This is a genomic window from Microbulbifer yueqingensis (genome assembly GCF_900100355.1).
Classification (GTDB): domain Bacteria; phylum Pseudomonadota; class Gammaproteobacteria; order Pseudomonadales; family Cellvibrionaceae; genus Microbulbifer; species Microbulbifer yueqingensis.
The window spans coordinates 226,756-282,123 of record NZ_FNFH01000004.1 but is presented as its reverse complement, the minus strand read 5'-3'; the positions used below and the strand labels follow the sequence as shown (position 1 = coordinate 282,123).

59 protein-coding genes (2 of these 59 cut by a window edge) are annotated in these 55,368 nt (G+C 64.7%); 16 read left to right on the top strand and 43 right to left on the bottom strand.

The window, feature by feature from the left end; translation table 11 throughout:
* Positions 1–497, bottom strand: the 5' portion of a protein-coding gene (locus BLT26_RS11880; protein ID WP_091514267.1) for a ferredoxin--NADP reductase. 280 nt of this gene lie to the left of the window's left edge; the window shows 497 of its 777 coding nt (coding positions 1–497); its start codon is at positions 495–497; its stop codon lies beyond the left edge, outside the window.
* A 133-nt stretch (positions 498–630) separates the two neighbouring features.
* On the opposite strand from BLT26_RS11880, the gene BLT26_RS11875 reads away from it, so the two are divergent.
* On the top strand, positions 631–1,512 hold the full coding sequence (locus tag BLT26_RS11875; protein WP_091514263.1) for a LysR family transcriptional regulator: 882 nt from the start codon (positions 631–633) through the stop codon (positions 1,510–1,512).
* A gap of 64 nt (positions 1,513–1,576) precedes the next feature.
* On the opposite strand, the gene BLT26_RS11870 is transcribed toward BLT26_RS11875, so the two are convergent.
* Both BLT26_RS11870 and BLT26_RS11865 read right to left on the bottom strand, forming a co-directional pair.
* Positions 1,577–2,071: a hypothetical protein gene (locus BLT26_RS11870; protein WP_091514260.1), complete on the bottom strand. Its 495-nt coding sequence runs from the start codon at positions 2,069–2,071 to the stop codon at positions 1,577–1,579.
* Between the two features lie 123 nt (positions 2,072–2,194).
* Entirely contained in the window at positions 2,195–3,694 is a 1,500-nt protein-coding gene (locus BLT26_RS11865; RefSeq protein WP_091514256.1) for a RimK family protein, read from the bottom strand.
* A 191-nt stretch (positions 3,695–3,885) separates the two neighbouring features.
* On the opposite strand from BLT26_RS11865, the gene BLT26_RS11860 reads away from it, so the two are divergent.
* The gene (locus BLT26_RS11860) at positions 3,886–5,019 is read left to right on the top strand and encodes a GNAT family N-acetyltransferase/peptidase C39 family protein (protein WP_091514252.1); all 1,134 of its coding nucleotides are present in this window, start codon (positions 3,886–3,888) and stop codon (positions 5,017–5,019) included.
* On the opposite strand, the gene BLT26_RS11855 is transcribed toward BLT26_RS11860, so the two are convergent.
* The 9 genes from BLT26_RS11855 to BLT26_RS11815 all read right to left on the bottom strand — a co-directional run bounded on the left by BLT26_RS11855 (position 5,016) and on the right by BLT26_RS11815 (position 13,658).
* On the bottom strand, positions 5,016–6,632 hold the full coding sequence (locus BLT26_RS11855; RefSeq protein ID WP_091514248.1) for a M20/M25/M40 family metallo-hydrolase: 1,617 nt from the start codon (positions 6,630–6,632) through the stop codon (positions 5,016–5,018). The genes BLT26_RS11860 and BLT26_RS11855 overlap by 4 nt on opposite strands.
* 69 nt (positions 6,633–6,701) lie before the next feature.
* Entirely contained in the window at positions 6,702–8,051 is a 1,350-nt protein-coding gene (locus BLT26_RS11850; RefSeq protein ID WP_091514245.1) for an SLC13 family permease, read from the bottom strand.
* Positions 8,052–8,119: 68 nt separating this feature from the next.
* The gene (locus BLT26_RS11845) at positions 8,120–8,854 is read right to left on the bottom strand and encodes an MBL fold metallo-hydrolase (RefSeq protein WP_091514241.1); all 735 of its coding nucleotides are present in this window, start codon (positions 8,852–8,854) and stop codon (positions 8,120–8,122) included.
* Positions 8,855–8,879: 25 nt separating this feature from the next.
* Positions 8,880–9,290, bottom strand: coding sequence for an ACT domain-containing protein (locus BLT26_RS11840; protein WP_175453102.1), 411 nt, complete (start codon positions 9,288–9,290; stop codon positions 8,880–8,882).
* Positions 9,291–9,348: 58 nt separating this feature from the next.
* Positions 9,349–10,026, bottom strand: coding sequence for a hypothetical protein (locus BLT26_RS11835; protein WP_091514233.1), 678 nt, complete (start codon positions 10,024–10,026; stop codon positions 9,349–9,351).
* 54 nt (positions 10,027–10,080) lie between these two features.
* Positions 10,081–10,566 (bottom strand): hypothetical protein, encoded by a 486-nt coding sequence (locus BLT26_RS11830; RefSeq protein WP_091514230.1) that lies wholly within the window; start codon positions 10,564–10,566, stop codon positions 10,081–10,083.
* 289 nt (positions 10,567–10,855) lie between these two features.
* Positions 10,856–12,097, bottom strand: coding sequence for a c-type cytochrome (locus BLT26_RS11825; protein WP_139169524.1), 1,242 nt, complete (start codon positions 12,095–12,097; stop codon positions 10,856–10,858).
* 59 nt (positions 12,098–12,156) lie between these two features.
* Entirely contained in the window at positions 12,157–12,843 is a 687-nt protein-coding gene (locus BLT26_RS11820) for a thiol:disulfide interchange protein DsbA/DsbL (protein WP_091514390.1), read from the bottom strand.
* Positions 12,844–13,001: 158 nt separating this feature from the next.
* Complete coding sequence (locus BLT26_RS11815) at positions 13,002–13,658, bottom strand: c-type cytochrome (protein ID WP_091514224.1); 657 nt, start codon at positions 13,656–13,658, stop codon at positions 13,002–13,004.
* Between the two features lie 175 nt (positions 13,659–13,833).
* Here BLT26_RS11815 and yihA point away from each other — a divergent pair, with 175 nt between their 5' ends.
* Positions 13,834–14,478: a ribosome biogenesis GTP-binding protein YihA/YsxC gene (gene yihA / locus BLT26_RS11810; protein WP_091514221.1), complete on the top strand. Its 645-nt coding sequence runs from the start codon at positions 13,834–13,836 to the stop codon at positions 14,476–14,478.
* 3 nt (positions 14,479–14,481) lie between these two features.
* On the opposite strand, the gene BLT26_RS11805 is transcribed toward yihA, so the two are convergent.
* From BLT26_RS11805 to BLT26_RS11780, 6 genes are all read right to left on the bottom strand, one after another.
* Entirely contained in the window at positions 14,482–14,685 is a 204-nt protein-coding gene (locus tag BLT26_RS11805) for a hypothetical protein (protein ID WP_091514218.1), read from the bottom strand.
* Positions 14,669–15,079, bottom strand: a complete 411-nt coding sequence (locus tag BLT26_RS11800) for a hypothetical protein (RefSeq protein ID WP_091514214.1) — start codon at positions 15,077–15,079, stop codon at positions 14,669–14,671. Before BLT26_RS11800 ends, BLT26_RS11805 begins: the two co-directional genes overlap by 17 nt.
* A 601-nt stretch (positions 15,080–15,680) precedes the next feature.
* A complete protein-coding gene (locus tag BLT26_RS11795) occupies positions 15,681–17,516 on the bottom strand; it encodes an adenosylcobalamin-dependent ribonucleoside-diphosphate reductase (protein WP_091514211.1) in 1,836 nt (611 codons plus the stop codon).
* A 1-nt stretch (position 17,517) separates the two neighbouring features.
* A complete protein-coding gene (locus BLT26_RS11790; RefSeq protein WP_091514207.1) occupies positions 17,518–18,495 on the bottom strand; it encodes a ribose-phosphate diphosphokinase in 978 nt (325 codons plus the stop codon).
* Positions 18,482–19,150 (bottom strand): dienelactone hydrolase family protein, encoded by a 669-nt coding sequence (locus BLT26_RS11785; protein ID WP_091514205.1) that lies wholly within the window; start codon positions 19,148–19,150, stop codon positions 18,482–18,484. The genes BLT26_RS11790 and BLT26_RS11785 overlap by 14 nt, the downstream gene beginning before the upstream one ends.
* Positions 19,143–19,820 (bottom strand): phosphoribosyltransferase, encoded by a 678-nt coding sequence (locus BLT26_RS11780; RefSeq protein ID WP_091514202.1) that lies wholly within the window; start codon positions 19,818–19,820, stop codon positions 19,143–19,145. Before BLT26_RS11780 ends, BLT26_RS11785 begins: the two co-directional genes overlap by 8 nt.
* 51 nt (positions 19,821–19,871) lie before the next feature.
* Here BLT26_RS11780 and BLT26_RS11775 point away from each other — a divergent pair, with 51 nt between their 5' ends.
* Positions 19,872–20,942, top strand: a complete 1,071-nt coding sequence (locus tag BLT26_RS11775) for a hypothetical protein (protein ID WP_175453101.1) — start codon at positions 19,872–19,874, stop codon at positions 20,940–20,942.
* 197 nt (positions 20,943–21,139) lie between these two features.
* Here the strand turns inward: BLT26_RS11775 and polA are convergent, their stop codons facing one another.
* Complete coding sequence (polA, locus tag BLT26_RS11770; protein WP_091514195.1) at positions 21,140–23,881, bottom strand: DNA polymerase I; 2,742 nt, start codon at positions 23,879–23,881, stop codon at positions 21,140–21,142.
* 221 nt (positions 23,882–24,102) lie between these two features.
* On the opposite strand from polA, the gene BLT26_RS11765 reads away from it, so the two are divergent.
* Positions 24,103–24,453, top strand: a complete 351-nt coding sequence (locus BLT26_RS11765; protein WP_139169522.1) for a hypothetical protein — start codon at positions 24,103–24,105, stop codon at positions 24,451–24,453.
* A gap of 11 nt (positions 24,454–24,464) precedes the next feature.
* Here BLT26_RS11765 and BLT26_RS11760 read toward each other — a convergent pair whose 3' ends face one another.
* Positions 24,465–25,379 (bottom strand): metal ABC transporter solute-binding protein, Zn/Mn family, encoded by a 915-nt coding sequence (locus BLT26_RS11760; protein WP_091514187.1) that lies wholly within the window; start codon positions 25,377–25,379, stop codon positions 24,465–24,467.
* Between the two features lie 175 nt (positions 25,380–25,554).
* Between BLT26_RS11760 and BLT26_RS11755 the strand changes: the two genes are divergently transcribed.
* On the top strand, positions 25,555–26,328 hold the full coding sequence (locus tag BLT26_RS11755; RefSeq protein WP_091514386.1) for an ATP-binding cassette domain-containing protein: 774 nt from the start codon (positions 25,555–25,557) through the stop codon (positions 26,326–26,328).
* The gene (locus BLT26_RS11750) at positions 26,325–27,134 is read left to right on the top strand and encodes an iron chelate uptake ABC transporter family permease subunit (RefSeq protein ID WP_091514183.1); all 810 of its coding nucleotides are present in this window, start codon (positions 26,325–26,327) and stop codon (positions 27,132–27,134) included. Before BLT26_RS11755 ends, BLT26_RS11750 begins: the two co-directional genes overlap by 4 nt.
* Positions 27,135–27,165: 31 nt before the next feature.
* Here the strand turns inward: BLT26_RS11750 and BLT26_RS16500 are convergent, their stop codons facing one another.
* The 8 genes from BLT26_RS16500 to BLT26_RS11715 form a co-directional block, all read right to left on the bottom strand.
* Positions 27,166–27,309, bottom strand: coding sequence for a hypothetical protein (locus tag BLT26_RS16500; protein WP_175453100.1), 144 nt, complete (start codon positions 27,307–27,309; stop codon positions 27,166–27,168).
* A gap of 2 nt (positions 27,310–27,311) precedes the next feature.
* Positions 27,312–27,491 (bottom strand): hypothetical protein, encoded by a 180-nt coding sequence (locus tag BLT26_RS11745; protein WP_091514180.1) that lies wholly within the window; start codon positions 27,489–27,491, stop codon positions 27,312–27,314.
* A gap of 43 nt (positions 27,492–27,534) precedes the next feature.
* Entirely contained in the window at positions 27,535–27,762 is a 228-nt protein-coding gene (locus BLT26_RS11740) for a hypothetical protein (protein WP_091514177.1), read from the bottom strand.
* 261 nt (positions 27,763–28,023) lie between these two features.
* Positions 28,024–28,719 carry an SCO family protein gene (locus tag BLT26_RS11735; protein WP_091514173.1) on the bottom strand — a complete coding sequence of 232 codons (696 nt, stop codon included), beginning with the start codon at positions 28,717–28,719 and terminating at the stop codon, positions 28,024–28,026.
* 3 nt (positions 28,720–28,722) lie between these two features.
* On the bottom strand, positions 28,723–29,616 hold the full coding sequence (gene cyoE / locus BLT26_RS11730; RefSeq protein ID WP_091514170.1) for a heme o synthase: 894 nt from the start codon (positions 29,614–29,616) through the stop codon (positions 28,723–28,725).
* A gap of 26 nt (positions 29,617–29,642) precedes the next feature.
* On the bottom strand, positions 29,643–30,683 hold the full coding sequence (locus BLT26_RS11725; RefSeq protein ID WP_091514166.1) for a COX15/CtaA family protein: 1,041 nt from the start codon (positions 30,681–30,683) through the stop codon (positions 29,643–29,645).
* A gap of 13 nt (positions 30,684–30,696) precedes the next feature.
* Positions 30,697–31,335, bottom strand: coding sequence for a hypothetical protein (locus BLT26_RS11720; protein WP_091514163.1), 639 nt, complete (start codon positions 31,333–31,335; stop codon positions 30,697–30,699).
* A 36-nt stretch (positions 31,336–31,371) separates the two neighbouring features.
* Positions 31,372–32,142: an SURF1 family protein gene (locus BLT26_RS11715; RefSeq protein ID WP_091514159.1), complete on the bottom strand. Its 771-nt coding sequence runs from the start codon at positions 32,140–32,142 to the stop codon at positions 31,372–31,374.
* 48 nt (positions 32,143–32,190) lie between these two features.
* Here BLT26_RS11715 and BLT26_RS11710 point away from each other — a divergent pair, with 48 nt between their 5' ends.
* Positions 32,191–32,415 (top strand): DUF2909 domain-containing protein, encoded by a 225-nt coding sequence (locus BLT26_RS11710; protein WP_091514155.1) that lies wholly within the window; start codon positions 32,191–32,193, stop codon positions 32,413–32,415.
* Positions 32,416–32,467: 52 nt separating this feature from the next.
* Here BLT26_RS11710 and BLT26_RS11705 read toward each other — a convergent pair whose 3' ends face one another.
* From BLT26_RS11705 to coxB, 4 genes are read right to left on the bottom strand one after another with little or no spacing between them, the layout of a single operon-like run.
* Complete coding sequence (locus BLT26_RS11705; protein ID WP_091514152.1) at positions 32,468–33,358, bottom strand: cytochrome c oxidase subunit 3; 891 nt, start codon at positions 33,356–33,358, stop codon at positions 32,468–32,470.
* A gap of 5 nt (positions 33,359–33,363) precedes the next feature.
* Positions 33,364–33,936, bottom strand: coding sequence for a cytochrome c oxidase assembly protein (locus tag BLT26_RS11700; RefSeq protein ID WP_091514149.1), 573 nt, complete (start codon positions 33,934–33,936; stop codon positions 33,364–33,366).
* A 19-nt stretch (positions 33,937–33,955) separates the two neighbouring features.
* Complete coding sequence (ctaD, locus tag BLT26_RS11695) at positions 33,956–35,506, bottom strand: cytochrome c oxidase subunit I (RefSeq protein ID WP_091514145.1); 1,551 nt, start codon at positions 35,504–35,506, stop codon at positions 33,956–33,958.
* 24 nt (positions 35,507–35,530) lie between these two features.
* On the bottom strand, positions 35,531–36,676 hold the full coding sequence (gene coxB, locus BLT26_RS11690; protein WP_091514141.1) for a cytochrome c oxidase subunit II: 1,146 nt from the start codon (positions 36,674–36,676) through the stop codon (positions 35,531–35,533).
* 435 nt (positions 36,677–37,111) lie between these two features.
* On the opposite strand from coxB, the gene BLT26_RS11685 reads away from it, so the two are divergent.
* On the top strand, positions 37,112–38,470 hold the full coding sequence (locus BLT26_RS11685) for an MATE family efflux transporter (RefSeq protein WP_245720690.1): 1,359 nt from the start codon (positions 37,112–37,114) through the stop codon (positions 38,468–38,470).
* A gap of 85 nt (positions 38,471–38,555) precedes the next feature.
* A complete protein-coding gene (locus tag BLT26_RS11680) occupies positions 38,556–39,215 on the top strand; it encodes a hypothetical protein (RefSeq protein WP_091514134.1) in 660 nt (219 codons plus the stop codon).
* Between the two features lie 123 nt (positions 39,216–39,338).
* Here the strand turns inward: BLT26_RS11680 and BLT26_RS11675 are convergent, their stop codons facing one another.
* The 3 genes from BLT26_RS11675 to BLT26_RS11665 all read right to left on the bottom strand — a co-directional run bounded on the left by BLT26_RS11675 (position 39,339) and on the right by BLT26_RS11665 (position 42,527).
* Positions 39,339–40,145 carry a hypothetical protein gene (locus tag BLT26_RS11675; protein ID WP_091514131.1) on the bottom strand — a complete coding sequence of 269 codons (807 nt, stop codon included), beginning with the start codon at positions 40,143–40,145 and terminating at the stop codon, positions 39,339–39,341.
* A gap of 10 nt (positions 40,146–40,155) precedes the next feature.
* Entirely contained in the window at positions 40,156–40,419 is a 264-nt protein-coding gene (locus BLT26_RS11670; protein WP_091514129.1) for a YheV family putative zinc ribbon protein, read from the bottom strand.
* Between the two features lie 62 nt (positions 40,420–40,481).
* Complete coding sequence (locus BLT26_RS11665; protein ID WP_091514126.1) at positions 40,482–42,527, bottom strand: M3 family metallopeptidase; 2,046 nt, start codon at positions 42,525–42,527, stop codon at positions 40,482–40,484.
* Positions 42,528–42,654: 127 nt separating this feature from the next.
* Between BLT26_RS11665 and BLT26_RS11660 the strand changes: the two genes are divergently transcribed.
* Positions 42,655–43,212, top strand: a complete 558-nt coding sequence (locus tag BLT26_RS11660; RefSeq protein WP_091514123.1) for a gamma carbonic anhydrase family protein — start codon at positions 42,655–42,657, stop codon at positions 43,210–43,212.
* A gap of 29 nt (positions 43,213–43,241) precedes the next feature.
* Here BLT26_RS11660 and BLT26_RS11655 read toward each other — a convergent pair whose 3' ends face one another.
* The 8 genes from BLT26_RS11655 to BLT26_RS11620 all read right to left on the bottom strand — a co-directional run bounded on the left by BLT26_RS11655 (position 43,242) and on the right by BLT26_RS11620 (position 49,554).
* Positions 43,242–43,643: a hypothetical protein gene (locus tag BLT26_RS11655; RefSeq protein ID WP_091514121.1), complete on the bottom strand. Its 402-nt coding sequence runs from the start codon at positions 43,641–43,643 to the stop codon at positions 43,242–43,244.
* Positions 43,644–43,689: 46 nt separating this feature from the next.
* Positions 43,690–44,514, bottom strand: a complete 825-nt coding sequence (gene aroE, locus BLT26_RS11650; RefSeq protein WP_245720689.1) for a shikimate dehydrogenase — start codon at positions 44,512–44,514, stop codon at positions 43,690–43,692.
* A gap of 69 nt (positions 44,515–44,583) precedes the next feature.
* Complete coding sequence (locus tag BLT26_RS11645; RefSeq protein WP_091514117.1) at positions 44,584–45,015, bottom strand: hypothetical protein; 432 nt, start codon at positions 45,013–45,015, stop codon at positions 44,584–44,586.
* A 47-nt stretch (positions 45,016–45,062) separates the two neighbouring features.
* Entirely contained in the window at positions 45,063–45,983 is a 921-nt protein-coding gene (hemF, locus tag BLT26_RS11640) for an oxygen-dependent coproporphyrinogen oxidase (protein WP_091514114.1), read from the bottom strand.
* 29 nt (positions 45,984–46,012) lie between these two features.
* A complete protein-coding gene (gene tsaC, locus BLT26_RS11635) occupies positions 46,013–46,573 on the bottom strand; it encodes an L-threonylcarbamoyladenylate synthase type 1 TsaC (protein ID WP_091514111.1) in 561 nt (186 codons plus the stop codon).
* An 18-nt stretch (positions 46,574–46,591) separates the two neighbouring features.
* On the bottom strand, positions 46,592–47,107 hold the full coding sequence (gene purE, locus BLT26_RS11630) for a 5-(carboxyamino)imidazole ribonucleotide mutase (RefSeq protein ID WP_091514109.1): 516 nt from the start codon (positions 47,105–47,107) through the stop codon (positions 46,592–46,594).
* A 180-nt stretch (positions 47,108–47,287) separates the two neighbouring features.
* Positions 47,288–48,418, bottom strand: a complete 1,131-nt coding sequence (dprA, locus tag BLT26_RS11625; RefSeq protein WP_091514107.1) for a DNA-processing protein DprA — start codon at positions 48,416–48,418, stop codon at positions 47,288–47,290.
* Between the two features lie 74 nt (positions 48,419–48,492).
* A complete protein-coding gene (locus BLT26_RS11620) occupies positions 48,493–49,554 on the bottom strand; it encodes a LysM peptidoglycan-binding domain-containing protein (RefSeq protein ID WP_091514104.1) in 1,062 nt (353 codons plus the stop codon).
* A gap of 183 nt (positions 49,555–49,737) precedes the next feature.
* Here BLT26_RS11620 and def point away from each other — a divergent pair, with 183 nt between their 5' ends.
* The 5 genes from def to BLT26_RS11595 all read left to right on the top strand — a co-directional run.
* On the top strand, positions 49,738–50,244 hold the full coding sequence (gene def, locus BLT26_RS11615) for a peptide deformylase (RefSeq protein ID WP_091514102.1): 507 nt from the start codon (positions 49,738–49,740) through the stop codon (positions 50,242–50,244).
* A 76-nt stretch (positions 50,245–50,320) separates the two neighbouring features.
* Positions 50,321–51,295, top strand: a complete 975-nt coding sequence (fmt, locus tag BLT26_RS11610) for a methionyl-tRNA formyltransferase (protein WP_091514099.1) — start codon at positions 50,321–50,323, stop codon at positions 51,293–51,295.
* The gene (gene rsmB / locus BLT26_RS11605) at positions 51,292–52,611 is read left to right on the top strand and encodes a 16S rRNA (cytosine(967)-C(5))-methyltransferase RsmB (RefSeq protein WP_091514095.1); all 1,320 of its coding nucleotides are present in this window, start codon (positions 51,292–51,294) and stop codon (positions 52,609–52,611) included. The genes fmt and rsmB overlap by 4 nt, the downstream gene beginning before the upstream one ends.
* A gap of 72 nt (positions 52,612–52,683) precedes the next feature.
* Positions 52,684–54,069: a Trk system potassium transporter TrkA gene (trkA, locus tag BLT26_RS11600; protein ID WP_091514093.1), complete on the top strand. Its 1,386-nt coding sequence runs from the start codon at positions 52,684–52,686 to the stop codon at positions 54,067–54,069.
* A 143-nt stretch (positions 54,070–54,212) separates the two neighbouring features.
* A protein-coding gene (locus BLT26_RS11595; protein ID WP_091514089.1) for a TrkH family potassium uptake protein crosses the window boundary here: on the top strand, positions 54,213–55,368 show its 5' portion. The gene runs 296 nt beyond the window's last position; the window shows 1,156 of its 1,452 coding nt (coding positions 1–1,156); its start codon is at positions 54,213–54,215; the stop codon falls past the right edge of the window.

The window sequence follows — 55,368 nt, the reverse complement described above, 5'->3', positions numbered from 1 at the left end:
TACTCGTGCTCCGGCAGCTCGCGCTCGATAAAGTCCTGGTAGGCGAGCTCCGACTTGTAGCGCACGCCGTGGGTGAGGATCACCTGGTCGAAGCGCTCGTATACATCCGGATCCTTGATGATGCTGAGGAACGGCGCCAGGCCGGTGCCGGTGGACAGCAGCCACAGGCGCTTGCCCGGCAGCAGGTGGTCCGCCACCAGGGTGCCGGTGGGCTTGCGGCTCACGAAGATCTCGTCACCCGGCTGGATCTTCTGCAACTTGGAGGTGAGCGGACCGTCCGGCACCTTGATGCTGAAAAACTCCAGCTCGTCCTCGTAATTGGCGCTGGCGATGGAGTAGGCGCGCAGCAGCGGGCGGCCGTTCTCCTGCTGCAGGCCGATCATGGTAAAGTGGCCGTTCTCGAAGCGGAATGACGGGTCGCGACTGGTCTTGAAGCTGAACAGGGTGTCGTTCCAGTGGTGGACTTCCAACACCTTTTCAATATTCAAATTTGACATAACGTTAGAACCAGTTATTCCTCAATTCTCTTAATGCCTGAATTCTAGCCGCGGAATACCTATTGGCAAAATGGGATATTTCGATAATCCTTATCGACTGAATCGATAACGACCCTTTCCCCGGAGGCTCGCCTTGCGCTACTCCCTGCGCCAGCTGGAGGTATTCCTCGCCTGCGCCCACCACGAGAATGTCAGCCGCGCGGCTGCCAGCCTGAATATGTCCCAGTCCGCCTGCTCCACAGCCCTGAAAGAGTTCGAGCAGCAGTTCGACCTGCGCCTGTTCGAGCGCACCGGCAAGCGCCTGCGCCTCAACGAGCTCGGGCGGCAGCTGTGGCCGCGGGCCGAAGAGCTGCTGGAACGCGCCCGCGAACTGGAGGGCGCGCTGGCCGCCCACGGTGAGCTGGGACGGCTGAAGATAGGTGCCACCCTCACTATCGGCAACTACCTGGCGGCGGGCATCATGGCGCGCTATATGGCGGAGCAGCCGGGCACCCGGGTGGAGCTGGACGTGGCCAACACCGCCGCCATCGCCGAGCGGGTGCGCAACTTCGAGCTTGACCTGGGGCTGATTGAAGGCGAACTCAACCACCCGGACCTGGAAATGATCCCCTGGCGCGACGACGAGCTGGTGGTGTTCTGCGCGCCAGGCCACCCGCTGGCGGGCCGCAAACGCCTGGGCGACCGCGACCTGTGTGCGGCCACCTGGATATTGCGTGAACCCGGCTCGGGTACCCGGCAGACATTCGAGCGCGCCCTGGCCGGACTGCTGCCGCAGTTGCATATCCTGTTGGAGCTGCAGCATACGGAGGCGATCAAGCGGGCGGTGGAGGCGGGCCTCGGCATCAGTTGCCTGTCGCGGGTATCGCTCACCGATGCACTGAAACGCGGCTCGCTGGTGGAACTGCCGGTACCCCAGCGCGATTTCCGCCGTGAATTCTACTTTGCCCTGCACCGGCAGAAATATCGCAGCGCGGGGATCGAGCGCTGGCTGGAGTTGTGCCGGCAGGCATCATGAAGGGTGTCGCCAACAAAAAAGCCACCCCGTGGGGTGGCTTTTCATGAAGCGAAAACCGGTGCTGTTACTTCACACGCACCAGCTGGGACTTCTCTTCTTCCGGCACCTGGTCGATGGAGGCGATGGTCAGGCCATCCAGGGCAGCGGCGGCAGTCTGCGGCTGCAGGCTGACGTGGGCAGTCTTCGGCAGCTTCCACATCGCGCCGGTGGCCGGATCGATGATCAGCAGGCCGGGCAGGCCACCGAAGAGGATGTTGCCGATATACCAGCCGTCCATGCCCGCCTTCAGCTGGAAGCTCTGCTCGTTGTAACCGGCCATCTGGTACTTGATTACATAGGTAGCCGAGGAGAAGAAGCCGTCGGAGGCGTCCAGGGTGATGGTGTCCGGGGTCACACCGGTGTGCACGTCCAGGCCTGCCTCATTGGTGACGGAGAAGTTGGCACCGGTGGGTGTACTGTTAATGGTCACCGGGTACTTGCTGTCACTCAGGATACTGGCGCAGCCAGTAGCCAGGGTCAGAGCGGCAATGGAGGCCCCCAGGGTAAGTTTCTTGATCATGGTCAATCCTGCTTGTTTCTTGTTTTTTCCGGCCGGAGGAAAAAAACGCCAGCCGGCGCGAAGCCTAACATAATCGGCAGGAACCGTGAGACACCTCTCATTACATGCCATTACGGGAGCACATCAGGAGACTGGGCGGGCAGTCGTGCGTGCACTTCCATGTCCGCTCCGGCGCACATCGAGGCGGCGGAGAAATTCCTCCATCACCAGCCGATATAACTCGCCGCCCAGGTATTTGTCTTCCACACCACTGTCGATGGACGGATTGTCGTTGACCTCGATGACATAGGCCCGGCCTGCCGATTCCTTTACGTCCACACCGTAAAAACCGTTGCCGATCGGCCGGGTCGCCTTCAAAGCGGCCTGAAGCACCGCCCGCGGAACCTCGAAAGTGGGCAGGGTGGTAAAACTGCCGCTGCTGTTCTTCTTGCGGTCGTGGTTGTAGATCTGCCAGTGGTTTTTGGCCATGTAGTAACGGCATGCATACAGCGGCCGATTGTCCAGCACACCTATCCGCCAATCGAACTCGGTGTACAGGAACTCCTGGGCCAGCAGCAGGCTCGATTCGGCGAACAGCTCCCCGGCCCGCTCCTGCAGTTCCTCGGCGGTTTTTACCTTCACCACGCCCCGGGAAAAGGAGCCATCCGGTATCTTGATGACCATCGGCAGTCCCAGCTCCGCCACGGCCGCAGCCAGCCCGTCATTGTCACCCCGGCGCAGGATGCGTGTCCTGGGTGCCGGTACGCGGTGGTGGGCAAACAGGTCGGCCAGGTAGATCTTGTTGGTGCAGCGGAGGATGCTGGTGGGGTCATCCAGCACCACCAGGCCCTCGGCCTCGGCCTTCTTGGCAAAGCGGTAGGTGTGGTGGTCGATAGCGGTGGTCTCGCGGATAAACAGCGCGTCGAATTCCGGCAGGCGCAGGTAATCCGCGGGCGTGATCAGCTCCACCGAGAAACCGAGTTCGCGCCCGGCGTTGGCGAATTTTTTCAGCGCGGCCTGGTCCGATGGCGGCAACGCTTCCTCCGGGTTGACCAGTATCGCCAGGTCATAGCGGCTGCTCTCGCTTTTCTGCCGCGGGCGCCACACCTGGTTGCTGAAACGGTCGAGCGCCTCGGCAAAACGGGTCTCGCCGGCGTCATCCAGTTCGCGGTGGGAGCACAGGCGCAGGTCGGCGATCTGCCAGCTGCCATCCCAGGTCAGGTGGATCTCCAGGATCGGGCAGGGAAAACGATCGAACAGCAACCGCGCCAGCGGTTGCAGCAGCGGGTCCTCGCACTGGCCGAAAAATGATTTCACCACCAGCTCAGCCGCTCCCTCTTCGGGAGTGCGCAGCCGGCCGAGTGCCGGCAGCACACTGCCGAGCTGCAGCCTATAGAGCTGCGGCAGCGCCAGGTCGTTCAGGGTGCGTACGCTCGGTAACACCCGATGGCCACGGGCCTCTGCCAGCAGGGAGCAATAATAGCCCTCGCTCCGATAGTCGTAGCCGGCGCACAGGTTGATGACGCGCGTGCGTTGCTGCCGTGCGGGAAGCTGCAGGTAGTCGGCGAAAGTGATCACCCGCTCGCTGGGATAATAGGGAGCCCAGTCGCTGGGCTGGTCGATGACTAATAGCACCCGGGACATGGGTTGAGGCGCCTCGCAGGGTTGGGGCCGGTGACGACCGGCAGCAGGCGAAAGATAGAAGAAAAGCGGCCGGGCACCTAGATTTATTTTGTATTTTTTCGTGGTCGGGCGCTTCCTTTTCCATGTCCTTTTGCTACTGTTGCCGGGCCGCACCGTCGCGGTTTTCACGGCCCCTGCCGACAGGCGACTCCATGCCCTCCCCGACCTCGTCCCCGCCCCTTCTCCGCCCGGCAACTCCTGCCGACCTGGCGGCCCTGCATGCGATCGAACAGGCCAGTTTCGCCAGCGACCGCCTCAGCCGTCGACGCCTGCGCCACTGGGTGACGGCGGAAAACCGCGTGCTGCTGGTGGCCGAGGACAACGGCCGGGAGCTGGTGGGTTACGTGCTGGTGTTGCTGCGCCGCGGCACACGACTGGCGCGACTATATTCACTCGCGGTGACACCGGCCGGGCGCGGCCGGGGTATCGGCAGGTCGCTGCTCGAGGCGGCAGAAACTGCCGCCCGGGAGCAGGGACGGCTGTTCATGCGGCTCGAAGTGGCCGAGGGCAACACCGCCGCCATCGGGCTTTACGAACAGCTCGGCTACCGGGCCTTCGGTCGTTATGCGAATTACTATGACGACCGCGGCGACGCGCTGCGGATGCAGAAAAGGATCCGCTACCGGCCGGAGAACCTGCAGCGGCTCGAGGTGCCCTGGTACCGGCAGACCACCGATTTCACCTGCGGACCGGCTGCCGCCATGATGGCGATGGCCGCCCTGGACCGGGATTACCAGCCGTCGGTGAGCGAGGAGCTGGCCCTGTGGCGCGAAGCCACCACCATCTTCATGGCCTCGGGGCACGGTGGCTGTCACCCGGTGGGACTGGCGCTGGCCATGCACGCCCGCGGTTTCGCCACCAGCGTCTACGTGAGCCAGGCCACGGCACTGTTTGTCGATGGCGTACGCTCGGCAGAAAAGAAACAGGTGATCCGGCAGGTGGACGCGGACTTCCGTCGCGCGGCCCGCGCGGCGGCGATTCCGGTGGAAACAGCGGATTTCTCCCAGGCGCAGCTGGAGCAGTGGCTGGAACAGGGAGCGCTGGCACTGCTGATGGTCAGCACCTACCGGCTGGACGGGAAAAAGGTGCCTCACTGGGTGACCCTGGCGGGTATCGATGACCAGTGCCTGTACGTGCACGACCCGGACATGGACGACACCTGGGGGGCGCTGGACAGCAGCTACCTGCCCATTGCACGCGAGGACTTCGCCAGGATGTCCCTTTTCGGGCGGGAGCGCCTGCGCACGGCGGTGGTGGTGCGCAGGCGGGAAAGCGGCCGCGGCTAGCGGGCGAACAGGTCGCCGAAGAAGTCCCCGGCATTCCAGCTCGGTTTGCGGTCCGCATCGGCCACTTCCCGGGCGATGGCGTAGTTCACCCGGGCAAACTGCTCGGCGGCCACATAGTTCACCTGGCCATCGGCCTCATCTGTATGGCGGTGATAGCGTTCCTGGAAGAACTGGTTCTGCATGGCGGTGCCGTCGATGCTGCTATCCAGTGAATCGCGCCCGGTAATCAGGTATATGGCGGGCACGCCCCGGCGGACAAAGCTGTAGTGGTCGCTGCGCACGAAGATCACCTGCTCCGGCATCGGGTCGGGACTCAGTCTCAGGTTGGCGCGCGCGGCGGCGCGCGCCGCGGTCTGGCCCAGGGAGGAGTGCTCGGCACCGAAGGCGATAATGTCCCGGAAGGGATACAGCAGCATCGGCATGTCCAGGTTGATATTGGCCACCATCGCCCCGGTCGGTACCGGTGGGTGCTGGGCAAAATAGTCGGAGCCCAGCAGGCCTTTTTCCTCCGCGGTGACGGCGACAAACATCAGCGAGCGCCGCGGGGGCCGACCGGATTCGATAAACAGTCGCGCCGTCTCCAGCATGATGGCAATGCCGGCCGCATTGTCCTGGGCGCCGTTGACGATGCGGCCCTCGGCGTCCCTGCCGAGGTGGTCGAGGTGCGCGGAAAACACCACATATTCGTCGCGAAGCTCCGGGTCGCTACCCGGCAGCACCGCCACCACATTGGGGCTCAGGATCTTTTCGTGGCTGGCGCCGCTGGTGAGCGCGGCGCGATAGGGCAGCGCAAAACCGCGCGGGGCCAGCCCGTTCGCGATCTCGGTATAAATGGTGTCGAGGCTACGCTCTGCACCCATGAACAACTGGCGCCCCGCGGGCATGTCCAGGTAGATGCCGGGGTGCAGCCCGGGGATGGCGTTGCCGGGCTGGCTGTCGGCGCCGAGCCAGTCAAAACTGTCGTCGCGCATATGCTTGACCGCGCGGGCGAAGGGCCAGCGCTGTTGCCGCTCCGGCGTGTTGAGGGTGATATAACCCACCGCGCCGTGGCGCGCCGCGGTCATGCGCTTGGTGCGGCCCGAGGCATAGTGGGCGCCCACCTCGCTGGGCAGGAAGTCCGGGCGCCCGTGCAGCATCACCACAATCTTGCCGTCCACGTCCAGGTTCGCATAGTCGTCTATGCCGTGGGCCGGCGCCTCGATGCCAAAGCCCACGAACACCAGCCCGGCGGCAACCGCGGTCTTCTCACTGGCGGTGGGCGGCGAGGCAACGAAATCCTCCCCGAAGCGGAAGGTGATATCACCATCGCGCCCCTGCAGAACCATGGTCGGCTCGCGCTTGTCCCAACTGGCCCGTCGGAAGGGCACCGGCTGCAGGTAGCCGTCGCTGCCGGCCGGTTGCAGCCCCAGCTCGGCAAACTGCCCGGCTACATAATCGGCCGCCGCGCGGTAGCCGGGCGTGCCGGTCTCCCGCCCCGCCAGGTCGTCCGCTGCCAGGTAATCGATATGACGGCGCATATTTTCGGCGTCGGCCGGCGGCAACGGCAGTTGGGTGGTGGCACAGGCAACCAGCGCGCCCGCAATAAGCGCACCGAACAGGGCGTTAACTCTCATCGGCAACATATTCCAGCGTTGTGCAGTAACCGCCGCAACTTTCGGCACAGCCGGTCAGGGCGGGCGTGTTTATCGGGCCAGCCAGCTTACCATGATCCATACCACCGGTATTGCCAACAGGTTCAGGATCAGGCCGGCGCGCAGCATCTGGTCCTGCCGCACCACGCCGGTACCGTAAGCCAGCGCGTTGGGCGGTGTTGCAACCGGCAACATGAATGCACAGGAGGCCGCCATCCCGATGCCGAGAATCAGTGGCTCGGTAATCCCGGGGTCGAACTGCTGGGCCAGCCCATAGAAAACCGGCACCAGGATAGCGGCACTGCCGGTATTCGAAGCCAGCTCGGTAAGGAAGATCATCAGCGCGATGCAGGCCGCGACCAGCAACCAGCCGGGCGCCTGGCCCAGTCCGCCCAGCAGGGACTGGGCAATCCATACCGAGGTTCCGGTTTGCTGGAGTATCAGCGACAGGCACAGGCCGCCGCCGAATAACAGCAGGATGCCCCAGTTGATCTGGCTCTGCAGTGCCGGCCAGCTGATCAGTCCGCACAACGGGGCCAGCGCAGTGATGCACAGGCCCACCACAGCATCAAAGCTTCCACCCAACCCCAGCCAGCGGGTCAGGGGCGTCGACAGGGTCCAGGCGAGAACCGCAACCGCAAACAATGCGATGGCGCCGATGGCGCCCGCAGTCCAGGGTACCGGTGCCAGGTCCGGCTTGCTGATCTCGGCGCGCTCGCGGTCCGGGCGCAGCACCAGCCACAGGCTGGCGAGCACCAGCGGGAACATACCCAGGGTTACCGGCAGGCCAACCTGCAACCAGGAGATGAAATCCACCCCCAACGCCCGCGCGGCAATCGCATTGGGCGGACTGCCCACTATCGTGGCCAGCCCGCCGATATTGGCGGCGTAAGCGGTTCCCAGCACCGCAAACGTGCGGGTGCGTGGATGGTCACGATCAACGAGGGACAGGGCGATTGGCAGCATCATGGCGCTGGTGGCGGTGTTACTGATCCACATGGAGAGGAAGGACACCGTAAGGAAGAAGCCTACCAGGGTGGGCCAGAGGTGACCGCCCCCGAGCCGCAGCACCCGGCCTGCCAGGCGCCGGTCAATGCCGTGGGCGTGCAGCACGGCCGCGAGGGTGAAGCCACCCATAAACAGGAAAATGATGGTGCTGGCGAAGGGTGCCAGCGCCTCTGCTGCCGGTAGCAGGCCGGTAAAATAGGCCGCTGCCGGAACGAGCAACGCGGTTACGGGCAGGGGAATTATCTCGCTCATCCACAGCCCGGCGGCCGCGGCGAGGATAAAGAAGCCCAGCCGCTCCGGTCCGCTCACGACCAGGGCGCCAGCCAGCAGCCAGGCGAACAGGATCCAGCCGGCAATTATGGCCAGGCGGGCCGGGAGCGATAATTTGCTCATGGGGCGGAGTCCGACGGTTGTTAATCGATGGCAGTTAGACCGCTGCCCAAGATAACAGAGAACCCGTCTCAGCCGGGAAAGAACCGACGCTCCACTGCCGCGGCGACTTCCTCGTGGGCGCGGTCCGCACAGAAACTGCCGTGCGCCGCAATGAAGTGCAGGAACGGCAGTTCCAGCAGGCGTTCAAAGTCTTCCCGCAACCAGCGCCGGGGATTTGCGCCCGCCGGGGTCATGCGTGCACACCAGGTGGGGGCCACCTGCATGCCGCGATGAAAGCCGGCCAGCCGCAGGAGATTCTTGCCACACCAGTTACAGCCGCGCCATGAATCCCAATACTGCAACGCATCGCAAGTGATCAGCAGGCCGCCGCAGGCTGGCACCAGCAGTGCAGCCTCGGGATGGCGGCCGTGGGAAAACTCAAAGAAATAACCCCCGGGGACCGGACACTCCCCGCCTTCCCTGAGCAGCGCATCGGCGGCCGGCGCGGGATAGTGGTCCGAGTGCGGCTGGCTCCAGAAAGTGAGGTTGTAGCGGTCGCGGTAATAGAGGTCGTCGCAGCCGTGAAAGTACCCCAGCCTGACGGCGTGGCGGATACGGCCAAGGTCCTCGAGCTTTTCCTCCAGCGCGGGGCGCAGTCGAACCGGGTTCACGAGTACGAGTTCATCGCCGCAACGGATGATACCCATATTGCGGTTGACGGCGGCGGCAGGCGCCACGCGCGCCGTACCGGGCAGGTAAAAAAAGTCCGGCAGCAACTGGCGAATTTCGCCGTGTGGTTGAACCAGCGGGTAGTCGATCTGCATGGCCGCCGGGCGAACCTGACAACCGCTAGCAGTACTGCGCCCGGTTGCCGATCGCGCGCAACAGCCGCAACGCGTCCTCTGCCTGGTGCTCGGGCACAAACAGGTGGTGCCCGAATGGCGTCGAGGTGAGCCGCGCCGTTATCTGCGCGTGCGCCAGCTCGCTCGTGAGGGCCACCAGCAACTCCGCCCGGGCCTGGTCCAGCGGCTGGCGAAGGGTGATCCGGCACAGGCTTATATTGCTCGCGAGGCCCTCGCGCTCGGCAAGTTCCCGCGGCAGCACCGCACTGTAGCCGTCGCGCTCGCAGACCAGTAACAGGCACTGGCCGGCGAGCACGGGCAGTTGCTCGGCCTGCAGCGTGCAGAATACACACCGGTCGGCGCACAGCAGCGGTTCACTGGTGCGCAGTAATTCTTCCAGACGTATATCGGCGTTCATACATCGATTCACTCCCGCTGTTTGAAGCCACGGCCACGCCGCCAGGCGGTAGCCACTCTCAGTCAATGAACTTCTCACCCTCAATCTGCGGCTCATCGGCTGCCGGGGTCACGTCCTCGGCATTGGCCCTGTCCCGCTCGGCGTCGCGTTCCCATTGCTCCAGCGCGCGGTCAATGTCGCGCTCCAGGTCAATACTGGGAAATTCCGGGCACGGGGCATCCTTGCGCGGGTTGTGCCACCCGGACAGTGGGGTCACGAATACGATGAGGGATTTGTGCAGGTTGTTCTCACCGATACTCGCCTCGGTCCAGGTCGTCTGCCAAGCGTATTTGCCGCGCACGGCGTAGTCGCTCTCATAGGACTTCAGGGTGAGGAAATACGGATAGACCTTGCCACCGCGACACACGATTCGCCGCTCGGTCTTGATGTTGGCCATCTGGGTGAACGGGTCAAAATACCATTCGATGTCGTAGCCATACGCAAAGCGCATGCTGCCGTCGTCGCGCTTGGAGAATGCGTAGGAGCGCCCGCTGCCGTCGGCTTTCAGGCTCCATACGTGGCGGGCCTCGCCGTCACGCGAGATCAGCCAGTCGCCGACCCACTGGGAGGCCTGCAGGCGGGAATCTGCCTCCCAGCCCCAGCCATCCCGGGTTGGCCCGGCATCGGGCTCCGCTTGTGCCAACACAGCGCCGGCCGACATGGCGAGGGCCGCTGCGAGAATAAAGCGCCGCTGCATTACAGCTTGTCTCCAGTCAGTCGCTTTACTCTTCCCTGAGATAGGGGTAGCGCCCTAGCTGCTCAGCTTCGGGCACTCGCTTCCGGCCGTGGGGGTTTCCCAGTGCTTCAGGCGACGCTGGAAACTGAGCAGGCCACCACCATGCTGGCGCCAGTGGCGTCCATCCAGTACTGCGAAGTCTAGGGTCACCGGGCTCCAGCCGGTAAAGGCCACATCGACAACCCCGCCGCTGCAGCGCACCGCGGCGCCGGTGCGGACCCGCACCCGGTCGCCCAGCAGGGACCAGCTGATGGCAAAGCCGTGGGACAGTTCGCCACCGGGGGCAAAGCCATAGGCGTAGCCAGAGCCATCGGCGTGGAGCTGCCACACCAGCTGCTGGTCGCCCTCGCCCACCACCAGCCAGTTGCCGGCCCAGGCCCGCTGGGATACTTCGGCCGAGGCGCCGTGGCTCACCGCCAGGCACAGCAGCGGGACCAGTAGGTAAAGAGGGAAAAAAGAAAAGAACACACGGTTGAACGTAAGGTGACGCAATAACTTCATGCGTAACTCGACTACTGCTGACCAACACTTGGCGGAGGCTGGCCACGTCGCCGGGACGCGGATACGCCGACCACCGGTTTTCCTCGCCGGCAGCCCGCGGGCGCCGGGTTGAAAAAGTGCTCTTCCGCGCTTTTTCACGTCCCTTTCCCTACAGGCTAGACGTAAAAACCAACAATGGCAGCGCAACCGTCAAAAATACGCATTTGGCCGCCAGCGCGGCAGTGAGGGAGATAGGGAAAGGGGTCTTACCGCCGCCCCGCTGTGATAGCGGGAGACCGGAAAACGGGACTCAGCGCCGGCGGCGGAGCCAGAGGACCAGGCCCGCCAGGATGGCGACGGCGGCCAGCGCCGCGAGCCAGATATAGCCGCCGCCCGGCAGCGCAACAGGCGCCATGCGCTCTCGCGCCCTGCCGAGGGCGGTGCGGAGGTCGCGGAAGGCCGCGATGGTTTCCGCATTCGGGGCATCGGCCAGGATTGCCGTGCGCAGCGACTGCCAGCGATCGGTGAGCTGCCCGGCCAGGGCCGGGTCCCGCTGTAGCAGCCGCTCTTCCAGCGGCAGGTAGTCCTCGCGCAGCGCCAGCATGGCCTGGTAGTAGGCGGTGGCGGCATCACCACCGCGAAATGCCGTTTCCGCCACCTGCAGGCGTCCCAGGGCGCGCTCCAGCGGATGGACGTCGATCGCGATGCGGTGGGGGTTGCCGCGCCACCACATCAGGGCCGCGCCCGCATCCGGGGGCAAATCCAGGGGGCGGGTGGTTGCGATCCCCGGCAGCCTGGTGAGGCCCGGCAGTGACTGTGCCAGCTCCGGCGCCGGGGCCCTCTTATCCGCCACGGCGAAATGCGCCACAGTGACCGCCAGCGCCCAGCGCTGGCGACTGCTGAAGTCACCTGCCAGGGGCCGGCCGTGCGTGGGGTCCGCCTCCGGGTCGAGGACGCTGTAGAGGTCGTAGAGGCTGAAAGCGGCCATGCGCCGGTAGTCATCGAGCCGGGGCCCGCTGGCACCCTCGCCACTGGTCCCATGGCAGCCGGCACAACGCTCGACATACAGGTCCTGTGCCACCTCGGGCGCGGGCAGCGGCTCGACTGGTGAGCGCTGCAGCTGGTAGAGGGCCGCGAGGCGATCGGCGGCGGCATTGGCGCTACGCCGCACCAGCTCGCCGTCGCGGCGCTCGGCCATAGCCCGCTGCAAATCGGCCAGGCGGCTCTCCAGCGTGGCACGGCCCGGACGCTCCGGCAGTGCCAACAGCAATTCCCGCGCCTCTGCCAGGTTGCGGCGCTGGCGGCGGTAGAGCGAGTCGTCGATGACCTGCCCGTCGCGCACTGCCTCGGCATAGTCGGCGGCGACATAGGACAGGAGATTGCCCGCCCGGGCCACCCGGGACGCGATGTCCGGTTGGGCCGCATCCGGTTGGGCTGTGGCAGTGGCACAGAGGAACAGGAACAACAGCATACTCCGGGCAAGCCCCGCCACAGTGGGCGCGGGGGAGCTGGGGATTGTGGCCGCGGAGAGCGCGGCTGCTGCTCGATTCATGGGACGCCCGGATATAAAAAACCCCGCATACTGCGGGGTTTTGTCACTATCTGCGATTATCAGCCGCGATCTGCGCGCTCTTTCTCGATCAGGTAGTCTGCCACGTCCAGCATCAGCTGCTGGCCGTCGCTCTTGCCCTTGAAACCCGGCAGGGAGGTGCTGATGCGGTATTTGCCCGCAACCACCATTTCAGGGGTGCCGGCCAGCTGGTAGGCGCGCTGGTTGGCCATGCCCTGCTTGACCTTGCTGTTGATGGCGAAGGAATTCATCAGCTTGACCGCCTTCTCACCGTCGGCGCCGTGCTCGTTGAACAGCGCCTTGATGGCGTCCATGTCCGGGTTCCACTCGCGACCGTCGCGGTTGGCGAACATCTTGCGCTGGTTGTTGATGGCATTGAAGACCGGCTGGTGCATCTTGTCGAGCACGCCCATGGCGTCGGCCACATAGTACAGGCGCGCGTGCACTTCCATGACCGGCTGCCAGATGGCCGGGATCTTCACCAGCTCGACGTCGGCGGGGGTCTCTGCTTCCCACTTGTTCAGCATCGGCTCGAAGTGGTAGCAGTGGCCGCAGCCGTACCAGAACAGTTCGGTGACCTCGATCTTGCCGTCATCGCCCTGGGGCACCGCCTGCGGCAGCACCTGGTAGTGCTGGCCGGCCTTGAACTGGCCATTGTCCTGGGCACAGGCAGTCAGGCTCAGCAGCAGGGTGAATATCAGGGTAAGGGGGGCGGCAACAGCTCTCATGGTGTTCTCCATCGTTATTCTTCCGGCGGCGGGCGCCGGTGGTAAATCTGTAGACAGCGCTGATTATTGAAGTTCCCGGACGGCGGCGCAAGCTCCGGGGGGCCAAACGCAAAAAGGCCGGGACGAACCCGGCCTTTTCGTGCAATCGTTGCGGAGGGTCAGCTGGGGTCGTGCAGACCGGCCAGGTAATTTGCCACCGCCTTGATCTCGGCATCGGACAGCTGGCGGGCCACGCTGCGCATCACCCGGGTCTCGCCGTCATTGGACCGCTCACCGGCCCGGAAGGCCTTGAGCTGGGTCTCGATGTAGTCGGCCCACTGGCCACCCAGGCGCGGGTAGCCCGCCGGGGCGTTGCCCTGGCCGGTGGGGGAGTGGCAGCCCATGCAGGCCGGTACCCCGGTCTCGGAGTTGCCACCGCGATACAGTTCGCGCCCCAGCTGCAGCCCGTCGACATTTTCGCTGTTGTTCAGCATGACGGAAATCGGTTCGGCGCCGGACAGCTGCATCTTCTGGGAAGCAAAGTAGGCGGCCAGGTCCTCGAGGTCCTGCTGGTCGAAGTTATCCAGCTGGCCGACCATCTGCGGGATCTCGCGCTCGCCGCTCTTCACATCCATCAATTGCTTGAGCAGGTACTTTTCGCCCAGGCCGGCGATCTTGGGAAATGCCGCTGCCGGGCTATTGCCGTCGGGGCCGTGACAGGCGGCACACTGCGCGGCCTTGGCCTTGCCCGCGGCCGGGTCGCCCTCGGCTACCACGAACGGTGCGGCTACCAGAAGCCCCAGGGCCAGGGCGGTGTTCTTTACAATGCTGTTCATACGTCGTCCCATTGCGCGCTGAAAGATGCGATATCGGTCCGGTTGCACCGGACCCGCGCCGCCCCCAGTCTATCCTGCGGCGCCGGGGGACCCAGCGCCAAAGCCTTAGGTCCCACAAACGGCGGCATTATATACTTGCGCGCCAACCGAGTGTACCGAATCTGGTAGATCAATCATGACAGACCCCCTTCCCGCCCCGATCAACTTCCGCAACGTCGATTTTTTAACCAGCGCTCCCACCCTGGCCGAGTGCCCGGAGGACAGCGGCGCGGAGGTGGCATTCGCCGGCCGCTCCAACGCCGGCAAGTCCAGTGCGATCAACGCCCTGACCGGCAACAGCAAGCTGGCGCGCACCTCGAAAACCCCGGGGCGCACCCAGCTGATCAACTTCTTCCGCATCAGCGACCGGCAGCGGCTGGTGGACCTGCCCGGCTACGGCTACGCCAAGGTGGCGCGGTCGATGAAGGACGAGTGGCAGCGTCACCTGGCCTCCTACCTGGAGCAGCGGCAGTGCCTGCGCGGGCTCATACTGCTGATGGACATCCGCCAGCCGCTCAAGGAGTTCGACCGGCAGATGCTGGCCTGGGCCGTGAGTTCGGGCCTGCCGGCACACATCCTTCTGACCAAGGCCGACAAACTCAAGAACGGCCCCGCCAACAACACCCGCTTTGCGGTGGAAAAGGAGCTGCGCGAGCAGGGCCTCGACCAGGGAGTGTCGGTACAGACCTTCTCCTCCACCAAGCGCACCGGCCTCGACAAGCTGGAGCGCAAGCTTGCCCAGTGGCTCAGCCTGGACGAGGAGGGGACGCCGGCCGGGTAACGGTCAGCGCCGGCCCCCGCCCCACAGCGACTGCAACAGCAGCCGGCGCAGCTGCCGGCGCGCACCGGGCGTCGACGCGCGCAGGTCCTCCGCGGTGAGCTGCCGCCCTGCCAGCAGGTCCAGCAACCGGTCCTCGCGCACCCGCAATTCCAGGAAGGGCCCCTTCCCGCCGGCCGCTTCCGCGGCGCGGTCAGTGGCGGGTCGCACCCGACATCCCCGGCCAACCGGTGAACCCGGTCGCAGCCATCGGCACAGCCGGGGGTTCGGCAGCGCCAGGCGCTGCCCCCAGGAGCCGCTGCCGCGCCAGCGCCACGACCCGGCCACACAGGGTCCGGTCGTCGAGCCGCGCGGCGGTGGCCAGCAGCAGGCGCGCGGTGTCGCTGAAGCGGCACACGGCCACTCCCTGCTCCGGCCAATGCCGGGCCAGCAGGCAGTCCGCGAGCTCGAATGCGCAACCGAACCAGGCCAGCGCCCGCTCGGGCCCCTCCTGCGCCAGCAGGCCCTCTCCTTCCTCCATCGCCGCCAGCATCGCGCGCTCGGCCCGGTGCAGATCCGCCACCAGCCAGCGTCGGTGGTTTGCGCATAAAAAGCGTAATTTCACTGGAACCTCCGTGTATTGGTTGTCGAAACGGGCAAGATGACCCGACCATAAACGTAATGAGAATCATTTGCAATAACGGGGAGATGAAAGGCCGCGGCCTGCTGTGCACAACGGCCGGTTCCGGTGGAGGCGCGAAAAAAAAGGCCGGCAGATGGGGGCTGCCGGCCAGGGGTCGGTGCCCTTGGGGATGGGCACCTTACTAGACGCACCCAGGGGGACGGGTACGCCTATGGGTTCTCACCCAGCGCCGATGGGGGTATCCGGCGCCGTCGGCGTTACGCCAACTCATACATCTACGTTAAGCTCGCGCCGACGGATTTCCCAGCCGTAGCGGGGCCCGCCGGAACTCCCGGACGCTCTGGCATTGTATTCTTTTGAACTCAAAATGCTAGGACAGCATTCTCGTTATTACCGTTGGTGATGCGCTTTTGTACCGGGGCAAAAAAAAGCCCCGACCTTGGGGGAGGTATCGGGGCACGGGGAATATTGCTCAACCTCAGGGGATGGGAACAATAGTATTTCCTGAGACGCTGGAAACGCGGCCGGGTTCCGCTGGTACACGAAATTTTCTCCCGGCCTGCTGTCGCTTCCCGTTACCCCTTCACTCCCCTTCCCGCTCGATATCGCAGCAGTGGGAACCTCCCCCCGGCTCGCCGCTTTCAGCGCTCAGGATGCCGCCGGTGATTTCGTTCGGGCGATAGGTGGTACAACCCTTGAGACCCAGCCGGAACGCCTCGCGGTACAGGGATTCAAAGTCTTCGAACGGGCAACTGGCGGGCACGTTCACCGTCTTGGAGATGGCGTTGTCCACATAGGGCTGCAAGGCGGCCTCCATCGCCAGGTGCGCCGCGGGCGACAGCTGCCGGGCGGCGGCAAATTCCGGTGGCAAGGGGGCCGCCTCGCCGTGGCATTCCAGCCACTGGCGGTAAACCGGGTCGCAGATCTCGAAATCCCGGTAGTCGCCGTTGGCGGTCAGCACGCGGCGCCGGTGGCGGAAATCGAATACCGGCTCCACACCGCTGGAAACCCCATTGGCCAGCAGGCTGATGGTGCCGGTTGGCGCGATTGCCAGCAGGTGGCTGTTGCGGATGCCGTGCTCCGCGATAGCCTGTTGCAGGCGCGGCGGCAGGGCCTGGATGAACGGGCCCTGCAGGTGCGCGGCCCGGTCGAGGGCGGGAAAGCCGCCTTTTTCCGCCGCCAGCCCCACCGAGGTCTGGTAGGCGCTGTCCCGCAACAGCCGCATCACCCGCGCCGCCAGGTCGCGACCTGCGTCGCTGTCGTAATGCAGGCCCAGCGCAATCAGCGCATCTGCCAGCCCGGTGATACCGAGCCCGATCCGGCGGGTAGCGCGGGCCTGCCGCGCCAGGGCCGGTAACGGGTAGCGTGACAGGTCGATGACGTTGTCCAGCATGCGCACCCCCAGGGCCGCGCAGGCGGCAATGCCCTCCCAGTCCAGGTGTGCCTCCCGGGTCAGTGGCTGGCGCACGAACGCCAGCAGGTTGACCGAGCCCAGGTCGCAGGCGCCGTGGGCCGGCAGCGGGATCTCCCCGCAGGGGTTGGTGGCACTGATGTGCTCGCGGTAGCGGAGGTTGTTGTCGGCGTTGATCCTGTCCACAAACAGCACGCCCGGCTCGGCGCAGTCATAGGTGGCGCGCATGATCCTCTGCCAGAGCTCCCGTGCGCCAACCCGCCGCAGGATCCGGCAGGGCACTGCTCCCGGCGCACCGCTCCACTGGCGCAGCAGCGTCTCGCCACCGCCGCCATCCAGCGACGCGGCGGGAAACACCAGCGGCCAGTCGGTGTTCTCCTCCACCGCCCGCATGAACTCATCGGTGACCAGCACTGACAGGTTGAAATGCCGGAGCTCGCGGGGGTCCCGCTTGGCCTCCACGAACTGCTCTATATCCGGGTGGTCACAGCGCAGGGTGGCCATCATGGCGCCGCGGCGGCTGCCGGTGGAAAGCAGGGTCGCGCACATACTGTCCCAGATACGCATGAAGGACACCGGGCCCGACGCGATCGTCCCGGTATGGACGGCTTGGGTGCCGGCCGGGCGCAGGGTCGAGAAGTCACAGCCTATGCCGCCCCCCTGCTGCATGGTGAGGGCGGACTCCTTCAGGCGCTCGAATATCGCCTCGATGGAATCCTCGATCGCCCCCATCACGAAGCAGTTGAACAGGGTGACATCGCGGCCCGTGCCGGCCCCGGCGAGAATGCGACCACCGGGCAGGAAGCGGAACCCCTCCAGGTTGCCGCGGAAACGCGCCGCCCACTGCTGGCCATCGGCGGGCTCGACACTCGCCAGGGCATCGGCCACCCGCCGCCACGAATCCGCGATCGAGTCATCGAGCGGTCCCTCGCCGTGCCGGTGGCGATATTTTGTCTCCCAGACAAAGCGGGAGATTTCCGCCGTAAACGGGTCGTCGCTGCCGGACATGTCAGAGACTCAGCTCGATCGCCGGACCGCCATCGTGCAAACGGCGGATCGCCTCCGCCAGCAGGGGGGCACAGCGGAGGATGTTCAGGCGGGGAACGCCTGCCTGGGGCAGTGAATCGGTCACCGCCACTGCCTCGAGGGGCAGTGCGGCGAGTTTCTGCAGGGCGTCACCGGCAAACTGGCCGTGGCTGGCCAATGCAAGGATGCGCGCCGCGCCTGCCCTGTGCAGCGCACCGGTGGCCCGCTCGATGGTGCCGCCACCGGCGATCAGGTCGTCGATGACCAGGGCGCATCGGTCTCGGACCTCGCCCACCAGTGTGCCGCCGCTGAGCTGGTCGGCGCTGCGGTATTTCTCCACGAATGCCTGGCCGACGTCCCGCCCCAGCCGTTCCGCGAGGTCGGCGCGGAATGCCTCGGCGCGCTTTACCCCCCCCACGTCCGGCGACACCACCACCAGTCCGCGGCTCTCATCGCGCAGCAACTCCACCGCGTAATCCAGGAACAGCGGCCGGGCCGGCAGGTTCAGGGTGCGGCAGCGGAAGGCGTTTTCGAAGGCGGCCAGGTTGTGCACGTCGATGGTGACCACACAATCGCTGCCCATGGCCTCCAGCAGGCTTGCCAGGTAGCGGCTCGACAGGGGATCGCGCAGCTTGGTGCGGCGGTCCTTGCGCGCGTAGCAGAGGTAGGGAATCACCGCGGTTAGCCGCGCCGCACCGGCATCACGCAGGGCGGCAAGGAAGAACAACACGCGCACCAGCTTGTCGTCCACACTCCCCCCCGCAGCGCCCGGGGGGTCGCTGTAGAGGGACTGCACCAGGTAGACATCGGCGCCCTCCACATCGTCGAGCGGCCGCAGCTTGTGTTCGCCATCGGTAAAATCGCGTTGCTCGTGTGCCGCCACCGACACCCCCAGCTCGGCCGCCACCTCGCCGGCGAATTCGGCACCCGCATCCAGGCTGAATACCTTAATCGGCCCCATGGCTTCCCGGTCCCGCCAGGTGGCGCCGGAACCAGTCGATCGCCAGCCCGATCACCTGTTCCAGCGTGCCCGGCTCCTCGAACAGGTGGGTGGCGCCGGGCACTATCTCCAGCACCGGGTCGCAGGTCATGCGCGCTGCCGCATCACGGTTCAGGTCGATCACCACATCGTCCTCGCCGCCGACCACCAGCAGCGTCGGCGCACGGACCAGCGGCAGCATTTCGCGGGCCAGGTCCGGGCGGCCTCCGCGGGAGACGACCGCCGCCGCGAGGGCCGGGCGCTCCGCGGCGGCGATGAGTGCCGCCGCGGCGCCGGTACTGGAGCCGAACAGGCCGAGCTTGAGGTCGCGCGTGTCGTCCCGGGCATGTACCCAGTCCATCGCCGCAATCAGGCGATCCGACAACAGCGCGATGTCGAAGCGGTACTCGCGGGTGATTTCGTCCTCCTGGTGCTCCTCGGCAGTGAGCAGGTCAAACAGCAGCGTGCCCATGCCGGCGCGGTTGAGCTCGCCAGCCACCATGCGGTTGCGCGGGCTGAAGCGGCTGCTGCCGCTGCCGTGGGCGAATAGCACCAGTCCGCGCGTGTTTGCCGGCAACTGGAGAATCCCCTCCAGTTGCACCCCGGCCGCATCGATCACCAGCTCGCGTTCACTCATCCCGCTTCCCCTGTAGGCGCTCGGCCTCCCGCATCATGGCGATGACCTCGTCGTCGGAAAGCTGGGAGAAATCCTCGTACCAGGCACCGATGGCCCAGAAAGCCTCGGGCAGCGCCAGGCATTCAATCCGGTCCACCAGCGGTTCGAAGCGCTGCAGCGAGGATGGCGGGGCCACCGGGACGGCGAGCACAATTTCGGCGGGATCCTGGGCGCGTACGGCACGCGCCGCAGCCTCCATGGTGGCACCGGTGGCGATGCCGTCGTCCACCAGGATCACGCAGCGGTCGCGCAGGTCGGGCCAGGGCCGGTCGCCGCGATAGCGCCTGGCGCGGCGTTCCAGTTCCTGCCGCTCGGCCTCGGTTTCCCGCTCCAGCATCTCCTCGCTGACCCCGCAGCTGCGCAGCACATCCTCGTTGAGTACCCGGGCCCGCGCGGTGATGGCGCCCATGGCCAGTTCCTCGTGGCCGGGCACCCCCAGCTTGCGCACCAGCATCAGGTCGAGGGGCGCCCCGAGTGCCCGCGCCAGCTCGAGCCCCACCGGCACACCTCCCCGCGGCAGCGCCAGGATGATGACGTCATTGCGCCCGCTGCGGCGCCTCTCGTCCACATGGCCGCGCACGGCGGCGGCCAACTCGCGGCCCGCCTCCACGCGGTCCTTGAAGGGGATCATTGCAAGCAGCTCCGCAGGTAAATGCCGATAAAACTAGACTAGCAAACAGGTATGCCAGGCGAACTGTCCATGAACGATCCCCCGCACAGCGATCCCCGTGCCGATCTGGAGGCCAAGACCGCCTTTCTGCTCTCCCCCGGCAGCTATCCGGGATTCGCGGGGACAGTGGAGCTGGTGGAAACGCATATGGCGCGTGTTTTCCTGACCGACCGGTACGCCTACAAGATGAAGAAGGCGGTGCGCACCGACTACCTGGATTTCAGCACCCTCGCCCTGCGCGAGCACGCCTGTCGCGAGGAGCTGCGCCTCAACCGCCGCCTAACCTCGGAGGTGTACCTGGCCGTGGTGCCCCTCTCCCTCGGCAGCGATGGCCGGCTGCGACTGGGGGACCACGATGACGAGGGCAATGGCGAGGTGGTTGAGTGGCTGGTGAAAATGCGGCGCCTGCCGCTGGAAACGTGCCTGACCGAATGCATCGCGGAAGTCTCCGCGGCCGAGCTGGCACCGCTGCTCCGGCATTTGTGCGATTTCTATCGCGCGGCGCAGCCACTGGCGGTGGATCCCGTGGCCTATCTGCGGGGATTGCAGCAGCAGGTGGAGCACCACCGGCAACAGCTGCTGGCGCCGGGACTCGGCCTCGAGCAGGCAGGGATTCACGCGGTCGCGGACTTCCTGCTGGCCGTGACGCGCCGCGAGGCGGGCCTGCTGGGGCAGCGGGCGGTGGACGGGCGCATCGTGGAGGGGCACGGCGACCTGCGGCCGGAACATTGCTTCCTGACCGAGCCGCCGCAGGTGATCGACTGCCTGGAGTTCAATTTTGCCCTGCGCTGTGTCGACCCCCTCGACGAGCTGGGCTACCTGGCGCTGGAGTGCGAGTTATTGGGGCGGCGGGACCTGGGCGACGACATACTCTCGGCCTACCGGCGTGCCTGCGCCGACCCGGCACCGGCGCTGCTGGAGTACTTCTACAAGGCGTACCGGGCGCTGGTGCGCGCGCAGCTGGCGGCGGCCCACCTGCAGGACGGCGCCATCGCGGAGCCGCAGAAGTGGCGTGCCAAGGCCCGTCGCTACCTGGACGCGGCGCGCCACTATGGTCGCCGCGCCGACGCCCACGCGGCCTGAGCCCTGAACGACAGACAAAAAAATCCCCGGGCCTGGGGGGGCACCGGGGGAGCAACATCTGACTTCCTTGGGGGGATGACGCATTCCAACGATCTGCCTGTTTAGAGCCGCCGTTTTTGTCCCGGTTCCCCCTCCAGGGTTAAAAAGTGTTAACTAGTGGCACGCATTTCTTTACATACGTCTCACTCGGGCTGGTGCTAGTGGGCCTCTTCCCAGCTGGCACCCTGCCCCACGTCCACGATCAACGGCACGTCCAGCTCCGCAGCGTCCTGCATCAGCCGGGTGAGGTTATCGCGTACCTGTGATACCTCGTCGGCCGGAACCTCCAGGATCAGTTCGTCGTGCACCTGCATGATCAGCCGGCTGGCCAGTCCCTCCCGGCGCAGCCAGGCGTCGACTTCCACCATGGCGCGCTTGATGATGTCTGCCGCGGTGCCCTGCATGGGGGCGTTGATGGCGGTGCGCTCGGCGGCCTGGCGGCGGGCGCCGTTGCGCGAGTTGATCTCGGGCAGGTACAGGCGGCGGCCGAACAGGGTCTCCACGTAGCCTTTCTCTGCGGCATGCTTGCGGGTGTTCTCCATATAGGCGAGCACCCCCGGATAGCGCTCGAAATAGCGATCGATGTAAGTCTGGGCGTCGCCGCGGGGAATGCCCAGCTGGCGCGCGAGGCCGAAGGCGGACATGCCGTAGATCAGGCCGAAGTTGATCGCCTTGGCACGGCGCCGCTGCTCGTCGTCCACCTCTGCGGGGCTCACCTCGAACACCTCGGCGGCGGTGGCCCGGTGGATATCCTCACCGTTGGCAAAGGCCTGCACCAGGCCCTCGTCGCCGGACAGGTGGGCCATGATGCGCAGCTCGATCTGCGAATAGTCGGCGGCGATAAGCACGCTGCCGCCGTCGATGCGCGGGTCGGCCACGAACGCCTTGCGAATGCGGCGCCCCTCCTCGCTGCGGATGGGGATGTTCTGCAGGTTGGGATCGCTGGAAGACAGGCGCCCGGTGGCCGCCACCGCCTGGTGATAGGAGGTGTGCACCCGCCCGGTGCGCGAATCAATCATCTGCGGCAGCTTGTCGGTGTAGGTGTTCTTCAGCTTGGCCAGGCCGCGGTACTCCATGATCAACGCTGGCAGTTCGTGGCTGTGGGCCAGCTCCTGCAGCACCGGCTCGGCCGTGGACGGCGCGCCCTTGGGGGTCTTCTTGATCACCGGGATCTGCAGCTTCTCGAACAGGATGGCGCCCAGTTGCTTGGTGGACCCCAGGTTGAAATCCTCGCCGGCCACCTCGAATGCCTTCTGCTCCGCCTCGCGCATTTTCCGCTCGAGCTCACCGCTCTGTTTCGCCAGCATCTCGGCATCGATATAGGCACCGTTGCGCTCCATGCGTGCCAGCACCGGCAGCAGCGGCATCTCGATCTCGTCGAGCACCTTTTCCAGCGGCGGTATCTGCGCCAGGCGGCCACTGAGCTCCCGGTGCAGGCGCAGGGTGATATCGGCGTCCTCGGCAGCGTAGGGGCCCGCCTGGTCCAGCTCGATCTGGTTGAAGGTCAGCTGCTTGGCGCCCTTGCCGGCAATGTCCTCGTAGTGGACCGTCTGCTCGCCCAGGTATTTCTGCGCCAGGCTGTCCATGTCATGGCGGCTGGCGGTGCTGTCGAGGACGTAGGACTCGAGCATGGTGTCACGGGCGATGCCGCGCAGCTCGATGCCACAGTTGGCGAGAATATGGGTGTCGTACTTGAGGTTCTGGCCGACTTTCTTCTGCTCCTGATCCTCCAGCAGGGGCTTCAGGGCATCAAGCACCTCGCCGTAGGGCAGCTGTGCGGGAGCCCCCATATAGTCGTGTGCCAGGGGCACGTAGGCGGCCTCACCCGGTTCCACCGCGAAGGATACCCCCACCAGTTTTGCCTGCATGTAATTGAGGCTGGTGGTCTCGGTATCGAAGGCAAAGATATCGGCGGCCTTCAGCTTTTCCAGCCAGGCGTCGAAGTCCGCGCGCTCGGTGACAATCCGGTAATCCCGCTCGATGGCCTCGGCCAGGGCCTCTTCCGCCTGTCCGCCGTCATCCAGCTCCTCCACCCAGCTGCGGAACTCCAGCTCGGTGAACAGGGACTTCAGGCGCTCCCGGTCAGGCTCGCCGTGGTGCAGGTCGCCGGGCTTGCAGGGCATGTCGACGTCGGTCTTGATGGTGGCAAGCTTGTAGGACAGCTCCGCGGCCTCGCGGTGCTCGGCCATCTTCTTGCCCAGCGTCTTGCTGCCGCGGAAGCCGAGCGGTGCGATGGCATCCAGGTCGGCGTAGATGTCGTCCATGCTGCCCAGGTTCTGCAATAGCGCCAGCGCGGTCTTCTGGCCCACGCCGGGCACGCCCGGGATGTTGTCGGACTTGTCCCCCATCAGTGCCAGGAAGTCGATGATCAGCTCCGGCCCCACGCCGAACTTCTCGCGTACACCCTCGACGTCCAGTTCGGTGTTGCTCATGGTATTGACCAGGGTGATGCCCGGGCGCACCAGCTGCGCCATGTCCTTGTCGCCGGTGGAAATGATGACCTCCCCGCCCTCGCGCTGGGCCTGCAGCGCCAGGGTGCCGATGACATCGTCGGCCTCGACCCCGTCGATCACCAGGCGCGGCAGTCCCATGGCATCGATGATGTCGTGGATCGGCTGGATCTGCTCGCGCAGGTCGTCGGGCATGGGGGGGCGGTGGGACTTGTAGTCGGCAAACAGCTCATCGCGGAAAGTCTTGCCCTTGGCGTCGAAGACCACGGCGACGGTGCTGTCCGGATGCTCCTTCAGGTGGCGCCGCAGCATGCTGATGACCCCGCGCACCGCACCGGTGGGCCGGCCATCGCTGGTGGCCAGCGGCGGCAGGGCATGGAAGGCGCGGTAGAGGTAGGAGGAACCGTCCACCAGGATCAGCGGGGCGGAACTGGGCTTGTCATTACTCATAAATATCCGGAAAGCTGGAAATTCAACGTGGATTACAGGGATTGGCCGACAGGATAACCGCGATCGGTTTTTTTCGCTCGCCCCGGCGCCCGATCCTGGGCAGTCGTCGCAGCAGCCCCTGCGGCTTGCGCGTTCCCTTCTAGGCTTTAAGCAAAGGTGCTGCTCCGCGAGGTGCGCGGGGGCAACGGCACCAGCGCGAGGTTTCGGAGAGGGATATGACCATGCGACGTGTTTTTATTTCCGGTTTGCTGCTCCTTCACACCCTGGGTGCCGCGGGCGCGGCTGCGGACTCGATCGGCCGGTCGGCGCAGCTGCCGGGCCCCATGGAATACCTGGAGGTCACGGGCCAGCCGCTAGCGGGCGGCGAGCAGCGGGAACAAGAACGCCGCCAGCAAGAACTTGCGCGACAGCTCGAGCGCCACGGCAAGCGCGAGCAGGCACGGGTCCTGCTGGACCACCAGCGCCGCCAGCTGGAACGGTTTCGCCTGCGCCTGGACGAGACCCAGTCCGCCCGCGACGGAGAGGAAGCGGTAAGGCAACAGGAGCAGAAACAGGCCGGCGAGACTTCCTGAGTGGGCCGGCCTCAGTCCGTCGGGGCATCATCCGGCTGTGGGGTATCCGGAACCTGGGCCAGGCAGGCGCGCGCCTGCTCCAGCAGGCTGAGCACCAGGTCCTCGTAGCTGGCGTCCGCCGGCAGCATCACACCCAGCGGGTCCAGTGCCGCGTAGTGCAGCCCGAGGCTGGCCGCGGTTTGCCGGTCGCGGGCGTTGGGGGGGACTTCCCCAAACAGGCAGCCCTCGCTGCTGCCGCTGGCGTCCAACTGCTGCCGCAGTTCCAGCAGGGCGCGGGCGCCATGCCCACCCGCATCGGCGTCGCTGAGGGCCAGGGTCTCAACGCCGGCGGGACCAAAAAAGTGGCCGTAGGCGTCGTGGGTAACCACGATGGGCACGTCGCGGTATCCCCACAGCGCCCGGTCCAGCACTTTCTGCAGGTTGGCCATGCGTCGGGAAAAGTCGCGCGCGCGCCGCTTGAAGCTGTCCGCATGGGCGGGCTGCAATACCGCGAGGCGCTGCGCGACCTGCGCCGCAATCACCGCGGCATTGCGGGGTCTGAGCCAGACATGAAGGTCTGCCGGCGCCGCACCACCAAATTCGTAGCCTCCCTGCGCCAGCAGCTGCAACTGGCGCTCCTCCGGCAGCTGGGCCAGCTGTCGTGCCAGCGCACCCTCCATCTGCGGCCCGAGCCATACCACCAGCAGGGCCCGCTCCAGCGCGGCGCGGTCGGCCACGCCGGGCGCATAGTGATGTGGATCGGTATTACCCGCCAGGGCACGCACGGTGATTTCCGGCCCCGCCACCTCTCGCGCGACCAGTGCCAGGGGCCGCACGCTGACGAGCAGGCCGTCGCCGGCCGGCGCATCTGCCCGGTCGGCGCAGCCTCCAGGCCCGAAAAGGGTTAGCAGAATCAGCAGGAACAGCGGGTACTTCGTGGAATTCATTGGGCTCACGGTGTCGGGGATAACGGGGTCGGGTGAAAATTGCGATATAATCACAGCCCGCGCGCGGCTGCCAGCCCAGCCAGCCCAGCCGCGCCAACATCATCACGCGCCCGTGCGGTACCGCGCTGCCGGCACAGGGCCCGATCCATCGCCACGCATTCGCGGAGATTTAATCCTGAGCCATTCCGAGCCACTAATCACAGCGAGCGGGCTGGGCCTCGAGATCGCCGGTCGCCTGCTGCTGCACGATATCAACCTCGAATTGCAGCAGCGGGAGATCGTCACCGTGATCGGACCCAACGGCGCCGGCAAGACCACGCTGCTGCGACTGCTGCTGGGCCTGTCCCGCCCCACCAGTGGTACAGTGCGGCGCCGGCCGGGGCTGACGCTGGGCTACATGCCCCAGCGTATGCATATAGACCCATCGATGCCGATGTCGGTGCAGCGCTTCCTGCAGCTGGGCAATGATGGCGTGGACGCGGCAGCGGCGCGCGCGGCCCTGGCCAGGGTGGGTGCGGCGCGGCTGGAACAGGCGGGCCTGGCGGAGCTTTCCGGCGGCGAGATGCAACGGGTGCTGCTGGCACGGGCGGCGGCGCGCCGGCCCCAGTTACTGGTGCTAGATGAGCCCACCCAGGGCGTGGACGTCAGCGGGCAGGCAGAGGTCTACCAGCTGATCGCCTCCCTGCGCGACGAACTCGGCTGCGGTGTGCTGCTGGTATCCCACGACCTGCATGTGGTGATGGCCGCGACAGACCGTGTGCTGTGCATTAACCAGCATATCTGCTGCCACGGCCACCCCGAGCAGGTGAGTCGGGACCCGGCGTTCCTCGAGCTGTTCGGTGACAAGGTCGCGCCCTACACGCACCAGCACAACCATGCCCACGACCTGAGCGGCGATGTCGTGCATCACCAGTGCAATCATGACCGGCCGGGGGACAGCAGCCAATGACGGAGTTCAGTGCTCTGCTGGGCAGCCAGTTCCTCTGGTATGCCCTTGCCGCAGGACTGCTGGTAGCGGCAGTCAGCGGGCCCCTGGGTTGCTTCGCCGTATGGCGGCGGATGGCCTACTTCGGCGATACGCTCGCCCACTCGGCACTGCTGGGCGTGACCCTGGGTTTCATCCTGCAGGTACAGCCCACCATTGCCGTGGGCGCCACCTGCTGCCTGCTGGCAGTGTTGCTGGTCTACCTGCAGCGACGCCAGGGCCTGTCCGTGGATACGCTGCTGGGGATACTCTCCCACTCCATGCTGGCCCTCGGGATAGTGACCGTCAGCCTGTTCAGCATTCGCATGGACCTGCTGGCGCTGCTGTTGGGCGACCTGCTGGCAGTGGGTGGGCAGGACCTGCTGTTGATGGCGGCGGCCGCCGCACTGATCGGCGGCCTGTTGTTTTTGCTGTGGGAGAAACTGCTCACCTTCACCCTCAACGAAGAACTCGCCGCCGCCGAAGGCGTGCCGGTGGAGCGGGTGCGACTGGCGCTGATGCTGATGCTGGCGCTGCTCATCGCCATCGCCATGAAGGTGGTGGGAATCCTGCTGATCACCGCGCTGCTGATTATTCCGGCCGCCGGGGCCCGCCGGCTGGCGCGCACGCCGGAGCAGATGGCCGCCGTCGCCTCGGCGATCGGTGCCCTGGCGGTAGTGCTGGGATTACTGGCATCGATAATCTGGGACACGCCGGCCGGCCCCTCGATTGTGGTGGCGGCCGCCGCGCTGTTCCTGCTCACCCATTTGCGCCCCGCCGGCACGGCGTGACACAACCGGCAAGGCAGGATCGAGGCCCTCGTCAGCGCTCGGGGCGCTGGCCCTTATCGCTTTTTTTCACCGGCTCGCTGCCCGCGCGGTGGAACTCGTAAATGGTCAGGGCAATGCCGATGATGAGCATCACGAATACGCCGATCGCGACGCCCAGCAGCATGGTTTCCGACATGGTTATCTGCTCCGCGCCAGCAGTGCCGACACCTTGAAGTAAATGCCGAAAGCCAGGATGCTCGGCACCCACAGCGCCGTGAAGATTCCCTGCTCCCGGTAACCGCTGAACCACAGGTAGCCCGACACGGCGAATGAGACCGCCACCGCGAGCAGGATAAAGAAATCGGACAGCTTGAACATGGCGAACTTCCTCCTGGCCGGCACCGCCCCGTGCCGATTCTGATCAGTCGTATTCCCAGAATCCCACCGCCGCCATCAGCAGTCCGGCAATGACTATTGAGGCGGGGATTCGCAAGCCGGGCACACCGAAAACCTCCACCAGCGATGGCACCACGCCCAGCCAGCCGAGCAGCAGCCACAGGCCAAAGGGCGCCACCAGCAGCAAGCCGAGAATACCGAGCAGGCGACAGGCTTTCTTCGAGTGGGAGAACTTGTCGAACAGGTTTTTCAATGGGCGCGCCCCGTCACCCGGCAGCGGGATATCTATCCAGAGACTAGTAGATTTGGAAGAGCCAGTGGCCGGGCCAGCTGCGCAGGGATAGCAGTGGCGGCAGGAACAGCGTCGGGGCGCGCCCGATAGCAGGAGGCAGACCCGGCGGCCAGGTCGGTCTCTCAGTTCGAATCAGGTGCCACTATCGAGGTGCCCCAGGGCGCGAAAAGGTCCCGGCGCCGCCCCGGAGCGTTGCGACGCGAGGGGCGATCGCCCCCTCGCTTATCCCTTGTAGGTGGCGCGCAGGGAGCGGTAAGTGAGCTTCATCTTGGCCGGGTCCAGTGGCGCGCGGAAAAAGGCGTGGTAGTGACCGCGCGGATTGACCAGCACGACCTGGGAGCCGTGGTCGACGGTATATTCACCCTCTCCCAGTGGCACCTTGTTGAACGGCACATTGAGCTGGTTGGCAAAGCGCTTCAGGTTGAGGAATTCACCGGTGAGGCCGGCAAAGTCGGGATTGAAATAGTCGACATATTCACGCAGCTTCTCCGGCGTGTCCCGCTTGGGGTCCACCGAAACCAGCAGGATTTGCGTGTCCGCGCGGGTCTCCTCGTCCAGGGACTGGTAAAAAGCGTTCAGGGTGGACATGGTCGTTGGGCACACGTCGGGGCAGTGCGTGAAGCCGAAAAATACCAGCGTCCAGCGCCCTGCCAGCTCGCTGGTCTGCCACGTCTCGCCGCTGTCCGCCAGCAGCTGGAAGTTGTCCAGGATCCGCGGGCGCTCCAGTTCCACCGCACCGTTGGCGCGCATCTCCGACTCGGTCAGCACACGCGGCTGGCCCATCTTGTTCAGGAATGCAGCCAGCACCGCCAGCATGAACAGCACGCAGACGGCCACCGTAACCAGCACGCCGCGTTTCTGTTCCGGGCTGTTGGCGCTACCCGCGCCGGCCTCGTATTGGGGGGTCTCTTCACTCATGACTTACACCGCAACCAGGTAATGATCCAACAGCATGATGCAGAACAGGGCCATCAGGTAGATGATGGAATACTTGAACGTTTCCATGCCCGCGGCCGGGTTGCGGTCGCGCAGCATTTCCACCGCCCAGTAAACGAACCCTATACCGAGCACCACCGCTCCGAGCAGGTACAGCCAGCCTAGCATGGCGGTGGCGAACGGCAGCAGGCTCACGGCCAGCAGGATGAAGGTATAGAGCAGGATATGCAGCTTGGTATAAGCCACTCCGTGGGTGACCGGCAGCATGGGGATATCCGCCTTGGCGTAGTCCTCGCGACGGTGCACCGCCAGGGCCCAGAAGTGCGGCGGGGTCCAGGCAAAGATGATCAGCATCAGCAGCAGTGCATGGCCGTGCAGTTCGCCAGTCACCGCGGTCCAGCCGAGCAGTGGCGGCGCGGCCCCGGCGATACCGCCGATAACGATATTCTGCGGGGTCGCGCGCTTGAGGAACATGGTGTAGACCACCGCATAACCCAGCAGCGAGACCAGGGTGAGCCACGCAGTCAGCGGATTGACGAACGCGAGCAGTACGGCCATGCCCGCGCAACCCAGCACCAGGGCGAAGGCCAGTGCGCGGCCGGGCTCGACCCTGCCGCGCGCCACCGGGCGGTTGCTGGTGCGCGCCATCTTGAGATCGATATGCCGGTCAACCAGGTGATTGACCGTGGCGGCGCTGCCGGCGCACAGCGCGATACCCAGGTTGCCTAACAACAGTATGTCCAGTGGCACCATGCCCGGCACCGCCAGCAGCATGCCGATCACGGAGGTGAGGATCATCAGCATGACAACCCGCGGCTTGGTAAGCTCGTAGTAGTCGCGCCAGCTGGTGCGCTGGAGGGCGGCGGCGTGGGTGCTCATGGCTTCACCTCATACTTGCTTCGTTATTATTGTTTCATTTTCGGCTGCGCCGTCTGGATACGGTAACAGAAGGTGAGCAGCCCGAGTAGCAGCAGCGCGGCACCGGCGTTGTGTGCCACCGCCACCGGCAGCGGCAGGGACATCGCCACGTTGGCGATGCCCAGCGAGACCTGCAGCAGCAGGGCGCCGGCCAGGCCGATCGCCCAGCGCCGCGAGCCGGCGCGCCAGGCCAGCCACGCCAGCACCAGCACAATGGCACTGACCACCAGCGCCCCGATGCGGTGGGTTACGTGAATCGCGGTGCGGGCATCACTTTCCAGCGTCCCGCCGAGATAGTTCGGGCCTATGTGCTGTGCCACGTTGAAGCCCTGGCTGAAGTCCATGTCCGGCCACCACTGCCCGTGGCAGGTGGGAAAGTCCGCGCAGGCCAGGGCCGCATAATTGGAGCTGGTCCAGCCGCCCAGGGCGATCTGCAGTGACACCGCCACCACGGCGATAATTGCCAGTGGGCGCAGCCGCTGCAGCGCCCGGAACTCATGTACCGGGATCAGTCGCTTGCGGTAGCGCAGCCGCTCCACCAGCAACCACAGCAGCGACAGCGTCGCCATCCCGCCGAGCAGGTGCGCCGTCACCACCTGTGGCCACAGCTTGAGGGTCACCGTCCACATGCCAAAGGCCGCCTGCAGGATGATCAGGCCGAGCAGGAAATGGGTGTGCAGGAAGCCCCGCTGGCCGCGACGTCGCCACGCCATCACGGTCAGTCCCGCCACCAGCAACAGCAGCGCACCGGCAAAATACCGGTGCACCATCTCCGGCCAGGTCTTGTCCGTGGCGACGGGTGCGTCAGGAAATGCCGCGTTGGCGCGGCTGATCTCGTGGGCCTCGTCCGGCCAGGTCAGGTGGCCATAGCAGCCGGGCCAGTCGGGGCAACCGAGGCCGGCATCCACCAGCCGGGTAAAGGCACCGAGCACAACGACGACCACCGCCAGGATGGTGCCGGCCATGGCGACGCGCAGGCGCCAGTCGTTGCGCGGGTTGAAATCCGAATCGGGTTGGTAGGGGCGCATGCAAATCTCCGGGTTACTGCTCGTAGGAGTACTTCAGCAGTCGCTTGATATCTTTCAGCAGCTGGTTGCCGCTGTGCTCGTTGTTGTAAACCATCATCGCAAAACCACGCTGGTCAACCAGCAGCGCACTGGGGTAATCCAGGCCGCTGTGGCTGGTGCCCTCCAGCAGCTGCCGGAGTTCCGGCTCCGGCACAGTGACAAAGCGCAGGCGCGGGTGCTGTTCGGCCAGCTGGGCCCGGCGCTCCGGACTCAGGGGCGCGGAGTTCACCAGCAGGCGCTCAACACGGCGGGCCTTCTCGCCGAGCCGGACGTGCACCTGGCGGCTGGTGTAGAGAAGCTGCTCGCATTTCTCGGCGCAGTCTTGCCCGGGCACAATCAGGTAGCGCCACTTCGGCTCCTCGGAGCCGAGCTGGAATGGCGCAGTCCCCTCCTCCGCCAGGTGCAATGGCTCGATACTGCGGGGCGGCTGCAGCAGCTCCCCCTGGTTTACGGTGCTGTCAGGCATTCCCACGCCGGTATAGAAAACCACGTAGGCGGCGGCAATCGGCAGGACCACCGAGGCGATGACGGACAGCGCCTGGAATTTCCGCGCTCTCGGCGCAGCTGCCACAGTATCGGTATTTTCTCTCTTCTGATCGTTGCTCTGGGTCACGGCGTCATTACCTCTGTCTTTTATTGTTGTGCCGGTTTATTGCTCGGGGTCACCGGTGCCGCGGCCATGGCGCTTCCTCAGCCATACCGGCAGGCGGGTTGCGGCCAGCAACCAGAGCACCACCAGCGCTGCGGCCATCGCAAACCATTGCCACGCATATGCACGATGACGCTCCGGCGGACTGTTGTTCATCTGCCAGTCGGTCAGCAGCGCGGTGTCTGAATCGGCCAGCAGGCGTATTGTCCAGCGCGGCTGCGCCAGCTCCAGGCTGGCAGTCAGTCGCTCATCGACAGCCTGTATGCGGCTGCCGCTGTTAGCGGCCGGGCTCTCTTCCCCGGCTGGCAGGACGGGATAAAGAAATCCCGTGACTACCTTTGCGGCCAGGGGCCAGGTGACAGCCGGCAGCTCTGCCCGACTGCTGCCAGCGGCAAGCCAGCCGCGATTGACCAGCCAGCGCTGTTTACCGGAGACAAAAACCTGCAGGATTTCGTAGCCTACGCGGCCGTCGCGGGTGCGGTTATCGAGATAGAAATACTCGCCGGTGAAGTAGCCCTGCAGTCTTACCGGCATGTAGGGCTGGAGACGGTCGAGCCCGGCGGGGTTTTCGGGCTGGGCCGAGAGGCGTGCGTCCAGTTGGCTCACCAGCGCCTGCTTCTCCTCTGCGCGCTGCAGCTGCCATACGCCCAGCGCCACCAGGATCGGCAGCAGGAGACCACTGAACAGCGTCAGGGGCCAGTTCGAAATCGGTGCTACACTGGCACTCCCGGAGAGTTGCCGTGCGCGCACTGGATTGGTGTGTACCGTCATGCCGATTTAGCCTGCGGGCAGGCTCCTACAACAAATGGCGAATAAAAAATGTGGCTGAAAATCGTTATTGTCTTTCTCTTTCTCGCGGTACTGGCCAGCCTCTCCAGCGCGCTGTTTTTCCTGCTGCGTGATATGGGCGCACCCGAATCAAAACGCACCCTCTATGCACTCGGTATTCGCGTTACCCTGGCGGTCCTGCTGCTGGCGGCCATCTGGTATGGCTTTGACAGCGGCACGCTCTCGAATACCGCGCCCTGGGCCAACAAGTACTGAGGGCGGCGTGGCCTGCCAGAGCCCGCAAGCTCCCGACAGGCCTGCAGCTTCCTCAGGAACCGAGCACGTAGACGAAGATAAACAGCCCGACCCACACCACATCTACAAAGTGCCAGTACCAGCTGGAGGCCTCGAAACCGAAATGGTCGTCCGGCTTGAAGTGATGTGCGATCACCGAGCGCAGCAACATGATCAACAACATGATGGTACCAAGCGTCACATGCGCGCCGTGAAAACCGGTAAGCATGAAGAAGGTTGTACCGTAGATTCCGGATTCCAGAGTCAGCCCCAGCTGCGTGTAGGCCTCATAGTACTCTTCGACCTGGAAAAACAGGAACAGGCCGCCCAGCAGCACGGTAATTCCCAGCCAGGTGTTGAAAGCGTTGCGCTGGCCCTTTTTCAGGTATACATGGGCGATATGCACCGTGACGCTGGAGGTAAGGAGGATGATCGTGTTCCACAGCGGCAGGTGCCACGGGTCGATAATCGCGTTGGGTCCCAGCACCTTGGCCGAGTCGCCATGTGCCGCTGCATCCGGGGTCACCATCAGGGGCCAGGTATTCTCAAAACCCTGCCACAGCATGTTTGATTCACCGCGCTCACCTTCACCGCCCAGCCACGGCAGGGCGAAGGTGCGGACATAGTAGAGCGCACCGAAGAAGGCGGCAAAGAACATCACCTCTGAGAAGATGAACCAGCCCATGCCCCATACATAGGAGCGCTTCAGCTGGTCACTGTTGAGGCCGGCCATGTTCTCGCGGATTACCGCGGCGAACCAGCACCACAGCACCGCAGCCAGCGCCAGGGCGCCAGTGAAGAAAATGTAGGAGGAGCCCCCGTTGATCCAGTTGGCGGCACCAAAGGCGGTCAGGAAGAGACCGATGGTGGCGAAGATGGGCAGCCGGGACTGCTCGGGCACATAGTAGCTGCTTTCACTGGCCATAATTTTTATCCCTCTCGCTCGGAGTCGGCATTGTTGTTATCCAGGTTCCGGGTAAATTTTTCCGTAACATCGAACAGCGTGTAGGAAAGCGTAATAGTGTTCACGCCCGGCGGCAGGTCCGGGTCGACGATGAAACGCAGTGGCAGCTCGGCACTCTCACCCGCCTTGAGTGCCTGCTGGTTGAAGCAGAAGCACTCCGTCTTGTGAAAGTATTCCGCGGCCTTGAAAGGGACCAGGCTTGGAATTGCCTGGCCCACCATGTCACGGCCGGTCGGATTAGTGGCCAGGAAGACCGTATCCACGGGCTCACCGGGATGGACCTTCATCGACACCACGCTGGGCTTGAACGCCCAGGGCATGTTGCCGTTGAAGTTGGCCACGAACTGGACTTTCACCAGTCGGTCGGTGTTCACCGCCGCCGGCACCGCCTCATAGCGGGAACCGGTTTTGCCATTAAGCCCGGTAATTTCACAAAAGGCATCGTAAAGTGGCGGCATGATGAAAATTGCAAACACCAGCATGCTGCCGGCCAGTGCCAGCAGCTTCGTGGTCAGTTTTGCGTTCTCACTCAGCCGCATTCTGCCGTGTCTCCAAATGTCAGCGCACTGCCGGCGGCGTGCTGAAGGTGTGGTAAGGCGCGGGTGACGGTACTGTCCACTCGAGCCCTTCCGGGTTGTCCCACACCTTGTCGGTTGCCTTCCTGCCGCCCATCACGGTGCGCACGACATTGAACAGGAAGACGAGTTGGGCGGCGCCGAACAGGAAGGCACCCACGCTGGCTATCTGGTTGAAATCGGCAAACTGCAGCGCATAGTCCGGAATGCGCCGGGGCATACCTGCCAGGCCGACGAAGTGCATGGGGAAGAAGGTCACGTTCAGGCCGATGAAGGCGAGCCAGAAGTGCACCTTGCCCATGGTCTCGTTGTACATGTTGCCTGTCCACTTGGGCAGCCAGTAGTAGACACCTGCGGTGATCGAGAAGATAGCGCCGGGCACCAGTACATAGTGGAAGTGTGCCACCACGAAGTAGGTGTCGTGGTACTGGAAGTCGGCCGGCGCGATGGCCAGCATCAGCCCCGAGAAGCCGCCGATGGTAAACAGGATCACAAAGGCGATGGCAAACAGCATCGGTGTCTCGAAGGTCATCGAACCGCGGAACATGGTGGTGACCCAGTTGAACACCTTCACGCCAGTCGGTACTGCAATCAACATCGTCGCGTACATGAAGAACAGCTCGCCCGCGATCGGCATGCCCACGGTAAACATGTGGTGCGCCCAGACGATAAAGCTCAGGAAGGCGATCGACGCTGTTGCGTACACCATCGAGCTGTAACCAAACAGCGGCTTGCGCGCAAACGTGGGAATGATCGCAGAGACGATGCCGAAGGCCGGCAGGATCATGATGTACACCTCGGGATGCCCGAAGAACCAGAACACATGCTGGAACAATACCGGGTCACCACCGCCGGCAGCGCTGAAGAAGCTGGTGCCGAAGTGGATATCCATCAGCATCATGGTCACCACGCCAGCCAGTACCGGCATCACCGCAATCAGCAGGTAGGCCGTGATCAGCCAGGTCCACACGAACAGCGGCATTTTCATCAGCGTCATGCCCGGCGCACGCATATTGAGGATGGTGGCGATGATATTGATCGCCCCCATAATCGACGAGGCACCCATGATGTGGATCGAGAAAATGAAGAAGGTGGTGCTCGGCGGGGCGTATTCGGTCGACAGCGGAGCGTAGAAGGTCCAGCCGAAGTTGGGCGCACCGCCGTCCATGAACAGGGTCGATGCCAGCATCGCAAACGCGAACGGCAGGATCCAGAAGCTCCAGTTGTTCATGCGCGGCAACGCCATGTCCGGTGCACCGATCATCATGGGGATCATCCAGTTGGCGAGACCGACAAAGGCCGGCATCACCGCACCGAACACCATGATCAAGCCGTGCATGGTGGTCATCTGGTTGAAGAATTCCGGCTGCACGATTTGCAGACCGGGCTCGAACAGCTCGGCGCGGATCACCAGCGCCATGCAGCCGCCCAGCAGGAACATCGCAAAGCTGAACCATAGGTACATGCTGCCGATGTCTTTGTGGTTGGTGGTATAGAGCCACCGGGAGAATCCGGATTGGGGACCGTGTGCCATACTCTTACTCCTTTCGGCTCCTGCTTATTGTTTATTCTTAAAATTGAGGATGTCGACGGGTTGCACGGTATCGCCCATGTCATTGCCAAAGGCATTGCGCTGGTAGGTGATCACTGCGGCGAGGTCGACCTCGGACAGCTGCGGCCCGAACGCCTGCATGGCCGGGTTCTGGGGCGAGCCATCAACCACGATGCTCAGGTGCTCATCCAGTGGCCCGGTGGCGATCTGGGAGCCGGCGATAGCGGGGAAGGTGCCCGGTACGCCCTGGCCATTGGGCTGGTGACAGGCGGCGCAGTTGCGGTTGTAGACCTTCTCGCCCATGGCGAACAGCTCGTCGAAGTCGAAGGTCTTCTCGGTCAGCTCGCGCATCTTCGCCGCGCTGGCCGCGCGCTCACTCAGCCACGCGTCGTACTCCTCCTGCGGCACAGCCTTCACCACCACCGGCATGAAGCCGTGGTCCTTACCGCAGAGCTCGGCACACTGGCCACGGTAGATGCCGGGTTCCTCGATACGGGTCCAGGCGTCGTTGATAAAGCCCGGAATTGCGTCCTTCTTCACAGCCAGTTCCGGTACCCACCAGGCGTGGATGACGTCATTGGCGGTGAACAGGAAGCGGATTTTCTTGCCCACGGGCACCACCACCGGCTCGTCGACCTCGAGAAGGTAGTTCTCGCCCTTGGGAAGCTGGTTATCGATCTGGGAACGCGGTGTGGAGAGATTGGAGAAAAACGAGACATCGGTTCCGAGGTAGTCGTATTTCCACTTCCACTGGTAACCGGTGATCATGATATCGAGGTCGGCTTCCCCGGTATCGTAAATATCGTAGAGGGTCTTGGTTGCCGGTATGGCCATCAGCACCAGGATCAGCGTGGGGATGATGGTCCACACCAGCTCCACCGCCGTACTCTCGTGGAACTGTGCCGCCTTGTAACCCTTGCTCTTGCGGTGACGCCACATGCTGTAGAACATCACCCCGAAAACGACCACACCGATTGCCACGCAGATCCAGAAGATCAGCATGTGCAGGTCGTAAGTGGTGCGGGAAACTTCGGTTACGCCCTGGGTCATATTGACCCCCCAGCGCTCCGCCCCCTCAACTTCCGCGAAAGCGGAGTAGGCCGGCAGCGAAGTTGCCAGCAAGGCGAACAGCCGATTGAAGCCTTTCAACATCGCCTACAGATCTCCGTGTGTTTGTTTTTATATCAGCCATCGGCTGCTTCCACGGATAACTGGATCCCCCGCACCGCTGACCGCAGGCCGGGTTATTCCACACAAAATTTGTGGACATCGTGTAGTAAGACAAGACTACATACACTGGGCAAAAAAAGGGGAAACCTTTCCTCGCGATACTGCTTCAGTGCAACTTGTTATTCTTTTCGCAAAGATTTTTTACTTCAGATGTCGTCGTCCGGAAGGTACAACCAACAACCTGCGTTTCTTTTGTTGCAACTACTGTCTCAGTACTTCTCTTCTTCTGCTGCGGGCGGGCGACGAGCCAGCCGGTGCAGATCCCGTGCGCCCCGGTCGTAGAGGCAGTGCACGACAACAAAAGGAACATATCGGTGGCAAAAAGTCAATGAATTCGCCAACTTAAGTATCAATGCAATGAACCAGTCACCCACAGCTGAAAATATGTCCCGGCGCGTCTGGCAACTGGCCTGGCCAATGATCCTCAGCAATATCTCGGTCCCCCTGCTGGGGGCGGTGGACACCGCGATACTGGGGCACCAGCCATCACCGGTATACCTGTCTGCGGTAGCCGTGGGCGCGAGCGCGATATCCATGTTGCTGTGGGCCTTCGGTTTCCTGCGCATGGGGACAACCGGGCTGGTGGCCCGCTCGGCGGCCAGCCCCGACGGCGGTATCGGGTGGCTGTTGAGGGCAATGTGGATGGCGCTGCTCCTGGGCGTCGCGCTGATGGTACTGGCCACCCCCCTGCTTGGCACCATTGTCCGGTGGATGAACGCCAGCGCCGCAGCAGCACCCCACGCCGAGGCCTATCTGCAGATCCGGCTCTTCAGCGCGCCGCTGGTACTGGCAAACTTTGCGTTACTGGGGTTTTTTATCGGGCGACAGGACAGTCGCGCGCCGCTGCTTATCCTGCTCGCGGCGAACCTGCTCAATATCCTGCTCGACGTGGTATTTATTGTCGGCCTCGGCCTGGGAGCGCGCGGGGCCGCGCTGGCAACGGTGTGCGCCGATACCACTGCTTTTGCGTTTGGGATTTACCTGTTGCGCGGGCTGGAAGAAGGTATTTACAGGAAGATGCTGGCCCGGGTAAGGGATGCCCGGCTCTACCCCTGGGTCAACGCGGCGCCGTGGCGGGAACTGCTGTCAATCAATGTGGACCTTTTCCTGCGCACCTGCCTGCTCCTGTTTGCCCTGGCATTTTTCACCGCCCAGGGTGCGGCCCAGGGAGACGCAATCCTCGCCGCCAACGCAATCCTTCTGCAGCTACTGATGATCACCTCCTATGCGCTCGATGGCTTTGCCCACGCGAGCGAGGCCCTTGTGGGGGACGCGGTCGGGCGGAAGTCGCCGGAGCTTTTCCGGGCGACGGTACGCAGCGCGGCGCACTGGGCACTGGGTAGCGCCCTGCTGGTTACCGCCGTGCTGCTTCCAGGCCGGGACTGGATATTGCCACTCTTCACCGACCTCAAACCCGTGCTCGCCGAAGCCGGATCGGTTTATCCATGGCTGTGTGCGCTGCCGTTGCTGGCGGTCTGGTGCTACCTGCTCGACGGGGTATTTATTGGCGCGGGGCGGAGCCGCGAAATGCGCGATACGATGTTCGTGGCGACCGTGCTGGTTTTTCTCCCCGCCTGGTGGCTGACGCGGCCCTGGGGCAACCATGGCGTATGGTTTAGCCTGTTTTTGTGGATCAGCGCACGATCTGCGGGACTGCTGCTCTATTTCCGCTACTACAATCAAAACAACTTTTGGACGACAGCCAGCCCACGATAATGGGTCGTCTTTGCACCAGTCACGGTCCGTTGCTATATAACAGGCAAAATGAAAAACATTAGACGACACTGTCAAGCGGGTGCCGATGTACAACCAATATCGCCAGATGCAGCGGAATATCGATCTCGCCGTGATGCGGGAGCGGGAGCAGGGAGACTTTCGGCAGGCTGTCCTCGGCCGGCTTACCGGCCTCCACCGCAGCATCCAACTTCCAGAGGGTGACAGCGCGCTGCACCTCACCTGCTTTGCCATCAGATACGTGCGCGTTGTGCCGCGCTGGCTGCACCAGTTGCAGCAACTGCTCGAGGCGGCCGGAATTGATTTCCAGCCGCTACAGGAGATGATAGACAAGGGCCTGGCAGCCATGTCGGGTGCCGCCGGCACGAGGCCGGATCTGGGTGCGCTGGCGCAGGAAGCCTACTTTTCCCACCGGGCAATGGAAGAGGTCAATGACCGGCTGCACCCCCTGTGCGGCTCACCCCTCCTGCCCATGGACCCGCTGCTCTCCAACCTGATCATGCGCGAGCTGCTCGACGAGCAGCGTTGTGAGGAGACAGACAACCACTGTTGGCATCTCGGCCGGGTGTTCGCCGACCTGGAATTCAGCAGTGACAGGGTGGTGGCACTGTTTCTGTGCCAGCAAAAATTTAACGAGTCGCCGGGCGACTGGCCCGATCTCGCTGAGGGGTTGCAGTTCAGGCTGCTGACCCCGGATTTTTCACTCAGCAGTGATTCCGTGCACTGAGCGCCGGAAAGGCATTGGCGAACCCATTACAGGAATAACTCACTCAGGATGGATGCCTCGAGCAGGCAGAAAAACAACACCAGCGCCTGCTCACCGTTTTTCCATCACACCGTCACCTTGCGCTTACTGGCTTTCCATCACCTGGGCCCAGTTGGCAAAAAACTCCCCTTCACCCTGCAGCACAGCACTGTTGAGTTGCTCCACTTCCCGGCGCAACGCACGGTCGTGGAAGTAGAGGCTCCCTGTGCGCAGTGTCCAGCCACGGGGGTTGTCCACCAGCAGGCTGTAGTACGCCTTTACCCGTTCCAGATGCGCCAAGACGCCGGACAGGGAGTAATGCCCCTTGCGATAGTGGTCCAGTACTTCAGCGTTAACTTCGTGCTCGACCTGCAGCTTCGTTGCTGCCGAGAGCCCGGAAGAGGAAACCAGCTGGGCAAAATCGCGCTTGAGATCGGCGAGGTAACGATCGGCCGCCCTGGCCCCGACCTCGAGTGAACCCGCCCGGCGGCGTAGCTGCCGCCGTGCACGACCATCGTCGAGGAGGCGGTTATCCCCAACCGGGAGCGCGGCGAATTTTCCCAGGGTGTTAAAAATTATCCGGTGCTGGGCGTTACTGTGATCAGTAAATTCCTCACAGATATCCACCGCCACCTGCCACTCCGGAAAGCTCTCGCCTTCGAGCAGCCGCCCGGGCAGTGCGGCGGCGTTCTCACTGAGCCTTTGTGCCTCCACGGGATAGAAGCCTGACTGGCGCCGCCAATCATTTGCCTGCAACCGGAACAGGGACAGCAGACTCTCATTCACGCAGCGCGACAAGAGCGTTGCCGTCTGCTGCCGGCGCTGCTCGTTCTGCTCACTGTAGCGCTCGTAAAAAAACAGGGCGGTGAACACACCGAGCAGCAACAGTGTGGCGATGGATATTTTCTTCATTTTTAGATCGTTATTTTTTTTTCTTGCCAGGATCCAGGATCTTTACCGGTGCCTCGCGCTCGCTGTCCCGCTCCGGGGCAACTCGCGTGCCCAGCTCGCGCGGTGCCGACTGCAGGCGGATCTCATCCTTGAAGCCACAGGCAACGCATTCACGGAAATTCTTTTCCCCTTCACGGTAGTTGACGATCCGGTCCATCGCACTGCAGCGGGGGCAGACAGCGCCGGCAATAAAGCGTTTTTTCGCGGGCTTGCCTTCACCCGATTCACTGGTCATTTTTTACCTGATACCTCGCTGTGGCAAAAACTTTGAAATCTCTTGACTCAAGCTGCGGGTGGCTACTGCACATCCGGTGTCGTCACGGCATCGATACCGGAATGACGCAAGAGCGCCTCTATGCTTGGCTCTCGCCCGCGGAATTCGGTAAACAGTTCCAGGGCATCGCGACTGCCACCCTGCTCAAGGATACTACCGAGAAAACGCAGGCCGGTATCCGCGTCGAAAATTCCGCGTTCCTCGAACATGGAAAAAGCATCGGCGGAGAGCACTTCCGCCCACTTGTAGCTGTAGTACCCGGCGGCGTAACCACCGGCAAATATATGGCTGAAACTGTGCTGGAAGCGGTTGTCGGCTATCACCGGCACCACCGCCACCCGGGCGCGCACCTCGTCGAGCAGCTGCTGGATCTCCCGCACCGACGCTCCCGCCGGGCGGCTGTGCAGCAGGAAGTCGAACAGGGCAAACTCCAGCTGGCGGACCGTGAACATGGCAGACTGGAAATTTTTCGCGGCCAGCATCTTGTCCAGCAGCGCCCGGGGCAGTGGCTCGCCGGTACGGTAGTGGCCGGAAATCATGGCAATCGCTTCCGGCTGCCAGCACCAATTCTCCAGGAACTGGCTCGGCAGCTCCACTGCGTCCCAGGCCACGCCGTTGATGCCGGACACTGCAGCCACATCCACCCGGGTGAGCATATGGTGCAGGCCGTGGCCGAATTCGTGAAAGAGCGTGGTGACCTCATTGTGGGTCAACAGCGAGGGGGTATCGCCGGTTGCGGCGCTGAAATTGCATACCAGGTAGGCGATCGGAAGCTGCATGCCCGCCTTCGCCTGGCGGCGCGTCGCCACGCTCGCCATCCATGCCCCCCCACGTTTTTTCTCCCGGGCAAAGGGGTCCAGGTAAAAGCCGGCGATACGCTCACCCTCACGAGCCAGCCAGAAGAACTGGACGTCGCGGTGCCAGACCGGTACCGAGGCATCTTCCTCGACGGTCACGCCGAAAAGCTTTTCCACCACCGAGAACAGCCCCGCCAGCACCTGCGGGTAGGGGAAATAGGGGCGCAGCTCTTCCTGGCTGATGGCATAGCGGCTCTGCTTGAGCCTCTCCGCCGCCCAGGGAATGTCCCAGGGATGCAGGTGTTCGAGTGACAGTGACTCGCGCGCGAACAGTCGCAGGTCGGCATATTCGCGCTCGGCAGCCGGACGCGCGCGCGCCGCCAGGTCTTCGAGGAAGCGGGTCACTTCCCCGGCGTCCGGGGCCATCTTGCTGGCGACCGAGAGCTCGGCGTAACTGCCAAAGCCCAGCAACCGGGCCTGCTCGGCCCGCAGCGCCAGGATTTCCTCCATCACCGCGGAATTGTCGAATTTTCCCGCCTGCGGCCCCACATCGGAGGCGCGGCTGACGAAAGCCCGGTAGACCCGCTCGCGCAGCTCGCGGTTGTCGGCGTGGGTCATTACCGCGAGGTAACTGGGACCGTCGAGGGTGATGGTCCAGCCCTCATTCCCGCGGCTGCGTGCCGCCTCCTCGGCCGCCGCGATCGCGGTGACCGGCAGGCCCGCCAGCTCTTCGACATCCGAGGTGTGGTAGGTCCAGGCATTGGTGGCGTCGAGCACGTTGTTGGCAAAGCGGCTCGACAGCTCCGCCAGGCGGCGGCTGTTGGCGGCGAAACGTTCCCGCTCTTCACCTTCCAGGGCGACGCCGCCGAGGCGGAAATCGCGCATGCCCAGGCGGATCATCTGCTTGCGGGCCTGTGGCCAGTTTTCGAAACCCCCGGTTTCGGACAAGCGACGGTAGACTTCGTACAGCTCCGGATTCTGGCCCTGCTCAGTCCAGTAAGCGGTGACCTCGGCGAGCGCCGCCTCATAGGGGGCACGCCAGTCGCCGCTCAGCACGCTGTTGAGATGACTCACCGGGGAGAAGGCCCGCGTCAGGCGGTCTTCCGCCTCTTCGAGGGGCGCCAGGGTGGTGTCCCAGCCGGGCTGTTCCAGTCCCTCACGCAGTACGTCACGGCAATTCCCGATCAACTCGGCGATCGCCGGCTCCACATGGTCGGGCTGCATGCGGTCGAACGGCGGCAGCAGTGAGATTTCTGACAGCGGATTGGACATGGGCGCCCCTGTGTTCTGGCATTGGTGCAACAATTGACTCGGCAGCAGGTTCCGCCGGCGCGGTGCCGGCATAAGCCCGCTGCTCCAGCCTGCTATGATAGCGGACCCATTGTACAGGAGGAGAGGCATGTCCCCATTGCGCAACCATGGTAACGGCGAAGCGGAAAAGACGCCCAAGCTCGGCAACGCGGTCTATGTCGATGCGCAGGCCGCAGTCATCGGCGACGTGACCCTGGGCGATGACAGTTCGGTGTGGCCGATGGCAGTGGTCCGCGGCGACATGCACCGCATCCGCATCGGTGCGCGGACCAGTGTGCAGGACGGTGCGGTGTTGCACATCACCCACGCCGGGCCTTTCAATGAGTCCGGGTGGCCACTGGAAATCGGAGACGACGTTACCATCGGCCACAAGGCGTGCCTGCATGGCTGTACCGTCGGCAGCCGGGTGCTGGTCGGCATCGGCGCCATCGTGCTTGACGGCGCGGTGATCGAGGACGAGGTGGTGCTGGCGGCCGGCGCCCTGGTACCGCCCGGGAAAAGACTGGAAAGCGGCTTCCTGTATGTGGGGGCGCCGTGCAAACAGGCACGGCCACTGACGGAAAAGGAGCGCGAGTTTTTCCGTTATTCCGCCGCAAATTACGTCAAGCTCAAGAACCAGTACCTGACCGAGCACGAGCAGTTCTGACGATCACGAGCAGTTTTGAATAGGGCCGCCTATTTGCCCTGGGCGCTCAGCAGGCCCGAGGCGGCGATGCCGCCCGCCGCGCAGGCGAGCACGATTACCAGCGGCGTGAGGGCGCCCAGCGCCAGGGCGCCAAACCCGTAGCCGCGCATCGGCAGCAGCAGGAACAGCATGACGCCGGCGGGCACCAGCGACAGGAAGAAGCCGCGCGTCAGCCAGGAACGGCGCCAGGGCAGCAGGAAAATCAGCCCGCAGATGCCGCCCCACACCACCCGCTGGTACAGGTAGGCATTGGACAGGTAGGGCGCGATATCCACCCCCACCCAGCGGGTAAAGCCGTGGTAACCCATGGCCCACAGGCCGATGGCGTAACAGAGGCCACCGAAGGCGCCGGCGGCAAAGCAAAAGGACAGGTTTCGCAGGAATTCGCGCACGTTCTACCTCTATTCATGCTGTTTATTGTTTTCCGGCAAGCCGTCCTCAGGCGGACAGCTGCATCTCCCGGCGCAGCTGCTCCAGCACCGGCGCCACATCCGGGCGCACCCCGCGCCACAGATAAAAGGATTCCGCCGCCTGCCCCACCAGCATCCCCAGCCCGTCGGCGGTCTCCGCACCGGCGGCGGCAGCCCAGCGCATAAACGCTGTCGGTCGCGGACCGTAAACCATGTCGTAGGCCCCGCAATGGTTGCCGACGGCGCTCGCCGGCAGGGGTGGCACCTCGTCGGCCAGGCTCGCGGCGCTGGCATTGATGATCAGGTCAAAACCGGGGGGGACGTCATCCAGTCCACCGGCACTCAGGTTTCCGCTGCCGGCAAACTCTTCCGCCAGCCGCTCGGCCTTCGACGCGGTGCGGTTGGCGATATGCACCAGGGCCGGGCGTTCCTCGAGCAGCGGCAGCAGGCCGCCCCGGACGGCGCCGCCGGCACCCAGCAGCAACAGGCGGCGACCCCTCAGGGGCCAGCCCAGCCGGTGGAGGTCCGCCACCAGCCCGGCGCCATCGGTATTGTCACCGAGGACAGTGCCATCAGCACGTCGCATCAGGGTGTTGACGGCGCCGGCGGCCCGGGCGCGCGGGGTCAGCTCGTCGGCGAAGGCACAGGCATCGAGCTTGAACGGAACGGTAACGTTGAGCCCGCAACCGCCGCGGGCGAAGAAATCGCGCGCAAAAGCGACGAAACCGCCGGGTTCGACCAGGTGCTTGCGGTAACAGATGTCCTGCCCGGTCTGCGCGGCAAAGGCAGTGTGGATCTCCGGTGAGCGGGAATGCTCGATGGGGTTGCCGACCACGGCGTAGCTGTCTGTCACGGTTGCATCCATTATTATCCGGGCGCCGCCGCGGGTTTAAACGGCGGGCTGAATGGGTGGGCGGCCGGTTCAGCGGCGGCGCAGGGCGTCGCGGATCCTACGGCTCTCGTCTACTGCGATCAGGCCGTCGATCTTCAACGCATCCTCGAACTCACTCACCAGGTAACGGGTGGTAGCGCTGTAAACTTCCTCGCGCCCGCCATCGCCGTCGCGGAGCAGGATCCAGTTGAGGGTGACCTGCGCGCTGCGCTCGTTCAGCTCGACGGTGTCGGTAACGGCACCGACAATCTGCGCCACACCGAGGCGGCGGTAGAAAGCCAGCAGGCGCCGAACCAGGTCTTCGAACTCGGGGCGCTCCACGGCGGCCTTGGCGCCGGTCTCGCCATAATAGTGCAGCGGAAACCGGTAGAAATCCGCGACCTGCTCGGCATCCCCACTTTCGAAGGTGCGCCGGTATTCCAGGAACAGCTGGTTGATGTCCTGCGCGCGCGATTTATCCAATGCGTGTTACTCCCGTTACTGCTGCTTACTGCTAATCGGTTCGCCGGTTACACCCAGTCCCGCGCGGGGAGGAAGTCGGTGTAGAGCCGGGCCTCCGGGGTGCCGGGCTCGGGATGCCAGTCGTACTGCCAGCGCACCAGTGGCGGCAATGACATGAGGATCGACTCGGTGCGCCCGCCGCTCTGCAGGCCGAACAGGGTGCCGCGATCGAAGACGAGGTTGAACTCCACGTAGCGGCCGCGCCGGTAGAGCTGGAAATTGCGCTCGCGCTCGCCGTAGGGGGTGTCCTTGCGCCGTTGCACGATGGGCAGGTAGGCATCCAGGTAGCTGTCGCCCACTGCACGCATCAGGGCAAAAGCGTTGTCGAAGCCGCCCGCGTTGAAATCATCGAAAAACAACCCGCCGACACCGCGCGCCTCCTCCCGGTGTTTCAGGTAGAAGTAGTCGTCGCACCACTTCTTGAAACGCGGGTAGATATCCTCTCCGAAAGGATGACAGGCTTCCTTTGCAGTTTTATGCCAGTGCAGCACATCTTCCTCAACCCCGTAATAGGGCGTCAGGTCATAGCCACCGCCGAACCACCATACCGGCTCGGCGCCGGGCTTCTCAGCGACGAACAGGCGCACGTTGGCATGGCTGGTGGGCACGTGCGGATTGCGCGGGTGGATCACCAGCGAGACGCCCATGGCCTCGAAGGAGCGCCCGGCGAGCTCCGGCCGGTTGGCCGTGGCCGAGGGCGGCAGGCCCTCGCCGTAAACATGGGAGAAGTTGACCCCGCCCTTCTCGATCAGCGCGCCCTCCTCGAGCACGCGGGTGCGGCCCCCGCCCCCGCCGGGTCGTTCCCAGCGGTCCTCGCGGAAGTCGCTGCCATCCTCGGCTGCCAGTCCGTTACAGATGCGGTCCTGCAGGTCGAGCAGGTAATTTTTGACCGCCGCTGTGTCGGGCGCGGTAGAGGTTGTTTCGCTCATGTTCGGGATTTCCCTGTCTGGGGATTGTTTCAACTGCCCGGCCGCAGGACATCACCGCTGATCAGGTCGCGGATCTCGCTGGGGCTGGCACGGCCGCCGGTGGCGCCGCCGCCAACGAAGTCCAGCGCGCCGCCAAAATAGCGCAGTACCTGGTACCTGTGCCGGGCCGGCTGGGCACCCGCCGGGTTGGCGGATGTGGATACGATAGCGCCGCCGAACTCGCGACATAACGCCGCGGTGAAGGGGTGGTTGGTGCAGCGCAGGGCCACGGAGTGGTGATCGCCGCTGATCCAGGGGGGCACGCGGCCGAAATGCGGTACCAGCCAGGTCACGGGACCGGGCCAGGTGCGGTGGAGTTGCTGCAGCTGGGACGCCGTGAGGTTATCCAGCAGGGGGGAGAAATCGGCCTCGTCACCGGATACCAGGATCAGCCCCTTGGACACCGGGCGGTCCTTCAGTCGCAGCAGGCGCTCGACCGCATCCCGGTTATATGGGTCGCAGGCGAGCCCCCACACAGATTCGGTGGGATGGGCGATGACGCCGCCCGCGGCGAGGGCGCGGGCGGCGAAGCGGACATCGAGTAACGACACCGCCGGGCCTCCGTCAGCTTACTTGGACTTGCGCTGCTCGAGGTCTTTCTGCAGCTGCTCGTCCTTGGCGATGATCGCCTCGGCATTGGCGCGCCGCTCGTCCACCAGCTTCTGGTGCATCTCCTTGTCGGAGGAACCGATGATCTGTGCGGCCAGGTAGGCGGCGTTCTTGGCGCCGGCCTTGCCGATGGCCACGGTCGCCACCGGGATACCACCCGGCATCTGTACGGTGGACAGCAGTGCGTCCAGTCCGTCCAGGGAGGCGTTGATCGGCACGCCGATGACCGGCTTCAGGGTGGTGGCGGAAACGGCGCCGGCCAGGTGCGCAGCCATGCCGGCGGCACAGATGAACGCAGCACAACCGCGCTTGTCGGCGTCAGTCACGTAATTGTGGGTGTTTTCCGGGGTGCGGTGTGCAGAAGTGACCTTCACTTCGAAGGGAATGTCGAACTTCTCCAGCACGCCGAAGGCGGCTTCCATAACCGGCAGGTCGGAATCAGAACCCATCAGGATGGCGACAAAAGGCTTGCTCATTTCAGCTCTCTCTAACACGGTCGATGCGGTAAAGACGCGGCAATCTAGCGGATTGCCCGACGCAGTACAAGTTCCGCGCTGCCCGCCAGCCGGGCGGGGCGACGGGTGCTTACATTACTAAAGCGCAGATTAATCCCCGCCGGGTCAGGATTGGCGCCCGGCGGCACCAGAAGCGGGCGCTCAGCCAGCCGCTTCCAGGTGGGCGGCACCGCGAGCGGTCAGCTGGTAGCCACTGGCGACCTGCTCCACCAGCCCGGCCAGCTCCATCTGCAGCAGCGTCGCCATCAGCGTCCCCGTTTCCGCAGTGGTATCAGCCGCCAGCTGTTCCAGGCTGCGGGGATCGCCCCCCAGCGCGGTCACTATCGCTTCCTCCTCCGCAGTGAGGGGCGGGCCCGGGGGCGCAGTCGTCGTTGCCGGAATATAGACGCCGCCCATCTGGGCGACGATGTCTGCACTGGTCTCCACCAGTGCGGCGCCCTGCTTGATGAGGTCGTGGCAACCGCGGGCCATCGGGTTGTGGATGGAGCCGGGAATGGCGAAGACCTCGCGATTCTGTTCCAGTGCCAGCCGCGCGGTAATCAGGGAACCGGAACGAAGTGCGGCCTCCACCAGCAGCACCCCCCGGCTAAGACCACTGATGATGCGATTGCGCCGGGGGAAGTTGCCCGCCTCGGGCGCGCTGTGCATGGGCAGTTCGCTGAGCACCGCACCACCGCCCGCAATGATCTCCTCCGCCAGCGCGCCGTTGCCGCGCGGATAGAGCCGGTCCACGCCGCTACCCAGCACCGCCAGGGTGACACCGCCGCCGTCGAGCGCGCCGCGGTGGGCGGCGGCGTCCACCCCCAGGGCGAGCCCCGAGGTGATGGCAAAGCCACCGGCGGCTAGCTCCCGGCTGAATGCGCGGGCGTTGTCCAGGCCCGCGCGCGTGGCACGCCGCGCACCCACCACCGCGATCTGGGGCAGGTGCAGGACGGCGGGGTCGCCGCGCAGGTAAAGGACCGGTGGCGGGCGCTGGATCTCGCGCAGCAGGCCGGGGTAATCGTCGTCAGCGTGGTGGATCAGGCGGGCGCCAGCGTGGGCACAGCGGTCAATTTCGTCACCCACCCATCGCAACAGTTCACTGTCCGCCTCGCGCTCGCGGAAGTCGGCCCACTGGCGCTGCGCACGGGCGGGAAGCCTGGAGCGAACCGCGGCGGGAAGTGAATGCAGGGCACTGACCGGGCAGTGGTACTGCTCGAGCAGCTGCCAGTAGCGGGCGGGGCCCAGTGCTTCGAGGCGCAACAGGGCCAGGGTGGCGGTAAGCGCGTCCATGCGTCTTCCCGGGGATGGTTGTCAGTGAGTGATCGTTTTCCCGCCCACTGGGAGCGGTGCGGTCACCCCCGCGTTCAGGGGTTGCGGACCAGGTCCATTATCTCCAGTGCGCGGTCGGACTCGAGCACCAGGCCCAGGCTCATCTTCTCGAAGGTGCGGAACACCATCAGCAGGCCGGCGCGCTCATCCGGCAGTTTCACGTTCTCATTCTCGATGCGGTCCCGCACCACGGCGCCACGCTTGTAGATCGCCAGCACGTGACCCGGCTGCAGGCCCTCGCGCTCACCCTGGTTAATGGCGACCACGTCGTATTTGCCGATCTGGGTAACGCCCTCCTCGACGCCGAGGATTACTCCCTCCACCGGCGTGGCGGGGGCACCCGGCTGGAACAGCGCGGCAATGGAGCGCTGCTCGACCGGCAGCAGGCGGTCCTCGAGGCGAATTTCACGGGAGGTACGGGTGACTTCCATGGTGGCCACGGCAAAGTCCTGGCGCTGGTCCGGGTCCAGCTGGTAGAGGTCGACGTCGCCCACGTCCAGCGCCTGCAAGCCGAGGATCTCGCCGGTGTAGGGATCGGCGTAGACCTCGCCGGGACGATAGATGCCGTAGGATGCCAGCGGCGCACGGAAGTCGCCGCGGGCGTAGATGCGCTCGCCCGCTCCCATCAGGATGCGCTGGTCCTGCCCGGAGATCACATAGGGCGTGCCCTCAAAGGCATTGGGCTCGACGATTCGGGTGCGGGACAGGAAGGCGTTGATCGCGTCCAGCGGAATGGCCGGGATGGCCTCACTGACCGCTTCACGGCGCACCTGCGGCTGCAGGCGGTCGGCGCCCGGGGACAGGCGGTAGGGGCGCGGGCCGCGCTCCAGCTGCAGGCGCGGCTGACCCTCGACGTACACCAGGCGCAAACGGTCACCGGGGTAGATCAGGTGGGGATTCTCGATCTGCGGATTGACCTGCCAGATTTCCGGCCAGTACCAGGGCTGCGCGAGGAAGGTGCCGGAGATGTCCCAGAGGGTGTCGCCCCGCTGGACCACATACTCGTCCGGGTGGTCCGGGTTGAGGCGCACTTCGGCCGCCTGGAGGCCGAACGCGGCTGCCAGCAGTACGCCGGCGGCCAGAATAATTTTTTTCATGGAAGCATTCCTATGCTCTTTATCGCTATAATTCTCAGCGCCGGGCCACAGCCGAGTGGCGGGAGCCTTGTGCACAGCATATGGCAGGCGCAGCCTGCAAAGGCTCCTTGCGGCAAATATCGAGCGCGATCATTATGTTATCAGCGCAAGTTCCATGTTTACTAGAAGTTTGTCACAGGTGCTATGGCCAAGCTCGAGATCCTAGAATTCCCCGATCCCCGCCTGCGTCAGGAGGCCCAGCCCGTCGAATCCGTCAACGACGAGCTGCGCAGCCTCATCGACGACATGTTCGAGACCATGTATGAGGCTCCGGGCGTCGGCCTGGCGGCCACCCAGGTCAATGTGCACCAGCGCATAGTGGTGATCGATGTCTCCGAAGACCAGAGCGAGCCGCTGGTTTTCATCAACCCCGAGGTTGAGGTGCTGGACGAGGAGATCCACCAGTACGACGAGGGCTGCCTGTCCGTGCCCGGCTTCTATGAGACGGTAGAGCGCCCCCGCCGCGTGCGGGTGAAGGCGCTGGACCGCGAGGGCGAGGCCTTCGCCATGGAGGCCGAGGGCCTGCTGGCGGTGTGTATCCAGCACGAGCTGGATCACCTGAATGGCAAGCTGTTCGTGGACTATATCTCGCCCCTCAAGCGCAATCGCATCCGCTCCAAGCTGGAAAAAGCCCAGCGCAAGCGCGCCTGATCCCGGCGCCAGGCCGCCGGGCGCAACCGCGAATTCCCCGCCGCCGGCTCGCCGGCGGCAAGCAAACAACCGAACTATGACCCAGCCATTGAAAGTGATTTTCGCCGGCACGCCGGACTTTGCCGCCGTGCACCTACAGGGACTGCTCGACAGCGAGCACTCCGTGATCGCTGTCTACACCCAGCCTGACCGCCCCGCCGGGCGCGGCAAGAAACTGCTCGCCAGCCCGGTCAAGCAGCTGGCACTGCAGCACGACATCCCCGTCTACCAGCCGCCCAGCCTGCGGGACGAGGCAGCCCAGGCGGAGCTGGCCTCCCTCGACGCCGACGTGATGGTGGTGGTGGCCTACGGCCTGATCCTGCCCCAGGCGGTGCTGGACACGCCGCGACTGGGATGCGTGAACGTGCACGCCTCCCTCCTGCCGCGCTGGCGCGGGGCCGCCCCGATCCAGCGGGCCATCGAGGCCGGCGATCCCGAGAGCGGGGTGGCCATCATGCAGATGGAGGCCGGCCTCGACACCGGGCCGGTACTGGTGGAGAGCCGCTGCCCCATTTCCCCGCGCGACACCGGCGGCAGCCTGCACGACAAACTGGCCCGGCTGGGCGGCCCGGCGCTGCTGGAGGCGCTGACCCGGCTGGCGGACGGGTCCGCCGAACCGCAGGCCCAGGACGACAGCCGCGCCACCTATGCCGCCAAGATCAGCAAGGAAGAAGCACGGCTCGACTGGCATCGCCCTGCCACGGAGCTGGAGCGCCAGATCCGCGCCTTCAACCCCTTCCCCGTCTGCTGGACCACCTATACGGACCAGCGCGGCGAGCAGCGCCTGCGGGTGTACGGCGCCCAGCTGGAGCGCGGCTGTCACAGCGATGCTCCCGGCACCATTCTCGCGGCCGACGCCGAGGGCATACTGGTAGCCTGCGGACGCGAGGCGCTCCGCCTCCAGCAGCTGCAGCTGCCGGGCAAGAAGGCGCTGCCGGCGGAAGAGATCCTGAAGGGCTATCGGGACCTGTTTGGCCCCGGCCATCAACTCGGGGGTAGCGCTACCATATGAGCACAGACAACACCGATGTCAGGGCCGCAGCCGCACAGGTGATGGGCCCCATACTGGCTGGCCAGGGATCGCTGGCGCGGCTGCTGCCCCGCCTGGAGCAGAGGGTAGCCGAGCGCGACCGGCCCCTATTGCGCGAACTCTGCTACGGCTGCGCCCGCACCGCCCCTCGGCTGCAGCTGGTGGCCGCCCGGCTGGTGCGCCGGCCCCCGTCCGACAGCCTGGTGCAGGCGCTGTTACTGCTGGGCCTGTACCAGCTTGAATACACCCGCATTCCCGACCACGCCGCCATATCCGCCACGGTGGATGCGGCGCGACGCCTGAAGCTGGAGCGGGCCACCGGACTGATCAACGGCGTCCTACGCAATGCGCAGCGCCGGCGCGAGGAGCTGCAGCGCAAGCTGTCCGGCAATCCGCAGTTCAGTTCCATGCACCCGGCCTGGCTGCAGCAACGCATCAAGGCTGCCTGGCGCGACCGCGCCGCAGACATTTTCCGCGCCAACAACACCGCGCCGCCGATGACCCTGCGCGTGAACACCGCGCGCGGCACCCGCGACGAATACCTCGCACGCCTGCAGGAAGCGGGCATCGCGGCGGTTCCCTGCGCGCTGTCACCGGTGGGGGTCACCCTGGAGGAGCCGCGGGCGGTAACCGAGCTGCCCGGTTTCGCCGAGGGCGATGTGAGCGTGCAGGACGAGTCCGCCCAGCTGGCGGCACTACTGCTGCAGCCGGGAGCCGGTGAGCGGGTACTGGACGCCTGCGCGGCACCCGGGGGCAAGAGCTGCCACCTGCTGGAACAGCAGCCGGATATCCACCTGGCCGCCCTGGATATCGACGAGGAACGCCTCGACCGGGTGGCGGAGAGCCTCGCGCGGATCGGTGCCAGCGCCGAACTTTTGTGCGCCGACGCCGCGGATACCCGCAACTGGTGGGACGGTGAGCCCTACGACCGCATCCTCCTGGATGCGCCCTGCTCCGCCACCGGCGTGATCCGGCGCAACCCGGATATCAAGCTGCTGCGCCGCGCCGGGGACATAACCGCGCTGGCGGAGCTGCAGGCGCGGATACTGCGGGTGCAGTGGCAGCTGTTGCGTCCCGGCGGGACCCTGCTATACGCCACCTGCTCCATCCTGCCGGCGGAAAACAGTGACGTGGTCGCCCGCTTCATTGCGGAGACCGGGGATGCGAGCGACAATACCCCGCAAATGCTCGAAGGGCAGCCGTGGGGCGAGCCGCAGGCAGCGGGAATGCAGCTCTTCCCCGCCACCGGCGGCGGCGACGGCTTTTACTATGCGCTGCTCGGCAAGGCAACGCCGTAACGGGCAGCGGACAGCCGGCGCTGTGCCGGACAATAACAGCTAGGGCGGCTGCGGCCGCGAGCCAATCGCAATATGAAAATTGTTATTCTCGGCGCCGGGCAGGTGGGAGGCTCTCTGGCGGAAAGCCTCGCCTCTGAACGCAACGATATTGTGCTGGTGGACAGCGACGAGAAAACCCTGCGCGAGCTGCGCGACCGCATCGATATCGGCATCGTCGCCGGCCACGCCTCCCACCCGGACATCCTGCAGGAAGCCGGTATCGAGGATGCCGACATCCTGGTGGCGGTCACCAACAACGACGAGACCAATATGGCCGCGTGCCAGATTGCCCACTCGCTGTTCCGCGTACCCACCAAGATCGCCCGGGTGCGCGCCGCGGCCTACCTGCAGTACCCGCAGCTTTTCGATCCCCAGTCCATTCCCATCGACGTACTGATCAGCCCCGAGCAGCTGGTGTCCGAATATATCGCCCGCCTGATGGCCTACCCCGGTGCCCTGCAGGTGCTGGACTTTGCCGACGGCCGCGTACAGCTGGTGGCGGTACGCGCCATCCAGGGCGGGCCGCTGGTGGGACACCAGCTGCGCTACCTGCGCCAGCACATGCCCAAGGTGGACACGCGGGTGGCGGCCATCTACCGCCGCAACAGCCCCATTATTCCCCAGGGCGATACCGTGATCGAGGCCGGTGACGAGGTGTTCTTCCTCGCGGCGCGCGCGGATATCCGCGCAGTCATGAGCGAGTTGCGGCGGCTCGAGCAGGGCTACAAGCGGGTGACCATCGCCGGCGGCGGCAATATCGGCCTGCGGCTGGCACTGAAACTGGAAAACCGCTACACGGTCAAGATCATCGAACAGAGCCACGAGCGCTGTGTATTCCTGTCCGAAGAGCTTTCCAACACCATCATCCTGCACGGCAGTGCATCCGACCAGGACCTGCTGCTGGAGGAGAGCATCGAGGATACCGATGTGTTCCTCGCGGTTACCAACGACGACGAGGCCAACATCATGTCGTCATTGCTGGCCAAGCGACTCGGCGCTCGCAAGGTGATGACGCTGATCAACAACCGTGCCTACGTGGACCTCGTGCAGGGTGGTGAAATCGATATCGCGATCTCCCCGCAGCAAAACACCATCGGCAGCCTGCTGACCCATGTGCGCCGCGGTGACATGGTCAATGTGCACTCGCTGCGCCGCGGGGCCGCGGAGGCCATCGAGGTTATCGCCCACGGCGACCGACGCACCTCGAAAGTGGTGGGGCGCAAGATCGAGGATATCGACCTGCCGGAGGGCGCCGCCATCGGTGCCATCGTCCGCGAGACAGAGCACGGCAGTGAGGTGCTGATCGCCCACGACGACGTGGTGGTGCAGACCGATGACCACGTGATTGTGTTCCTGGTGGACCGGCGCCACACACGCCACGTGGAGCAGCTGTTCCAGGTGGGGTTCAGTTTTTTCTAGATAATTTATTGGCGAAAAGATTCGTAGGAGCGGCCCATGGCCGCGATCAGCTTCGGCACTACCGAGATGGGCCCTCTTTCGCGGCCATGGGCCGCTCCTACAAAAAATACATTCACGGACAGGCCACGGGCTGATAGGCGCCGATGCGAATTGCAGTAATAGCGCGAGTTTTCGGGATCCTGCTGACGGTATTCAGCCTCACGCTGTTGCCGCCCATCGGCGTGTCCCTCTGGTACGATGACGGCACCCACCCCGCCTTCAGCATCGCCTTCGCCATCACCCTGATAACCGGCCTGTTCATGTGGCTGCCGGTGCACGACCTGCGCCAGGAGATGCGCACCCGCGACGGCTTCGTGGTTACCTCGCTCTTCTGGCTGGTACTGGGCAGTTTCGGTGCACTGCCGCTGATCATAAGCCCGCTGCCCGACCTGGGCATTACCGACTCGATATTCGAGTCCCTGTCCGGGCTCACCACTACCGGCGCCACAGTGATCACGGGGCTCGACGACCTGCCGCCGGCCATCCTCTACTACCGGCAGCAGCTGCAGTGGTTCGGCGGTATCGGGGTAATCGTGATCGCGCTCGCGATCCTTCCCATGCTGGGTATCGGTGGCATGCAGCTGTACAAGGCGGAAACGCCCGGGCCGGTGAAGGACACCAAACTAACCCCGCGCATCGCCGAGACGGCGCGGGCGCTGTTCGTGATCTATATCATCCTCACGCTACTGTGCGGACTCGGTTACTGGTGGGCAGGAATGACGGTATTCGACGCGGTGGGCCACGCGTTTTCCACTGTCGCCAACGGCGGTTTCTCTACCCACGATGCCAGCATGGGCTTCTACGCCAACAACCGCGCCATCATGGCGATCTGTATCTTCTTCATGTTCACTGCAGCGATCAATTTCGGCCTGCACTTTTTTGCCTTCCGCAATCGCACCCTCGGGCACTACTGGCGCGACTCGGAATTCCGTTTCTGGGTGAGCCTGACCCTCTGCTCGGCAGTGCTGGTAAGCCTCTATCTCTGGCTGGAGGGTGTCTTCTCTCCCGGCAGCAGTTTCCTGCACGGCTTTTTCCAGGTGGTGTCTATCGGCACCACGGCCGGCTTCGCCTCGGAAAACTTTTCGGCCTGGCCTGCATTCCTGCCTTTTGGGCTGCTGATGCTGGGGATCCTGGGCGCCTGCGCCGGCTCGACCTGCGGTGGCATCAAGGCGGTGCGGGGCATGCTGATCATGAAATCGGGCATGCGGGAGCTGAACCGGCTGGTGCACGCCAACGCCGTGGTGCCCATCAAGGTCAACG

Excerpts from the sequence above, each read along its gene's own strand:
- purE (WP_091514109.1), bottom strand. The coding sequence starts at position 47,107 with ATGAGCAAGCCTTTTGTCGCCATCCTGATGGGTTCTGATTCCGACCTG.
- BLT26_RS11675 (WP_091514131.1), bottom strand. The coding sequence starts at position 40,145 with ATGAAGAAAATATCCATCGCCACACTGTTGCTGCTCGGTGTGTTCACC.
- cyoE (WP_091514170.1), bottom strand. The coding sequence starts at position 29,616 with ATGAGCACCCACGCCGCCGCCCTCCAGCGCACCAGCTGGCGCGACTAC.
- BLT26_RS11735 (WP_091514173.1), bottom strand. The coding sequence starts at position 28,719 with ATGAGTGAAGAGACCCCCCAATACGAGGCCGGCGCGGGTAGCGCCAAC.
- BLT26_RS11865 (WP_091514256.1), bottom strand. The coding sequence starts at position 3,694 with ATGTCCCGGGTGCTATTAGTCATCGACCAGCCCAGCGACTGGGCTCCC.
- coxB (WP_091514141.1), bottom strand. The coding sequence starts at position 36,676 with ATGTTGAAAGGCTTCAATCGGCTGTTCGCCTTGCTGGCAACTTCGCTG.
- BLT26_RS11835 (WP_091514233.1), bottom strand. The coding sequence starts at position 10,026 with ATGCAGCGGCGCTTTATTCTCGCAGCGGCCCTCGCCATGTCGGCCGGC.
- trkA (WP_091514093.1), top strand. The coding sequence starts at position 52,684 with ATGAAAATTGTTATTCTCGGCGCCGGGCAGGTGGGAGGCTCTCTGGCG.
- BLT26_RS11860 (WP_091514252.1), top strand. The coding sequence starts at position 3,886 with ATGCCCTCCCCGACCTCGTCCCCGCCCCTTCTCCGCCCGGCAACTCCT.
- dprA (WP_091514107.1), bottom strand. The coding sequence starts at position 48,418 with ATGGACGCGCTTACCGCCACCCTGGCCCTGTTGCGCCTCGAAGCACTG.
- BLT26_RS11660 (WP_091514123.1), top strand. The coding sequence starts at position 42,655 with ATGTCCCCATTGCGCAACCATGGTAACGGCGAAGCGGAAAAGACGCCC.
- fmt (WP_091514099.1), top strand. The coding sequence starts at position 50,321 with ATGACCCAGCCATTGAAAGTGATTTTCGCCGGCACGCCGGACTTTGCC.
- polA (WP_091514195.1), bottom strand. The coding sequence starts at position 23,881 with ATGAGTAATGACAAGCCCAGTTCCGCCCCGCTGATCCTGGTGGACGGT.
- BLT26_RS11765 (WP_139169522.1), top strand. The coding sequence starts at position 24,103 with ATGCGACGTGTTTTTATTTCCGGTTTGCTGCTCCTTCACACCCTGGGT.
- BLT26_RS11790 (WP_091514207.1), bottom strand. The coding sequence starts at position 18,495 with ATGGGGCCGATTAAGGTATTCAGCCTGGATGCGGGTGCCGAATTCGCC.
- BLT26_RS11815 (WP_091514224.1), bottom strand. The coding sequence starts at position 13,658 with ATGAACAGCATTGTAAAGAACACCGCCCTGGCCCTGGGGCTTCTGGTA.
- BLT26_RS11845 (WP_091514241.1), bottom strand. The coding sequence starts at position 8,854 with ATGCAGATCGACTACCCGCTGGTTCAACCACACGGCGAAATTCGCCAG.
- yihA (WP_091514221.1), top strand. The coding sequence starts at position 13,834 with ATGACAGACCCCCTTCCCGCCCCGATCAACTTCCGCAACGTCGATTTT.
- BLT26_RS11715 (WP_091514159.1), bottom strand. The coding sequence starts at position 32,142 with ATGACGGTACACACCAATCCAGTGCGCGCACGGCAACTCTCCGGGAGT.
- BLT26_RS11700 (WP_091514149.1), bottom strand. The coding sequence starts at position 33,936 with ATGCGGCTGAGTGAGAACGCAAAACTGACCACGAAGCTGCTGGCACTG.
- BLT26_RS11870 (WP_091514260.1), bottom strand. The coding sequence starts at position 2,071 with ATGATCAAGAAACTTACCCTGGGGGCCTCCATTGCCGCTCTGACCCTG.
- BLT26_RS11680 (WP_091514134.1), top strand. The coding sequence starts at position 38,556 with ATGTACAACCAATATCGCCAGATGCAGCGGAATATCGATCTCGCCGTG.
- BLT26_RS11840 (WP_175453102.1), bottom strand. The coding sequence starts at position 9,290 with ATGAACGCCGATATACGTCTGGAAGAATTACTGCGCACCAGTGAACCG.
- BLT26_RS11785 (WP_091514205.1), bottom strand. The coding sequence starts at position 19,150 with ATGAGTGAACGCGAGCTGGTGATCGATGCGGCCGGGGTGCAACTGGAG.
- BLT26_RS11670 (WP_091514129.1), bottom strand. The coding sequence starts at position 40,419 with ATGACCAGTGAATCGGGTGAAGGCAAGCCCGCGAAAAAACGCTTTATT.
- BLT26_RS11705 (WP_091514152.1), bottom strand. The coding sequence starts at position 33,358 with ATGGCCAGTGAAAGCAGCTACTATGTGCCCGAGCAGTCCCGGCTGCCC.
- BLT26_RS11745 (WP_091514180.1), bottom strand. The coding sequence starts at position 27,491 with ATGTTCAAGCTGTCCGATTTCTTTATCCTGCTCGCGGTGGCGGTCTCA.
- BLT26_RS11620 (WP_091514104.1), bottom strand. The coding sequence starts at position 49,554 with ATGAAAAAAATTATTCTGGCCGCCGGCGTACTGCTGGCAGCCGCGTTC.
- ctaD (WP_091514145.1), bottom strand. The coding sequence starts at position 35,506 with ATGGCACACGGTCCCCAATCCGGATTCTCCCGGTGGCTCTATACCACC.
- rsmB (WP_091514095.1), top strand. The coding sequence starts at position 51,292 with ATGAGCACAGACAACACCGATGTCAGGGCCGCAGCCGCACAGGTGATG.
- hemF (WP_091514114.1), bottom strand. The coding sequence starts at position 45,983 with ATGAGCGAAACAACCTCTACCGCGCCCGACACAGCGGCGGTCAAAAAT.
- BLT26_RS11665 (WP_091514126.1), bottom strand. The coding sequence starts at position 42,527 with ATGTCCAATCCGCTGTCAGAAATCTCACTGCTGCCGCCGTTCGACCGC.
- BLT26_RS11820 (WP_091514390.1), bottom strand. The coding sequence starts at position 12,843 with ATGAGAGCTGTTGCCGCCCCCCTTACCCTGATATTCACCCTGCTGCTG.
- BLT26_RS11780 (WP_091514202.1), bottom strand. The coding sequence starts at position 19,820 with ATGATCCCCTTCAAGGACCGCGTGGAGGCGGGCCGCGAGTTGGCCGCC.
- BLT26_RS11795 (WP_091514211.1), bottom strand. The coding sequence starts at position 17,516 with ATGTCCGGCAGCGACGACCCGTTTACGGCGGAAATCTCCCGCTTTGTC.
- def (WP_091514102.1), top strand. The coding sequence starts at position 49,738 with ATGGCCAAGCTCGAGATCCTAGAATTCCCCGATCCCCGCCTGCGTCAG.
- BLT26_RS11750 (WP_091514183.1), top strand. The coding sequence starts at position 26,325 with ATGACGGAGTTCAGTGCTCTGCTGGGCAGCCAGTTCCTCTGGTATGCC.
- BLT26_RS11685 (WP_245720690.1), top strand. The coding sequence starts at position 37,112 with ATGAACCAGTCACCCACAGCTGAAAATATGTCCCGGCGCGTCTGGCAA.
- BLT26_RS11775 (WP_175453101.1), top strand. The coding sequence starts at position 19,872 with ATGCCAGGCGAACTGTCCATGAACGATCCCCCGCACAGCGATCCCCGT.
- BLT26_RS16500 (WP_175453100.1), bottom strand. The coding sequence starts at position 27,309 with ATGTCGGAAACCATGCTGCTGGGCGTCGCGATCGGCGTATTCGTGATG.
- BLT26_RS11825 (WP_139169524.1), bottom strand. The coding sequence starts at position 12,097 with ATGAATCGAGCAGCAGCCGCGCTCTCCGCGGCCACAATCCCCAGCTCC.
- BLT26_RS11855 (WP_091514248.1), bottom strand. The coding sequence starts at position 6,632 with ATGAGAGTTAACGCCCTGTTCGGTGCGCTTATTGCGGGCGCGCTGGTT.
- BLT26_RS11760 (WP_091514187.1), bottom strand. The coding sequence starts at position 25,379 with ATGAATTCCACGAAGTACCCGCTGTTCCTGCTGATTCTGCTAACCCTT.
- BLT26_RS11710 (WP_091514155.1), top strand. The coding sequence starts at position 32,191 with ATGTGGCTGAAAATCGTTATTGTCTTTCTCTTTCTCGCGGTACTGGCC.
- BLT26_RS11850 (WP_091514245.1), bottom strand. The coding sequence starts at position 8,051 with ATGAGCAAATTATCGCTCCCGGCCCGCCTGGCCATAATTGCCGGCTGG.
- BLT26_RS11830 (WP_091514230.1), bottom strand. The coding sequence starts at position 10,566 with ATGAAGTTATTGCGTCACCTTACGTTCAACCGTGTGTTCTTTTCTTTT.
- BLT26_RS11725 (WP_091514166.1), bottom strand. The coding sequence starts at position 30,683 with ATGCGCCCCTACCAACCCGATTCGGATTTCAACCCGCGCAACGACTGG.